Annotated in this window: 50 protein-coding genes and 2 tRNA genes (2 of these 52 cut by a window edge); 24 read left to right on the top strand and 28 right to left on the bottom strand. The window is 38.0% G+C overall.

The genetic code is table 11. The features are described 5' to 3' along the window. From BLS38_RS08590 to BLS38_RS08580, 3 genes are all read right to left on the bottom strand, one after another. Positions 1-354, bottom strand: the start of a protein-coding gene (locus BLS38_RS08590; protein ID WP_092748629.1) for an aminopeptidase P family protein. The gene continues 1,455 nt to the left of window position 1, outside the view; the window shows 354 of its 1,809 coding nt (coding positions 1-354); it begins with the start codon at positions 352-354; its stop codon lies off the left edge, out of view. A 501-nt stretch (positions 355-855) separates the two neighbouring features. After that, on the bottom strand, positions 856-1,482 hold the full coding sequence (locus BLS38_RS08585; protein WP_092748627.1) for a hypothetical protein: 627 nt from the start codon (positions 1,480-1,482) through the stop codon (positions 856-858). A gap of 11 nt (positions 1,483-1,493) precedes the next feature. Continuing rightward, the gene (locus BLS38_RS08580; RefSeq protein WP_092748625.1) at positions 1,494-1,988 is read right to left on the bottom strand and encodes a DUF4159 domain-containing protein; all 495 of its coding nucleotides are present in this window, start codon (positions 1,986-1,988) and stop codon (positions 1,494-1,496) included. Between the two features lie 491 nt (positions 1,989-2,479). On the opposite strand from BLS38_RS08580, the gene BLS38_RS08575 reads away from it, so the two are divergent. After that, positions 2,480-3,706: an MFS transporter gene (locus BLS38_RS08575; protein ID WP_092748623.1), complete on the top strand. Its 1,227-nt coding sequence runs from the start codon at positions 2,480-2,482 to the stop codon at positions 3,704-3,706. Positions 3,707-3,744: 38 nt separating this feature from the next. On the opposite strand, the gene yccS is transcribed toward BLS38_RS08575, so the two are convergent. Next, positions 3,745-5,898 carry a YccS family putative transporter gene (yccS, locus tag BLS38_RS08570; RefSeq protein WP_092748621.1) on the bottom strand — a complete coding sequence of 718 codons (2,154 nt, stop codon included), beginning with the start codon at positions 5,896-5,898 and terminating at the stop codon, positions 3,745-3,747. A 519-nt stretch (positions 5,899-6,417) separates the two neighbouring features. Here yccS and BLS38_RS08565 point away from each other — a divergent pair. From BLS38_RS08565 to BLS38_RS08530, 8 genes are all read left to right on the top strand, one after another. After that, positions 6,418-6,774 (top strand): hypothetical protein, encoded by a 357-nt coding sequence (locus tag BLS38_RS08565; RefSeq protein ID WP_092748619.1) that lies wholly within the window; start codon positions 6,418-6,420, stop codon positions 6,772-6,774. A gap of 186 nt (positions 6,775-6,960) precedes the next feature. Then, on the top strand, positions 6,961-8,601 hold the full coding sequence (locus BLS38_RS08560; protein ID WP_092748617.1) for a hypothetical protein: 1,641 nt from the start codon (positions 6,961-6,963) through the stop codon (positions 8,599-8,601). 376 nt (positions 8,602-8,977) lie between these two features. Further along, a complete protein-coding gene (pilG, locus tag BLS38_RS08555; protein ID WP_092748615.1) occupies positions 8,978-9,349 on the top strand; it encodes a twitching motility response regulator PilG in 372 nt (123 codons plus the stop codon). Positions 9,350-9,389: 40 nt separating this feature from the next. After that, positions 9,390-9,752 carry a response regulator gene (locus BLS38_RS08550; protein WP_092748612.1) on the top strand — a complete coding sequence of 121 codons (363 nt, stop codon included), beginning with the start codon at positions 9,390-9,392 and terminating at the stop codon, positions 9,750-9,752. Positions 9,753-9,776: 24 nt separating this feature from the next. Further along, complete coding sequence (locus BLS38_RS08545; protein ID WP_092748610.1) at positions 9,777-10,301, top strand: chemotaxis protein CheW; 525 nt, start codon at positions 9,777-9,779, stop codon at positions 10,299-10,301. A 45-nt stretch (positions 10,302-10,346) separates the two neighbouring features. Then, the gene (locus BLS38_RS08540) at positions 10,347-12,443 is read left to right on the top strand and encodes a methyl-accepting chemotaxis protein (RefSeq protein WP_092748608.1); all 2,097 of its coding nucleotides are present in this window, start codon (positions 10,347-10,349) and stop codon (positions 12,441-12,443) included. Between the two features lie 112 nt (positions 12,444-12,555). Then, entirely contained in the window at positions 12,556-16,839 is a 4,284-nt protein-coding gene (locus BLS38_RS08535) for a hybrid sensor histidine kinase/response regulator (RefSeq protein ID WP_171258559.1), read from the top strand. Then, a complete protein-coding gene (locus BLS38_RS08530) occupies positions 16,829-17,302 on the top strand; it encodes a hypothetical protein (RefSeq protein ID WP_092748604.1) in 474 nt (157 codons plus the stop codon). Before BLS38_RS08535 ends, BLS38_RS08530 begins: the two co-directional genes overlap by 11 nt. A gap of 50 nt (positions 17,303-17,352) precedes the next feature. Here the strand turns inward: BLS38_RS08530 and BLS38_RS08525 are convergent, their stop codons facing one another. Together BLS38_RS08525 and BLS38_RS08520 are read right to left on the bottom strand one after the other, a co-directional pair. Next, the gene (locus BLS38_RS08525; RefSeq protein WP_092748602.1) at positions 17,353-18,447 is read right to left on the bottom strand and encodes an AI-2E family transporter; all 1,095 of its coding nucleotides are present in this window, start codon (positions 18,445-18,447) and stop codon (positions 17,353-17,355) included. 52 nt (positions 18,448-18,499) lie between these two features. After that, a complete protein-coding gene (locus tag BLS38_RS08520; RefSeq protein WP_092748600.1) occupies positions 18,500-19,144 on the bottom strand; it encodes a ParA family protein in 645 nt (214 codons plus the stop codon). 106 nt (positions 19,145-19,250) lie between these two features. On the opposite strand from BLS38_RS08520, the gene BLS38_RS08515 reads away from it, so the two are divergent. The 3 genes from BLS38_RS08515 (at position 19,251) to BLS38_RS08505 (ending at position 20,882) form a co-directional block, all read left to right on the top strand. Continuing rightward, complete coding sequence (locus BLS38_RS08515) at positions 19,251-19,718, top strand: Holliday junction resolvase-like protein (protein ID WP_092748598.1); 468 nt, start codon at positions 19,251-19,253, stop codon at positions 19,716-19,718. 87 nt (positions 19,719-19,805) lie between these two features. Further along, complete coding sequence (locus tag BLS38_RS08510) at positions 19,806-20,381, top strand: hypothetical protein (RefSeq protein WP_092748596.1); 576 nt, start codon at positions 19,806-19,808, stop codon at positions 20,379-20,381. 87 nt (positions 20,382-20,468) lie between these two features. Then, the gene (locus tag BLS38_RS08505; RefSeq protein ID WP_092748594.1) at positions 20,469-20,882 is read left to right on the top strand and encodes a protease inhibitor I42 family protein; all 414 of its coding nucleotides are present in this window, start codon (positions 20,469-20,471) and stop codon (positions 20,880-20,882) included. A 12-nt stretch (positions 20,883-20,894) separates the two neighbouring features. Here the strand turns inward: BLS38_RS08505 and BLS38_RS08500 are convergent, their stop codons facing one another. Next, positions 20,895-21,680, bottom strand: coding sequence for a class I SAM-dependent methyltransferase (locus tag BLS38_RS08500; RefSeq protein ID WP_092748592.1), 786 nt, complete (start codon positions 21,678-21,680; stop codon positions 20,895-20,897). An 81-nt stretch (positions 21,681-21,761) separates the two neighbouring features. Further along, positions 21,762-22,376, bottom strand: a complete 615-nt coding sequence (locus tag BLS38_RS08495; RefSeq protein ID WP_092748590.1) for a hypothetical protein — start codon at positions 22,374-22,376, stop codon at positions 21,762-21,764. Positions 22,377-22,638: 262 nt separating this feature from the next. On the opposite strand from BLS38_RS08495, the gene BLS38_RS08490 reads away from it, so the two are divergent. Beyond that, on the top strand, positions 22,639-23,901 hold the full coding sequence (locus tag BLS38_RS08490; RefSeq protein ID WP_092748588.1) for a hypothetical protein: 1,263 nt from the start codon (positions 22,639-22,641) through the stop codon (positions 23,899-23,901). Between the two features lie 50 nt (positions 23,902-23,951). Here the strand turns inward: BLS38_RS08490 and glyS are convergent, their stop codons facing one another. The 3 genes from glyS to BLS38_RS08475 form a co-directional block, all read right to left on the bottom strand. Next, entirely contained in the window at positions 23,952-26,021 is a 2,070-nt protein-coding gene (gene glyS / locus BLS38_RS08485) for a glycine--tRNA ligase subunit beta (protein WP_092748586.1), read from the bottom strand. Continuing rightward, a complete protein-coding gene (gene glyQ / locus BLS38_RS08480) occupies positions 26,021-26,998 on the bottom strand; it encodes a glycine--tRNA ligase subunit alpha (protein WP_092748584.1) in 978 nt (325 codons plus the stop codon). Before glyQ ends, glyS begins: the two co-directional genes overlap by 1 nt. A 134-nt stretch (positions 26,999-27,132) precedes the next feature. Continuing rightward, on the bottom strand, positions 27,133-27,393 hold the full coding sequence (locus BLS38_RS08475; RefSeq protein WP_092748582.1) for a PspC domain-containing protein: 261 nt from the start codon (positions 27,391-27,393) through the stop codon (positions 27,133-27,135). A 223-nt stretch (positions 27,394-27,616) separates the two neighbouring features. On the opposite strand from BLS38_RS08475, the gene BLS38_RS08470 reads away from it, so the two are divergent. After that, the gene (locus BLS38_RS08470) at positions 27,617-28,273 is read left to right on the top strand and encodes a hypothetical protein (protein ID WP_092748580.1); all 657 of its coding nucleotides are present in this window, start codon (positions 27,617-27,619) and stop codon (positions 28,271-28,273) included. Between the two features lie 42 nt (positions 28,274-28,315). On the opposite strand, the gene BLS38_RS08465 is transcribed toward BLS38_RS08470, so the two are convergent. The 3 genes from BLS38_RS08465 to BLS38_RS08455 all read right to left on the bottom strand — a co-directional run bounded on the left by BLS38_RS08465 (position 28,316) and on the right by BLS38_RS08455 (position 32,080). After that, a tRNA-Lys gene (locus BLS38_RS08465) sits at positions 28,316-28,391 on the bottom strand. A 23-nt stretch (positions 28,392-28,414) separates the two neighbouring features. Beyond that, positions 28,415-28,490: transfer RNA gene (locus BLS38_RS08460), tRNA-Lys, on the bottom strand. 212 nt (positions 28,491-28,702) lie between these two features. Beyond that, entirely contained in the window at positions 28,703-32,080 is a 3,378-nt protein-coding gene (locus BLS38_RS08455; protein WP_092748578.1) for an Rne/Rng family ribonuclease, read from the bottom strand. 690 nt (positions 32,081-32,770) lie between these two features. Here BLS38_RS08455 and BLS38_RS08450 point away from each other — a divergent pair. Then, positions 32,771-33,697, top strand: a complete 927-nt coding sequence (locus tag BLS38_RS08450) for an RluA family pseudouridine synthase (RefSeq protein WP_092748576.1) — start codon at positions 32,771-32,773, stop codon at positions 33,695-33,697. Positions 33,698-33,731: 34 nt separating this feature from the next. Continuing rightward, positions 33,732-34,400 carry an HAD family hydrolase gene (locus BLS38_RS08445; protein ID WP_092748574.1) on the top strand — a complete coding sequence of 223 codons (669 nt, stop codon included), beginning with the start codon at positions 33,732-33,734 and terminating at the stop codon, positions 34,398-34,400. Here BLS38_RS08445 and BLS38_RS08440 read toward each other — a convergent pair. Then, positions 34,361-35,290 carry a LysR substrate-binding domain-containing protein gene (locus BLS38_RS08440; protein WP_092748572.1) on the bottom strand — a complete coding sequence of 310 codons (930 nt, stop codon included), beginning with the start codon at positions 35,288-35,290 and terminating at the stop codon, positions 34,361-34,363. The two genes, BLS38_RS08445 and BLS38_RS08440, sit on opposite strands and share 40 nt — an antisense overlap. 315 nt (positions 35,291-35,605) lie before the next feature. On the opposite strand from BLS38_RS08440, the gene BLS38_RS08435 reads away from it, so the two are divergent. Next, entirely contained in the window at positions 35,606-36,631 is a 1,026-nt protein-coding gene (locus BLS38_RS08435; RefSeq protein ID WP_244518242.1) for an MBL fold metallo-hydrolase, read from the top strand. Positions 36,632-36,750: 119 nt separating this feature from the next. Here BLS38_RS08435 and BLS38_RS08430 read toward each other — a convergent pair whose 3' ends face one another. Continuing rightward, positions 36,751-38,265, bottom strand: a complete 1,515-nt coding sequence (locus BLS38_RS08430) for a catalase (RefSeq protein WP_092748568.1) — start codon at positions 38,263-38,265, stop codon at positions 36,751-36,753. 480 nt (positions 38,266-38,745) lie between these two features. Between BLS38_RS08430 and katG the strand changes: the two genes are divergently transcribed. After that, positions 38,746-40,941: a catalase/peroxidase HPI gene (gene katG / locus BLS38_RS08425; RefSeq protein WP_092748566.1), complete on the top strand. Its 2,196-nt coding sequence runs from the start codon at positions 38,746-38,748 to the stop codon at positions 40,939-40,941. Between the two features lie 67 nt (positions 40,942-41,008). On the opposite strand, the gene BLS38_RS08420 is transcribed toward katG, so the two are convergent. The 3 genes from BLS38_RS08420 to BLS38_RS08410 form a co-directional block, all read right to left on the bottom strand. Beyond that, the gene (locus BLS38_RS08420; RefSeq protein WP_143230123.1) at positions 41,009-41,395 is read right to left on the bottom strand and encodes a hypothetical protein; all 387 of its coding nucleotides are present in this window, start codon (positions 41,393-41,395) and stop codon (positions 41,009-41,011) included. A 14-nt stretch (positions 41,396-41,409) separates the two neighbouring features. Next, positions 41,410-43,704 carry a phosphoenolpyruvate--protein phosphotransferase gene (ptsP, locus tag BLS38_RS08415; protein WP_092748562.1) on the bottom strand — a complete coding sequence of 765 codons (2,295 nt, stop codon included), beginning with the start codon at positions 43,702-43,704 and terminating at the stop codon, positions 41,410-41,412. Positions 43,705-43,794: 90 nt separating this feature from the next. Beyond that, entirely contained in the window at positions 43,795-44,268 is a 474-nt protein-coding gene (locus tag BLS38_RS08410; protein WP_092748560.1) for an RNA pyrophosphohydrolase, read from the bottom strand. A 186-nt stretch (positions 44,269-44,454) separates the two neighbouring features. Here BLS38_RS08410 and BLS38_RS08405 point away from each other — a divergent pair, with 186 nt between their 5' ends. Further along, positions 44,455-45,108, top strand: coding sequence for an HAD family hydrolase (locus BLS38_RS08405; protein ID WP_092748558.1), 654 nt, complete (start codon positions 44,455-44,457; stop codon positions 45,106-45,108). Between the two features lie 78 nt (positions 45,109-45,186). Here BLS38_RS08405 and BLS38_RS08400 read toward each other — a convergent pair whose 3' ends face one another. From BLS38_RS08400 to BLS38_RS08390, 3 genes are all read right to left on the bottom strand, one after another. Then, positions 45,187-45,528 (bottom strand): hypothetical protein, encoded by a 342-nt coding sequence (locus BLS38_RS08400; RefSeq protein ID WP_092748556.1) that lies wholly within the window; start codon positions 45,526-45,528, stop codon positions 45,187-45,189. Positions 45,529-45,885: 357 nt separating this feature from the next. Then, entirely contained in the window at positions 45,886-46,236 is a 351-nt protein-coding gene (locus BLS38_RS08395) for an SH3 domain-containing protein (protein ID WP_092748554.1), read from the bottom strand. A gap of 33 nt (positions 46,237-46,269) precedes the next feature. Next, entirely contained in the window at positions 46,270-47,145 is an 876-nt protein-coding gene (locus tag BLS38_RS08390; RefSeq protein WP_092748552.1) for a LysR family transcriptional regulator, read from the bottom strand. 242 nt (positions 47,146-47,387) lie between these two features. Between BLS38_RS08390 and leuC the strand changes: the two genes are divergently transcribed. The 5 genes from leuC (at position 47,388) to BLS38_RS08365 (ending at position 51,652) form a co-directional block, all read left to right on the top strand. Beyond that, positions 47,388-48,806 carry a 3-isopropylmalate dehydratase large subunit gene (gene leuC / locus BLS38_RS08385; protein ID WP_092748550.1) on the top strand — a complete coding sequence of 473 codons (1,419 nt, stop codon included), beginning with the start codon at positions 47,388-47,390 and terminating at the stop codon, positions 48,804-48,806. Positions 48,807-48,817: 11 nt separating this feature from the next. Beyond that, the gene (gene leuD, locus BLS38_RS08380; protein ID WP_092748548.1) at positions 48,818-49,468 is read left to right on the top strand and encodes a 3-isopropylmalate dehydratase small subunit; all 651 of its coding nucleotides are present in this window, start codon (positions 48,818-48,820) and stop codon (positions 49,466-49,468) included. 85 nt (positions 49,469-49,553) lie between these two features. Continuing rightward, complete coding sequence (locus tag BLS38_RS08375; protein WP_092748546.1) at positions 49,554-50,135, top strand: hypothetical protein; 582 nt, start codon at positions 49,554-49,556, stop codon at positions 50,133-50,135. Between the two features lie 37 nt (positions 50,136-50,172). Beyond that, positions 50,173-51,249 (top strand): 3-isopropylmalate dehydrogenase, encoded by a 1,077-nt coding sequence (gene leuB, locus BLS38_RS08370; RefSeq protein WP_092748544.1) that lies wholly within the window; start codon positions 50,173-50,175, stop codon positions 51,247-51,249. Between the two features lie 82 nt (positions 51,250-51,331). Beyond that, positions 51,332-51,652, top strand: a complete 321-nt coding sequence (locus tag BLS38_RS08365) for a hypothetical protein (RefSeq protein WP_143230122.1) — start codon at positions 51,332-51,334, stop codon at positions 51,650-51,652. Positions 51,653-51,710: 58 nt separating this feature from the next. Here BLS38_RS08365 and infA read toward each other — a convergent pair whose 3' ends face one another. The 6 genes from infA to asd all read right to left on the bottom strand — a co-directional run. After that, positions 51,711-51,932 carry a translation initiation factor IF-1 gene (gene infA, locus BLS38_RS08360; RefSeq protein WP_004692529.1) on the bottom strand — a complete coding sequence of 74 codons (222 nt, stop codon included), beginning with the start codon at positions 51,930-51,932 and terminating at the stop codon, positions 51,711-51,713. Positions 51,933-52,034: 102 nt separating this feature from the next. After that, positions 52,035-52,832, bottom strand: a complete 798-nt coding sequence (gene truA, locus BLS38_RS08355) for a tRNA pseudouridine(38-40) synthase TruA (protein WP_092748540.1) — start codon at positions 52,830-52,832, stop codon at positions 52,035-52,037. 12 nt (positions 52,833-52,844) lie between these two features. Continuing rightward, entirely contained in the window at positions 52,845-53,819 is a 975-nt protein-coding gene (locus tag BLS38_RS08350) for an asparaginase domain-containing protein (RefSeq protein ID WP_092748538.1), read from the bottom strand. Between the two features lie 46 nt (positions 53,820-53,865). Further along, positions 53,866-55,461, bottom strand: coding sequence for a tetratricopeptide repeat protein (locus BLS38_RS08345; RefSeq protein ID WP_092748536.1), 1,596 nt, complete (start codon positions 55,459-55,461; stop codon positions 53,866-53,868). Positions 55,462-55,521: 60 nt separating this feature from the next. Then, positions 55,522-56,484, bottom strand: coding sequence for a type IV pilus assembly protein FimV (locus BLS38_RS08340; RefSeq protein WP_143230121.1), 963 nt, complete (start codon positions 56,482-56,484; stop codon positions 55,522-55,524). Positions 56,485-56,602: 118 nt separating this feature from the next. Beyond that, positions 56,603-57,671 carry the 3' portion of an aspartate-semialdehyde dehydrogenase gene (gene asd, locus BLS38_RS08335; RefSeq protein ID WP_092748532.1) on the bottom strand. 50 nt of this gene lie beyond the right edge of the window, so 1,069 of the gene's 1,119 nt are visible here — the last part of the coding sequence; the start codon falls outside the window, past its right edge; the stop codon is at positions 56,603-56,605.

The raw sequence follows: 57,671 nt of genomic DNA, 5'->3' as shown, positions 1-57,671 counted from the left end.
GCCATCAATTGCTACAATTTGATTTGCGTCGAGTTTGTGAATGAGCCAAGGGGTATAGTGTGACTCTGGGTCTGCTGTTAATTTTTTAAGGTTAATCTCTGTATCTTGAAGTGCTTTTTCTGCCTGTGCCCAATATCTTGCATCAACCCATAATCCGGCCTCTTCTTGCGTGACGACCAATGTACCTACAGAGCCTGTAAAACCAGTAAGCCATTCCCTTGCTTGCCAGTGAGCAGGTAGGTATTCTGATAGATGTGGGTCTGCACTAGGTACAATATATGCATTGATATGGTGTAATTCCATATGCTGGCGTAACTGTTGTAATTTTTGATTGGGTGTAGACGAGTCTGTCATGAGTATCAACCTTCATTGCTTGAAAGATATTTAGGTTAAAAATATGGGTTATTTTTGAAGCATTCTTGTTTTAGTAAGATACACCGATCTGTTTGTTTCGTCTAATTTATCTGTATGGTTTGTATTGTTTTACGTGATTAACAAAGGGGATTTTTTAGTTTTTATTAAGCGCAAATATTATTTGAAAGCTAAAATTAGTTCAATTTGATGTAATGAAGTAGGGAAACTAATCCTATTTGATATGAGTATCACTTCTATTTATTTGACTTCAAACGAAATTCAGTATTTATAATAAAGATTGATATGATGATTTTTTAAAATTAAAAGTAATTAAATACGAGTAGCTTATTGTACATGTATCTTTCTATAGATAGATTTAGTTAGGAAAATAACGATTCACATAAGTTATTAATACTTTTAATGAATTCTAACTATCTGATTTAGATATTTTAAAAAAGAAAAGCCTAATTATTTAAGCTTTTCTTTTTTTATATTTATAAATTAGTATTTGTAAATATGATAGGTAGCAAATTTACCAACTTCAATATTAGATGACCAACTACCGGTTATCCTATTTGCATCCCAACGGTACATACTGTGTCGTTTAGGCCAAATTGCATGAGCCCAATCAGGTGCACCAGAACACATACCACCTGTTTGTACAAATGCACCTTTATATACACCACGCATCCAACGACGTTGAATTACTTGAATAGGTTCTGCAGAATAACCAGGTTGAACAGTTACGTTCCATCCAAATGTAGTTGTTATACTCTTATTTTTACTGTAGTTACCATTGATGCTGCCTGGTAAGAATGCACCAATTACGGGTATTTTGTCAGCATTAAAAGTACCACCAACAGCCCAGCTATAACCTGTAGTTTGAGCTTTACTCCACATATACATACAGCTTTGCGTACCAACAGATGGGCAACGGAATGGTTGACCATCTGATTGTCTACCGCGCCAAACCCAATCATCCCACGTATTACGTGCTTGTTGCCGTATAATTTTGATTGAACCATCACCTAAAAGAGCAGGTTCATTATGAGGATATTCACACTGATCAGCAAAAACTGGTGTAGAAATAAGGGTTAAAAGAGAAATTGCAATATGTTTAATCTTCATTTTTATCTCCTTTATAAACCAAATACATCATTTACAGTATTCGCTACTTTCGTATCGCCATTTGTAGATGCTTTAGATCCGAAAGCTGAAGATGAAATTGGGGTAACGTTATATCCTCCCTCCGGTTGGCTACTTTTTGAAATCATGATGGCTTCAGAGTTTATTGAAAAACCTGCAATGCTTTTTGCAACATTTTGTGCTGTAGCAGTACCCGCTTTGGCATCAACAATAATAGTTCCACCTTGATTTAGGTAGTTTTGTAGTTGGCTAATCTGACTCTTAGATAAGTTAACGCTACTGTCAACAAAGATCATTTCATAGCCTTGGCTATTAATTTGAGAGACTGGTTTGATTTGATTAAAAACAAATCCTGACGTGCCATTCATTGTATAAATGATACGTTTATCTGGTTGGCCGTATGGCACTTCATCGGCAGCAAAAATAGATGGAGAGATTACCAAAAGAGATAATGTGGACAATAAAATATTTCTAGCAAATTTAATCATTGCGACCTCCTTTAAAAGGTTTAAATGTATATTTAATAAATATTGGTTTCATTTGAGTGAAATTAATAATATAAATTAAATAAAATGTTAATTATTTAACCAATATTTATTTTTGTGTGACATATTTATCACGTATTTATTATTATATATATCTTATATGTTTGTAAATGTTAAAAATGCCCATCTTTTTTCACTAAATTGTGGGCATATTTGCCTACAATATAGATAATGTGTGATATTTGTCACATAAAATACATTTCGCATATTGTTGCAAAATTGTTCGACCTTTTTGTACATATATGCTAAGGTTCAGCCACTTTAAAACAGTCAAAACGGGCTGATGTAAGTTTTTACATTGTTGCTTTTATATGTTTAAAACAATAATCATCGTGCTTTAGATTTGAGTATATTCCAGTCATTTTAGTGCAGTAGTCACCCATGTTATTGAGATAGCATGCTGGTAAAAACTGTACCTCAGTTATTAGATAAACATGCAAAATGCTCCTACACGAACATTAAATCGAACGACTTTAATGTTTCCTCTCGCATTGGTTCTATTTGAGCTTGCGACATATATTGGTAATGATTTAATTCAGCCTGCGATGTTACCTATCACACAGTATTTTGGTGTGAGTACGACTTTAGCGCCATCGGCAATGTCACTTTATTTATTAGGTGGTGCCTGTGTAGCATGGTTATTCGGACCACTATCTGACCGTTATGGCCGAAAAAAAGTTCTTTTGGCAGGTGTATTGTTTTTTACAATAAGTTGCGTACTTATTCTGTTTACACAAAATATGTCGCAATTTTTAATACTGCGGTTTTTACAAGGCTCAGGTTTGACCATTGTTTCTGCAGTTGGTTATGCAGCTGTACAAGAGTCTTTTGAAGAAAAAGATGCAGTCAAAGTCATGGCACTGATGACGAATTTGTCACTCTTAGCACCGCTTTTAGGGCCAGTGTTGGGTGCATTTTTAATTAGTCATATTTCTTGGCATTGGGGTTTTGTATTTATTGCTTTGATTTCTTTAATCAGCTGGTTTGGTTTGAAACAGGCAATGCCTGAAATTAAGCCGACAGTACACGAGCAAAAAACATTACCTGAATTGTTTAAGGGCTTTAAAGCAGTTTATTCAGACAGGCATTTTTTAAGTCTGGCTGTAGCATTACCTTTGGTTGTATTGCCGTTAATGTTGTGGATTGCAATTTCTCCAATTATTTTGGTCGATGAACTTAAACTATCCAGCTTACAATATGGCCTTTTTCAAATTCCTGTTTTTGCAGGTCTTATTTTAGGAAATATTGTTTTAATTAAAGTTGTAGATCGTTATGAGTTAGGAAAAACCATCTTTGTTGGTTTTCCTATTATGTTGCTTGGTGCTGTAATTGCCAGCACAGCATTGATTTGGCCAGCATTGGTCATTCCCTTATTGCTTGTTGGCTTAACACTCGTAAGTTTTGGTGAGGGTATTGCTGTATCCGTAGTGTTTCGTTCGGCATTTGCATCATCTGAGCTACCTAAAGGTACAGTTGCAGCTTCTATGTCTATGTTGAATATGACATGCTTTTTTGTAGGAATTGAAGTCGTACGTATTTTATATAGTCATTTTCATATGGCAGCTTACTTGCTCATGAGTATTGTGGTTATTTTAATTTGGTTTACATTCCCACGCCGTGCTTTGATCAAAGAAATGCAAAAACGCAAAAAACAGGCTTAGTTTAAGTCATAAAAAAGAGGCCATGATTGGCCTCTTTTTTATTTAATATCACGTGTTAAAAGGTAGCTACGCAAGCTAATAAATTCGGGGAATGATTCTAGCAATAAGTTGATTTGTTTTAACACCAATTGTAAATGTTCGGAAAGTCGCTCTTGTTGAAAGAGTTGTTCTACTTCTAAAGTTTTCTCATTAATTTGTATTGTAGATAGCCCTTGTTCATTAAGTAAGACATTTTGCATGGTGTCATTACACCATTGGATGAGTGTGAGGACTTGGGTATCTGTGACTAAGTTGCGTTGAGCACCCAATGCGGAAATATAGCTGAGCTGGCTATGGCTATACACCAAATAGCGAAAAGCATGATGAATTAATTCGGTGTCTGGGTTGGGTTCTGCACTTAAACTAGAAATCATATTTGCCAATTCAGTTTGAGTATTATGCGCAAAACGTCGTGCTGTACGGTACTGCATGCTATTATTCTTTCCAGACTGATATTGCACTCTAATTTCTGTTAAATAGTTTACGGTTGCACGTTCACTATTTTTGATATTTTTTGAGATGTCTCTGCAGTGCCAATCAGGCCAAATAAAGCTCACAGCAACCCAAGCAATAAAACAACCGATGAGTGTATCGACAATTCTAGGAATAATAATTTCATAAGCAGCACCTTTAATACTAAAGATAAGTAATACCATGAGCGTTGCCATCAATGTGGCAATTGCATATTTTTTTACGCGTAAATAAAAAAACAATACTGCACAAATGACAGTCAGTACGAGCTGTGTAGGGGTGTCACGTATAAAATATAAAATAGGCAGACCAATAATTACACCTAAAATGGTTCCGAGTGTACGCATTTTTAAACGTGCTTTGGTCGCAAAATAGCTGACTTGGCAGACAAATAAACTGGTCAGTAAAATCCAATAACCATGTTTTGCAAAAGGTAACAATGAAATGAGATAGCCAACAAAAAAAACAAAAGCAATCCGAACCGCATGGCGAAATAAAGATGATTGTGGTGTTAGATGTTGTTTGAATTTTAAAATAAGATCTTGCCAGTCTTGAATGTCACCGTCTAGTAAATTGATATTGTCTGACGTTTGATGTTCTACAATATTTTGCTGTATGGTCAAGTCATTAAGATGCTTTAGTTGTTCGTAAATTCGACGTAAATTACCAGAGATAAGCTGTAAATTTTTAACTTCAATATTATACGGATGTTGATTAATCCAGTCATGTACAGCATGTTCAAGGTGTAAAAGTACGGTCGTGTGTTGTTCTGAGATATCGTAAGTTTGTTGTTGTAAAATACTTTGTGCAAGGTCTTCAAATGCATTCGCAGTTAAATGAATATTTTTTTGCATACGAAAAATCACATCACTTCGACTAAAGTGTAAACCCACTTTTTCATAGTTTAAGTAGTTTGAAGCGGCTTGCTCATGAATATCTTGTGCAAAAAAGTGTAGGTTTAACCAGTAAATTGTATTTTTATTGGCACGTGATGCTTTGAGTCTGGTCAGTAGAGCAGTTTTATTAATATCTAATTGTTGTACCAATTTTGAGTTATATCCAGAAAGCTCATAAAGTTGTTGTTCTATATCTTGTTTGGTATTGTCTGGGTCAAATAGCTTGGCTTTGTGGTGAAGGAGTTCTGATAGTAATGAAAATGTTTGTGATAAACTGTCTTGTACAAATAAAGTGGGTTTGAGTAAATAAAAAATAATTGAAGTCAAACTATACCAAATTGCACCTGCAACAAAACAGATGGGTTGAAAATACCAAGTAGTGTATTCACCAAAGCCAAACATGGTGTAAATTGACAATAAAATAGTGCCAAAAGAAATGGCTGCATAGCGTTGGCCTAAACTGCCCAGTAAAATAAAAAATGCACTAGATAAGGAGAGGTAGGTAATAAAAAAGATAGGCTGTGTTGCGAGTGTTTCTAGAATGCTGCTGGTAATAAAAAATAAACAACATACATAAATTAAGCTACGTAATCTTACACTTAATCGATCATCAAAGTCGGTAAGTGCTGTAGCAATTGCACCAAGTGTTACAGGTACAATATATTCTTCACAACCTATGTAGTAAAGTACTAAGGTCGTACCCAAAAAAACAATCAAGATTTGCCAGCAATACATGAAAATGGCATTTGAAGTATAGCGTTTGATACATTGTATAAGCCAGTGCATGGTTTTTTTATAAGCCAATCAAACAAGTTTTTAGAGTCTGCTTTTTAATATAAAAAGTCAAATATATTTATAATATCTAATGCGATTATAGATGGTAATTTATTTAAAAATAATATTTTAAGTCGTTTTAAAGAAAAACAATATATCGTCTATGACGTTTTTTGTTATTTGTGTCACAGCATTAGTAATATAATGACTGCCCACTTAGTATTAAAAAATAATTTTATTTGGTTGTTTGTTTTCATGGTTATAGTATAATAGAAATGTATTTTGTTATTTTTTTTGTGATGAATTTGTCACAATTTAACAGGAACGATTGTTTTTCTCCCAAATTGCACTTAATAAGTATAAATATATAAAGTCAACTGATGCAGTGAGTGAAGTTTTAGGTTGTTATTGTGACTTGAAAGGAGTTTTTGAGTAGCAATAACATGTTTTTGTGGATTAAATCCACGATCTTTAAAAGACATTTAGTTGATTGTTTTAATCTACAGTCTTTTAATTTTGGAGTAGTAAATCATGGCAATTAAGTTAGCAATATTAAGTGATGAGTTAGACGGCTTCATCGCAGCTTCTTTAGTTGATAGCGAAAGTGGAATGCCACTTGCCACTGAAGGTACAGGGCTAGATATAGATATTGCGTCTGCAGGTAATACTCAGGTGATACGTGCTAAGCGTGAGGTTGCAAAAGCTCTAGGCTTAGATGACTCAATTGAGGACATTTTAATTACCTTGGCTGAACAATATCATCTTATTCGTCCGCTCAAAGGTAATAAAGATTTGTTTTTATATATCGCTTTAGACCGTAAGAAAGCAAACCTTGCAATGGCACGTCATGTGTTAAAAAAATTCGATAATCAACTCGACTTTTCATAAGCTAGTTTTGAGTGAGAGAGAGGGAAGGAAGTTCAAGTAACTTCCTTTTTTTATAGATTATAGCCATTAATTTTTTCTATAGAATAATAAACACTGATTTTATTCATATTTAAGCTCAGTATTATTTAAAGATATGCTATAAAGTGATAAACATATTTTGCACACTGTCTAAAATAGGTATCTTTCATGGCTGATCAAACAACAGTATCTTTCAACCCAACCTCACTGTTAATGGTTAAATCTGAAATAGAGCGGTCTATTCAGCAAATTGAAATACTCGTAACCAGTTTGATTGAGGAACGTAAAGAACCTTTAGAGCTTGATGATGCCTTATTACATTTAAAACAGTGTGCACAGGTTCTATTGCTGCTTAAGCAATATAATTTATCAAAGGTCGTTGAATACAGTGCACTATTAATTATTGAAATGGCGAAAGAGCCAGAACATATTAAGCAGCGAAATGCATTTGTTGTCAGCCATGCATTACTTAGTGCGAAACGCTATATTGATTTTAGTTGTTTAGAAGAAAAAAGTATTCCCCAATTTTTATTATGTGATTTAAATGCATTAGAGCAACAACTTCATTTGCCGAAGACAACAGAGGCTGCTGCCTTAGAGCAAGTATTAGATCATATTCCAGAGGTTGCTTTTGATGGAGAGCAAATTACAGAGTCATCTGTGTATGTTCATCAGCTATATAAAATCTGTTTAAAGCAATTATTTCGTCAAAATACATCTACGCTGAATAGTCATGCATTGAAAGCAGTCGGTGAACATTTGGTTCATCTTTCAATGAATAAGCCAAGTAGTTCCTATTGGAAATTGGTATATCAGTTATTTGCACACATTAATGATGTTTTTTTAAATGTTACACGGTTACGAATATTTGTACAAATCGAAAAAAATATTGATAATTTTTTAACCAAATCAAATTTCAAGCCGAGTATGTCAGAAGTTGCCAATATTATTTATATTTGTTTGGCACAAGACTCAGCAGTCTCTGAGAAGTTACAAGAACAATTGGAATATAGTGGCCATATCATTGCTGATCGTGATTTGAGTGGGTTGCGCAAGAAATTATTTTCTGCAGATTATGAAACGGTGAGAACAATTACTCAATTGCTTACCGAAGAGATTACTGCAATTTATCAAGAGTTAGAAGTTAAGTATCAAAACTTAAGTACAGAACGTTTAGGTGTTTTACATCAGCAAGCACTCGCAATTAAGCAAATCTTAAGTGTTTTAAATATGCATGATATTGCAAGTGACTTAGAGCAGTACTTACCGTTATTGCAAAACCCTACTCAAATTAAACAAGAGTCACTTGTCAATCAGTTGATGCAAAGTTTATTGAGTGCCTTAAACCATTTGCGCCTTTATGCACGACAAAAAACACCTCGTTTACTACGCTATAAAGTTGTTAATCAAAATATTGCTTTAGATCGTTTAGACGATGCTTATGAAACCCTATCGCAAGAGTTACAATCTTTAATCGATGAGGGTTCAAATCAGTTGATGCAGTATGTAGTAACCCCTGAGCAAAATTTAATTGCGACACTACCAACGTTGTTAGATGAAATCGCAGGTGCAGCACGATTTGTTTTCGACAATGACTCTATTTATCAAGCTGCGCTTAATAGTGCTCGTTTTATTGAAACTTGTTTCGAAGAGCAAATCATCATTAAAGAAAATGACATTAAAACACTTTTGAGTGTCTATGCAAGTATTGATATTGCACTTAAAGAAATGAAAAACCATCAACCAATTATGCTAGATATGTTTACTGTTGCTCTAAATAATACACAACAGTTACAGGCGGTAGCTTAGTTCGGTTTTTTTAACACCATATAAAATATATATGGTGTTTGTCATTAAACATTTATATATATCATTTATAGTGGCACCATTATTGCTTATGTAAATTGATTATTACAGTTGCGTTTTAACAGTGTATTTTAATGATTGTAAATGGCATTTTTGATTTAAATCGAAGTGCTACTTGTGAGAAAGTTTCATGAGTATTTGATTTGTATTTTTATGTGAATTGAGTCTCGTTTTAAATGTCTTATTTTATTGAAAGGCAATTTACTCATTGAAGCCTATGCAAAATGCATATTTAATACATGATATGTAAAAGTCTAGTTTAAGAAACAGACAAACTATGCGTGAGTGAATGAGATCATTTAACTAAAGGGGAGACAAGATGAGCGGTCTTAAAGTAATGATCATCGATGATTCAAAAACAATTCGACGTACTGCTGAAACTTTATTGCAACGAGAAGGGTTTGAGGTTGTCACCGTTGTTGATGGCTTTGAAGCGTTGTCTAAAATTACTGAAAGTAATCCTGACATTATTTTTGTTGACATCATGATGCCCCGTTTAGATGGCTATCAAACTTGTGCATTAATTAAAAATTCAGAGCAATATCGCAATACACCTATTATTATGCTATCAAGTAAAGATAGTTTATTTGACCGTGCTAAAGGGCAAATTGTAGGTTCTGATGAGTATTTAACCAAACCATTTAGTAAAGATGAATTGCTTGATGCAATTCGTACACATGTAAAGTCGTAACATTTGTAATAACGCTTTTGATTTTAAGTTCGGGGATAACGTGAAACGTATTTTAATTATTGATGACTCACCAACAGAAGTATTTCGTTTTAAAGAAATTCTAGTTAAGCATGGTTATGATGTTCTAGAAGCAAGTAACGGTGCAGATGGGGTGACGCTTGCGACAGCAGAAATGCCAGATTTGATTTTGATGGATGTTGTCATGCCTGGTGTAAATGGTTTTCAAGCGACACGTCAAATTACACGTACTGAGCAAACTAAAGATATTCCTGTAGTCATTGTGAGTACTAAAAACCAAGAAACTGACCGAGTTTGGGGAAAGCGCCAAGGTGCTAAAGACTACTTGACTAAGCCAGTGGAAGAAGATGCACTCATTCGTGTGATTGAAGCTAACCTTGTTTAATTAAAAGATTAGGGCTTATATATCATGGCAGTAAGTGGATTTTTAGAATTACTTCGGCTGACTAAGCAGGGAAATAAGCGTCAACAAGCAGATGATATTAACAGATGGTCTGGAATTGCATTTGAAATGCAGGGACAGACATTTGTTATTCCCTTAGGCGAGGTCAATGAGGTTTTATATTGTCCGGAGCTGACATCAGTACCGAATGCAGAATCTTGGCTTAAAGGTCTTGCCAACGTACGTGGTCAATTGCTTACTGTAATTGATCTCTCAGAGTACTTTTCTGGCCCAGCCGTAAAGTTGACACGACAACACAAATTATTGTGCCTGCGTCACGAAGATTACTATATTGGATTTATTGTAGATCAAGTATTGGGGCTTCAGCATTTTCATACAACAAGTTTTGTTGCTTTAAATAAAGTACTTAAACAAGAGTTGCAAAAGTATTGTCATGGCTACTTTAAGCAAAAACAGACGCATTGGAATGTTTTCTTATTTAGTACATTACTGAAAGATTTTTACCAAGTGAATACCGTCTTAAATACATAGATATGAACTTGTTACGCGAATATTGAGATTTTTGGGGAGAGCTGTATGGGCTTAAAAAGTCTAGCAAGTGGTAAGAGTGGCATCATTAAACAACTAGATGCTCGCTTAAATCAACTAAGTCAGAGTTTTGGTGATAGTAAAGGTGTTAAGGCACTATTACTTGTGAGTATTCTCAGTATTATAGGTACTTTGCTGGTTCTATTCTTTATTTTCTATAGTACCGCAAAGCATAATGCAGTGACTCGAAGCCTTGCTGATCTTAAGCTTATCTCTCAAGTTATTCCTAAACAAGTGACCGAAGCCAATACAACAGGCGCTGATGCAGAGTTTCATGCATTAGAACAAAGCCGTGAAAGTTTTAATAAAAATTTATCTGTAGTTCAAGACTCCTTTGAAGTGAGTGGTGATGCTAGTAAAGTACAGGCAGAATGGAATAATACTGCAAAAAACTTAAATGTACTTCTTGAAAACAAACCTGTATTGAATAATTTGCGTAAAACAGTTGTAGAAATGGACCAAGCAGTTCCAAGTTTACAGTTTCAATATAATGCGCTCATTAAAGAAATGATTAAACGTGGTTTGCCAACCAGCCAAATTACGATTGCAAAAGATCAGGTAATTTTAGCTGAACGTATGTTACGTTCAATGCATAACGTGACACGTATTAGTCAGTCACAGTTAATCGATCCAATTAAAAGTATTTCACTTGATCGTGACGAACAGTCAACCCCAATAAGTGACTTTCAAGAAGCAAATGAAACATTTGCGAACTATATGAATGCACAAATTGATGGTGAAACCATTTTTGGTGTTGAGAAACTTGCTGATCCTGAACTACGTAGTAGCCTTTTAGAAATTAAAAAACGATATGATGATATTGTGCAAAAAGATGCACAAATTTTGATTGCTGATGGAAGTAAACTATTTAAAGTACAAACATCATCAAATGCAATTTTAACAGATTCGGATACTTTGCTAGAAAGCCTAGATCAGTTATCCGTATCTTCTATATTCACTGTATATATTCCACGTGTATTGTTGATCGTCGGCTTTCTTGCCTTTATTGTTGCATTGGCTAAGTTGTTTAGAATTCGTGCGGAAAATGACCAACTACGTATTACTGAATTAAAAAATGAGTACGATCAAAACCAGACGGCAATTTTACGACTACTCGATGAAATTGCTGACTTGGCAGATGGTGACTTGCGTCACTATGCAACAGTATCGGAAGACTTTACAGGGGCAATTGCTGACTCGATTAACTTCGCAATTGATCAGTTACGTGACTTGGTTTCTCGAATTAATGAAACGTCACAACAAGTATCGCAATACTCTCAAAATACGCAAAATGTAACAACCAACTTAACTGATGCATCTAAAAAACAATCTGATGAAATTTCAACTGCTTATATTGCAATTCGAGAGATCGTTTCTTCAATTGGTCAAGTTTCTAATAATGCCAACGAATCTACAGAAGTTGCACAACGTTCGGTGAAAATTGCATCAAATGGTGCAAATGTCGTCAACCGATCTATGGAAGGTATGGATACGATTCGTGAACAGATTCAAGAGACATCAAAACGAATCAAACGTCTTGGTGAATCATCACAAGAAATTGGTAACATTATTTCTTTGATTAATGATATTGCAGATCAAACTAACATCTTGGCATTGAATGCTGCAATTCAAGCATCGATGGCAGGTGAGGCTGGTCGAGGCTTTGCGGTAGTTGCCGACGAAGTACAGCGTCTCGCAGAGCGCTCAGCATCTGCAACCAAACAGATTGAAGGTCTTGTTCGTACGATTCAGTCTGATACCAATGAAGCAGTAATTTCAATGGAACATACCACCACAGAGGTTGTCCGTGGTGCAAATCTTGCAAAAGATGCAGGGGTAGCACTTGATGAAATTCAAACGGTATCTAATACTTTGGCACAGCTGATTGGTAACATTTCTCAAGCGTCACAACAGCAATCAGTTTCAGCAAGTAAAATTGAAAATACAATGACTGTTGTACAAAGCATTACGACACAAACAACAGCTGCAACATTTGATACGGCACGATCAGTTTCTGAACTTGCAAACATGGCTGAATCATTACGAGAGTCTGTAACAGACTTTAAGCTGCCAGAAAAGCCGTAATTTGCCTTACACGGTAGCCGTGTTATCTATATACCAGCTTCGATGTATTGATCTATTTTAAATGTCGGTCAATACATCGGCAAGCGCTAAACAGATAAAGTTTGAGCGAAATATGAATGAATTCGTACAGAGGCTAGTGCAAGATATTGCTGTACCAGCAGACACCTATTTACAACAAGATACAGAAATTGTTGAAATTTTTGCAGAAGAAGCCGAAGAAATTATTGTTGAACTGACTGAGTTATTTGTTCAATGGCAGCAAGATTTACATGCATTTGAAGCACTGACAGTCATCCGCCGACATTTCCATACTTTAAAAGGGTCTGGCCGAATGGTTGGGGCTAATCAAATGGGAGAGTTTGCTTGGGGTATTGAAGAATTATTAAATAGTGTGCTACAAGAACATATTTTATTAACCGAAGATATTAAACAATATACGTTAAGTAGTTTTGATTTCTATCAAAAACAGCTACTTCCAAGTATTCAGCATATTGAACCCTTAACCTGTGATATTCGCCCATTTTTATATGTTGCCAAAGCATTAAAAGAGCAACAAACGGTGGATGCACAAATATGGCAAATAATAACAGCATCTGATGTAAATACTGAAACGATACCAGGTGATGATCTTACTGCTGAAGAAATATCAACAGCGTTGCCTGAAACAGTAGAGGAAGATACTGTATCAAGTACCATATCTATCATGGTTGACATACCAAGTGTCTATTTAGATGAGATGGCAGAACATCTTGAAAAAGTAAGACATTACTTAAATAATAATGAACCTTCCATTAAAGATACAACAGGCTTAATCAGAGCAATTCATACCCTTAAAGGGAGCTCAAGCATGATGAATGTCGATGATTTAGTATTTGCAAGTGGTAATGTAGAGGTTTCACTTAACTTAGAGTTACAAGAAAAAGGGCAACTGGATCTCAGTCTAAATTTACTTGAACAGTTTGAAATATTTTTGAGTCAGTATTTACTTGGCTTAAGAGCCACAGATGCGTCTTTAATTACGAGCAGTTTAAAACAGTTTAAAACAGTATGGCAACAGTACGAAGAGTATATTAAACACTCAGAACAAGAACAAATTCGTATAAACGATATTATTGCACTAAATATTGATCACTTACTGGGTGTTGCAGACGATTTTGATCTAAAAGTATGGCGTGATGCTGAAAGTTATCTGACAGAATTAATTGATGAAAGCGAAATATTAATTCAATGGGCTGACAGTAAAAATCTGGTCGATTTAGCCGATTACGTAATCAAATTACGTCAAGCATATATGATCTTGCTTGCAGTGGCTTTTTCCGATTATGATGCATTAAAAATACAAAGTATTGCTTTTGATGATTTTCATAATGCATTAATGATTTATTTTGACTTTTTAGCATCAGGTCAAATTAACCCAGTATTGTTACAACATCAAGATGAGCTTGATGTGTTGATCAACACATTGTCTGAAATACGCAGCAATGCTGAACAGCCACTTGTTATACCTGCGCCAGATATTCCAGTTGCTCAAATTATCAAAAAAATAGAGTGTGATGAATTTAATTTATCACAATGCTCAGCCAACGTATTAGATGACACAGAACTGGTTGATATTTTTGTTGAAGAGGCTGAAGAAATTGTTGCACAAATGGACAGTGATCTCAGTGAGTTTGAAAGTAATCCAATACAGCTGATCACATTAAAAAAATTGATGCGAAATTTGCATACCCTAAAGGGCAGTGCAAATATGATTCAAGCCGTGAATTTAGGTACAATAGCCCATCACTTAGAATCAGTGTATGAGTTACTCATTCATCAAAAACGTGAAGCTACACCGTTACTTCTGGCAATTTTACGCTGTATTCACGATAAACTTGCAGGCCGTACGGATGCGATTCGAGATCAAGGTTTAGATTTTAACGCTACACATACTTTAGCTTTACTAGAGTCTTGTAAACAAATTGGTGAAAATTATGATTTCACTTTAGATACAACGTCTGAAGCAATCATAGAAGATCATGATAAAATATCTAAGTCATCAGATCAGGAAAATTTAGCCACAGAAAAACCTGCATATATCAGACATACCCCCCAAAGTATGGCCTTATTAGACGTGACTCAAAACGCTTTTCATGCGTGGTGTGAAGATCGTTCGAGCCGTAGCTTATTGCTTGCAGTGCAACGTGGTATGTATGCTTTGGATCACGATGCAAAGCAGATTGTTGATGCAAAACAGCTTCAAGATCTGACGGCTTTATTGGTTGATTTCTTTGAGCAATATACAATTTATCAAATACAAACGGATATCCATGATGATAACATCAACATGGCATTTGATCGTATATCTGCTTATTTTAATCAAAACATTGATTTATCTGCGCTTGAAAAAGTTCGACAAGCGATTGAGAAAATTAAATTCACAAGTTTTTCTTCTACAGGTAGAACTGAGTCTGTAGAACAAATGGCTCAAGCCGTAGATGATGTACAGGGGGATGGTGCAACACCGCCATCAATGCATGGTTTATGGCAAGATCAATCTGATGCAACCATAACCCAAGAAATGCTACGTGTTTCAGCCGTGACTATTGATAAAGTCACGAATTTAACTGCTGAAAGTGCGATTAACAGATCTCGTGTTGAAATGGGATTAAACCAATTTAGTACGACTTTATCTGAAATGGAACTCGCAATCGTACGACTATCTGAGCAGTTGCGACGCATGGAGGGTGAGCTTGAAACGCAGATTTTGGCAAAACATGGTACTGAACATGATTATCAAGATTTTGATCCATTGGAAATGGATCAATACTCTGCATTAAACCAATTGTCTAAGTCACTTGCAGAGTCAGCTTCTGATTTACTTGATTTTAAATCTACTCTAAGTGATAAAATTACGGATTCAGAAACCTTACTTCTTGAACAAGCACGTATGCAAACAGATGTACAGGATAATTTGTTACGTGTAAGGCAAGTTGGCTTTTCATTAATTGAGTCGAGGTTGCAGCGTTTGGTTCGGCAAACAGCTATGTCGGTAAACCGTTCGGTTGAGCTTGAGATTATTAATTCAAGACTTGAAATAGATCGAAGTATTTTAGACCGTTTAGTCTCACCACTTGAGCATATGCTACGAAACTCAATTGACCATGGGATTGAAAGCACGCGAGAACGCTTACAAAAAGAAAAACCCAAAGTAGGTAAAGTCAGTATTACCTTAACGCGTCAAGGTACAGATATTTTATTGGATATCAAAGACGATGGTCGAGGTATTGATGTTAATCAAATTCGACGCAAAGCAGAGGGACTCGGTCTTATTACAGAATATGAGAAAATGGCTGACGAAGATATACTTCAATTTATCTTTAGCTCAGGGTTTTCAACTGCTGAACAGCTTACACAGCTCTCAGGGCGTGGGGTTGGTTTAGATGTAGTAAAAAATGATATTCGTACTTTGGGTGGACACATTTCGGTGACATCCGTTAAGGGTCAAGGGGCACAATTTACCATACGTATTCCAACTATTATGACGGTGGCTGATGCGTTGATGGTTAAAGTGAGTGAACAACAATTTGCGATTCCTTTGTCACAAATTGACCGTATTACAATGATGCCGTCAGAGGCATTGCAAAATTACTTTAATAGCGATGAAGAGTCTCTACAAATAGATGGTCGAGATTGCCGTTTACGTTATTTATCAGAATTTTTGGGATATGCTAAAAAACCAAGTTTTGGTATTACAGAAAACTTCCCAATTATTATGGTGAGAGGGTATAACAATCAACTTGTAGCTTTATTGGTTGATCAGTTGGTGGGCTCACGTGTAGAAATTGTTGTGAAGCCACTGAATAATACGTTGAAGCATATTCAGACTCTAGGTGGTGCAACCATTTTGGGTGATGGTCGAGTCTGCTTTATTTTAGATGCACAAAATATTGCTCGAAGTGCACAAAATACAATGCGTTATAGCCCTGTTTCAGACCATCTCAATTACGATGATAAACAAGATTTACGTCATACAGTAATGATTGTTGATGACTCAGTCACTGTTCGAAAAGTGACTTCTCGTATATTAGAGCGTCATGGGTATGATATTGTGACTGCCAAAGATGGTCTTGATGCCATGGAAAAGCTTGAAACCTTTAACCCAGACATTATGTTACTCGATATTGAAATGCCACGTATGGATGGCTTCGAAGTGGCTAATTTGGTACGGAGTGATGCAGTGCATCACGGGTTGCCAATCATTATGATTACGTCTAGAACAGGTTTGAAACACAGAGAGAGAGCCATTAGCCTAGGTGTTAATCACTATATGGGGAAACCATTCCAAGAAGATAATTTATTGGCTCAAATTGAAAAAGTACTACACGATTTAAAGGGTGATTCACATGGTAGATAATCGATCAGGGTATACCTCAGAGGCATCTACAGTTACACCTCAACAAAACCTAAGTGAGCTGATGACCGTATCGGCGGGTTTTGTTGATGTATTTAAAATTCGTTGTGCGAATCAAGCGATTATTGTTTTGCCACAAAATTTGATTTTGTCGGTACAAACACATCAAAAAGGTATTAAGCAGATTCAATGGCATGATGTTGCACTGCCTATTTATGCTGTACATGGGTCAGAAGCTAAAGATGTGATTGCATTGATTATTGAAAATGAGCAGGTAGAGCAACGTTTTGCCATTTTATGTGATGATATGCCTGAAGCACATCGATTAAGAATTTCGGAAGTTGTTGATGTATACGGTATAGAGAAGGAAGTTGGTGTCTTTCAGTATGTCCGTATTCATCAAGAGCTATGCCAAATTCCCTTACTTCATGAAATTTATACTAAAATCACGAAAGATCGCACTTAAGGTTTTATATACCACACTAAATCACCATAGTTTGGGCATAAGTGTTCAAACTATGGTGATTTTTTATCTATCATATCTAAATCTTGAGTATCTTCTTTGAGTTCGTGAATCCATTCACGCCAAACTGCGAGTAGTACAGCTAAAATAACGGGGCCAATGAACAGTCCTATCAGACCAAAACTGGTGATGCCACCCAATACCCCAAACATAATTAGTAAAAATGGAATTTGTGTTGCACCTGAAATTACCAATGGTCGAATGACATTATCAGACGAACTCACAATACATACTCCCCAAACAAGTACCGCAATTGCACTGACCACATGACCTTGAGAAAGCAACCAAAGGGCTACGCTTCCATAAGACACTGGCGTACCAAATGGAATTAAAGCCAACACAAATGTGACTAAAGTCAGTAGTAATGGATTAGGTACATCTGCAACAAAATAGCTTAGACCCGCTAAAATGGCTTGCACTAAAGCAGTTAATCCTATGCCATATACAACAGCACGTGTTGTATCTGAAATTGTGGTCATATAATGATGAATACGGGAGCCAATCACTTTTTCTAGTGCAAAATGAAATTGTTTAAGTAGGGATGGACCATCACGGTAAAAAAAGAATAAAGACAGTAAAGTAAAGCTGAGTTTAACCAAGTTTCGTGTAATTTCACCAACAACTATGCGACCATAATTTAAATGATTTTGTAGCCATACGCTGATATTTCGAAAAATGAGATCAGGATTCGCATTCAATTCAGACAAAATACGAGTCGCTTCAGTACCAACAAAAGGGAGTTGCAACATAAAGCTCGGTAAAGTGAAATGACCTGCGTAGATTTGTTGCTGTATTTGTAAGAATAAATTTTGCCCTTCACGTTGTAAAATTACAATACCAAAACCTATTGGTAGCCCAATTGTAAGTAAAATAATCAGCAGCATACATATTGCGCCTAGATTACGTCGCTGTGTACCACATTTTTTTTGTACCCAAGTGTAGATAGGCCAAGTCATATACGCAATAATGATGGTCCAAATAACAGGGACGATAAAGTATTTTAATACATTAAAGCTTAAGTATAAAAAAATACCTAGTAGCCCCAAAAAAAAGGTTTTATGCAGCAAGCTAGGGATATATCGTTGCACGAACAACCTCACATTGTTTTACGTTATGGTGATTTAGATATTGAGAAATATGTTAAAACCACTGTGTTTTATCGTCAATAATTGCATCGAGTAGGGGCTGCCATTGTTTTTGAATGTCAATATAGCGTTTTTGTGTATGATCAAAAATGCTTAAACCTTGTGCGGCCAATTGACCATATACAGCTCGTTCAGAAATCCAAGCCACAGGTTCATGTTCTACTTTTTTGAAAAAATCTTGAAATGCTTGTGAGTTTACACTTTGTGGCTTTACTCGATTGGCCAACAGTAAAATGTCTACTTTGCCTTTGCGAATTCTCTTAATATCTTGTAATTGCTTTAAAAAACTTTTAGTACTATGTAAATCAAAAAAAGAGGGTTGTAATGGTGTGATAATGGCATGACTTTCACTAATCAGTTGCTCTGCAAGATCGCCAGAAACTGCACCAGGTGCATCAATCACTAAATAGTCTACATGTTTGGGGGTATCACCAATCGATTTTTCATTACGCCAATCTAAAGATAGAATATGTGCAACACGAGAAGAACGTTGTTTTAGCCAATGTAATGTTGATTTTTGAGTATCTGCATCGGCTAAAGCGACTGTATATCCTTTGACTGCCAACGCAGTTGCCACAGTAATTGCTGTATTAGTTTTACCACACCCACCTTTTTGATTTGCAATCAGAATTGTTTTCATAAGAAATATATAAGCTGTGACATTTTAAATACTGTAGCATTTTTAGCATGATAAAACATGACAATATGTGTGCTGAAATAGTTGACCAATAGAGGAATGAAATAAGATGCCAGCATGGATGATTTTAGTTATTGGAATAATATTAGGTGCAATATTAGCCAGTATGCTACTTGCACGAACACGGCAGGGTAAAATTCAAGCCGAATATGAGGCTTACATTTTAAAGCTTCAAGCGGAACATACGCTTGAACTTCAAGTTGCACAAAAGCGAAGTGTAAATACCAGTCGTGCTGTATTAAAAGGAAAAATGGCAGAACAATTTGCTCCAATATTACCCGAGTTTAATTACTTACCTGCAGATGCTAGATTTCTTGGTGATCCTATCGATTATGTTATTTTTGATGGATACACTGCGTTTAGAGATGGGGAAGGTCGTGCAGAAGATATTAAAGTCATTTTTATGGATATTAAAAGTGGTAAAGCACGACTCACTGCAGGGCAAAAAGCCATTGCTCAGTCGATTGATCAGAAAAAAGTACGTTTTGAAACACTATATATACAGTTTGATGAATAAGTCGCACAAAGCAAGTAAAACCATTACGAATGGCATGATGCCAATATGTCATTATGAGTGTAGCTTGGAACAAATGAGTGCGAAGTCATGAAAGGTATTATGTGTTGTATAGGATCAATTGCTTTAGCATGTAGCAGTGCGGTGTACAGTGCACAGACTTTTGATCATGAAGGAAAATATAATATTGCCAAAGGGTTTATGCCCACAGCACCTGAACAATCCATTCGAAGTTTGAAACCTTTTTTAGGTGACTTTCGCATTTTAAGTACGAAACAATATCGTCAAGATGAACAAGCAAAATTTTCGCCTGTAGATTTTGCAGTGAGTTGGGGTTTGTTTGCTAAACCAAATGTTGCACAGCACATACATGTTCAGCAATATGATCGCTTTTTAAATTGGAAAATGAACCCATTGCCGGTGTCACCACAAAGTGCGATGCAAATGGTCTCTAATATGCACATGATACCCGCTTCACCTGATGTACTTAAACAGCTCAATCAAGTCAAAAGAGGTGATTTAGTTCGCTTACAAGGTGACCTCGTGGAAGTGAAAGATGGTGATTTAGTGTGGACATCTTCTTTAACCAATACTGACGTAGGAGAAGGTGGGTGTGAGCTGTTTCGTGTCAAGCACGTGCAATGGTTACAAAAAGTGCAGATGTGAGGTTTTATCTGGTTGTGAAATATTATACATTGGAAAAAGGTATACTTTTAAATTGTCAGTGTAGAAATAGAATAAGTGAGCGAGATCATGATCAGTGCATTACGCATGGGCGTTGTCTGTGTTGCTTTAGCAGTGGTTGCTTGTCATGGCACAAGCCCAACTGTAGATGGTAAAACGCACGTATTTACCTTAAAGCAAAAATGCCCAGCACTCTTACAAATGAAAGTGGGGCAGAGTTTAATGTTTCATGCCCCTGAAAATATCAGCACAGGGTATAAATGGCAAATTGTACAGCCATTGCGTTACTTTAGCGTAGACCAGTCTGAGCAAAAGACTAAATCAGAGCAACCTGAAATGCTAGGACAGCCTACAGAAAAAATATTTCAATTTTCTGCACTTCAAGCAGGAGAGGAGGAAATTTCTTTACGCTATGTAAGGCCTTGGGAAGCCAATGATCCCAATGCTGAACGTTGGGCTTGCCGTATACGTATTTCATCTTAAAACTACAATCAGTTAGTCTAAAGCACGAAAGTGGTAAACGTGGGTAATATAGGGAAATGCAATTTCGTCTTGCCCCGACTTACCAAGCATATCTTGTACAATATCTTCTAAATCTTGTTTGAGCTGCGCTTGCGCTGTGCTAGACCATGTTTTAACAAAACTACTCGATAACAAGCGTTGGGTGACCACTTGATCGACTGTACCAACATGAGCGTAGTGAAACTGCTGTGTTGTTACTTCTTCAAATATACCTTGTTGAGCAAAGACCTGTTGCCATTGCTGTGTATAAAAGCGTGGCGCATCTTTTTCAAAGGGTTTTAAATGTTCAGAAAGTGCTTTAACCCATGCTTGATTATTATCTCTATCATTCCAGATTAAAATAAAATCACCTTTGGGTTTAAGTAAGCGTTTCATTTCATAAAGTGTTTCTATGTTTGCAAACCAATGAAAAGCTTGAGCACAAAAAATAGCATCAAAGTGTTGGTCAGGTAATTGAATTTGATGGCTTAAAGCATTTATGACATTAATGTGAGGATATTTTTCTTTAAAGATTGCTCGCATTGCATCAACGGGTTCAGCCGCTATAATTTTGGGTGTGAGCGGTATTAAGCGAGCTGTAAATTTACCCGTGCCTGCAGCCAAATCTAGGGCTGTAGAGTGTTCACTTAACTCTAAATGTTGTTGAAGCCATTGGCTCATTTCTTCTGGGTAGTCAGGTCGAGCATGTTGATAGTTTTGAGCATGTTGCGTGTTAGCAAAGCCTTGCTGTGCTGTAGGGTGTATGCTGTTTTTTAACATGACTTTGCCATTTCATAAATAACGTTAGTTTGTATTGATTGGCTTAAAATAATATTGATGTAATCTAGGTATTATTAAAATTTATAATGATTGCTGATAAAAACGCTGTAGTGCCTTAGTAAATTGTAATAGCTCAGTTTGTGACATTCGGCTTTCTTGTAATAGTGTAATGACAGTCATGTGGGAGCGTTTTAATTCTGCCACAGTCTGAGCCATTTCAATTTTCTTGGTATGTGCTCTACTCATTAAGCCACAATATTTGCCTAGCGTCGTAATCAGTAAATGTTTCATGTTGTCAAACGTGAGTTCGATCTGTTGATACTGTTCATAGCTTGGTTCAGTTACAGACTGCACTGGTGTTTCAGTCGCCTGCATAGGTACAGATTGAACCTCATTTTGTTGAGTAGGTGCTTCTTTTGCAGTCTGAGCCGGTGTAGTTACAGTATCTTGTACAAATGTGTCTAATTGGGACGACTCATCATGATCTTGCTTAGAGGGTAGGTTCTGTTTAACAAAGCCTAGACGAATTAAGCTGTCAAAAATGTCAGATGAATACATACGTTGTTTTGCATCATCAGAAAATTTATTAAAATCTTTACTACTTATTAAGATCAGCAACTGACGCTGTTTCACAGAGAGTATACGATCACGATTTTGTAACGCCGTAATAGCTTCGGCTGTTCTAATATAATTCATGCCTAAAATTCCAAAAGCACACTAAAGTGGTGATTTCATACTTTATACTTTGACAAAAATATATGACAAACTTATGAAGCTATTGAATTATATTGGCTTTTTTTGATGCTTATTTTATTGCTCAGACAGTATATAATATGACTTAACTTGACTACTTTTATAAGTTTTCTAGAGCGAATTATAATTTTAGTGTGATGAACTAACCATGATTTTCATTAAAATAATAATGTTTTAGATCAAACTTTTAACCTTTTGGTGTGTAATGGATAAACAAATTATTTTTGAAGATGACCATATTAGAGTTATTTTTTTAAAAGGACATTCTGAAGAGTTAATTTTTTCATTTGGTGATCTCATCACACGTGCGAAAGGCTTAAGCATTAATGCTGAGAAATCGCTACTTAAATACGATTATAATGTGATTGGCGTAATGCCAAAAGAGAAATCATGGTTTCCTACAGAAAGCATGCATCAAATGATGCATGCTGTACAGCCCTATTTAGCGCAATTTAAAACCATTGTTGGTTATGGCGGCTCTATGGGGGGATATGCTGTAATCAAATATTCGAAACTGTTACAGATGTCACGGGCGATTGCTTTTGTACCACAATACAGTATTAACCCACAACAAGTTGAAGACCGCCGTTACGCCGAGTTTTTTGATATTAACTTACATCGTGACATGGATATTTCTGCACAAGATATTTCTGCTGAAACAGATTATATTATCGTTTATGATCCATATTACAATGAAGACAAAGAGCATTACTTAAAAATAAAAGAGATGCTACCGCGCTTAATGACCTTCAATTTACCATTTACAGGACATGATGCATTGTCTGTTTTGGCCAGTTCAAGTTTACTCAATGATTTTATTCGTCATAAACTAGATCAAGACTATTTTTATGCACAAATTCGACAGGTAAAAAAGAATAGTAAGTTTTATTATCGCCAAGTCATTAGCCAATTGATGTCTAGACATAGCAAAGCACTGGGCCGTATTTTAAAAAATAATGATTTACAGCTAGATACGCAGTACTTTGATCCAGCGCTTAAACAGCTTATTACTCGTATTATGCTAAACCGTAGACAAGTCACCGAGCAAGATTTGCAGAAGCTTGGTATTAAAGTTAATCTACCTCAAGAGTCAAATTTAAAGTTACAAGATCATTTTGAGAGCTTCTTAATTTTTAATTTGATCAGCAGTAAAGTTGAAAGCTATACCCAAGAAGCAATAGATTTAAATGACAAATATCTAATTCCACTTTTGGCAAAAGCAAGCTGTTTAGTGAAAGTTGAAATTAATCGTGAGCGTTATATTGTAGCCATGAACGATCGTGGCGTGATGAAACTGGTTAAAGAAAACGATGCATTGTCGACTGATTTAAGCCCATTGGTTCTGAAAAAACATGATGGATATTATGTGATTAGTTATAAGGGTAAAAATTTAAGTACGGATGAATATGGGGTATGTACTTTTATTGACCCACCTTTAACAGATGTGACACGTTTTATTTTAGTTTAAGTATCAATGCCATATAAAAAAGCCCCCATATATTTGAGGGCTTTTTAAGTTTATGCTTGTAAAACAGAAATATCCGCAATGGCTGTAAAGAGCTGTCGTAGTTGATTGAGTAGGCGTAAACGATTGACCTTCAGAGCTTCATCATTTGCCATGACCATGACATTTTCAAAGAAATGGTCAATCGGGGTACGAAGCGTTGCCAGCGCTGAAAGTGCTTCAGTATACTGATGTGTTTTGAGTAAAGGTTCAACTTGAGGAACCAGCTGTTGAATGGCTTGATATAAACCTTTTTCAGCATCTTCCACCAGTATACTTTCAGATACTTGACCTTCGGTTGCCGGTTCTTTCGCTAAAATATTGGCCACACGTTTATTGGCAGCAGCAAGTGATGCGGCTTCTGGTAGGGTACGGAAGTGATTGACTGCGTTAATGCGTTGTTCAAAATCCAGTGGTGAGTTTGGTGATAAGGCTTGTACTGCCTGAATGACATCTACACTCACACCTTGATCTTCATATTTAGCACGGTAGCGACCTTCTAGAAACGCGGTTGCTTCACTCAACGTCTGTGAAGGGTTCTTAATAATATCTGCATAACCTTGTAAAGCCATTTCAATCAGGCGCTGAATCGATACTTCTAGCTTGTTTTCAATGATTAATCGTAAAATACCTATCGCAGAACGACGTAGAGCAAATGGGTCTTTTGAGCCTGTTGGGGCTTGACCAATGCCAAAAATACCTACCAAAGTATCTAAACGATCAGCCAGTGCCAGCGTTGTCCCTGTTTTTGTACTTGGGAGTACATCGCCTGCGAATTTAGGTAAATATTGCTCACCGAGTGCTTCAGAGATTTCGTAGTTTTGTCCTTCAAGGCGAGCGTAGTATGTTCCTGCAATGCCTTGTAGCTCTGGAAATTCACCGACAAGTTCTGATGTTAAGTCACATTTTGCAAGTTTGGCAGCTTGTGCAGCATCAGCTGGGTTTGCACCGGTGATTTCAGAAAGTGCGACTGCAAGTTTAGCAATACGCTCTGATTTGTCCCATAGTGTGCCAAGTTGTGCTTGGAATACCATATTGGCGAGTTTTTCTGAACGAGAAGCCAAAGGCTGTTTTTGATCTTGTAGAAAGAAAAATTCTGCATCGCTTAAGCGAGGGCGAACAACTTTTTCGTTACCCTCAATGATCTGTTGTGGGTCTTTTGATGCAATGTTAGATACCGTAATAAAGTAAGGCTGTAGCTTATGGTTGGCATCTACTAAACAAAAATATTTTTGGTTATCTTGCATGGTGGTAATGAGCGCTTCTTGCGGTACAGCTAAATAGCGATCTTCAAAAGTTGCACGCAATGCCACAGGCCATTCGACCAGCGCAGTTACTTCGTCCAGTAAATCTTTAGGTACAATGGCTGTCGCATTGACTTCATTTGCTAAATCTTTGACTTGATTTTGGATGATGTGTTGGCGTTTTTCAAAGTCAGCGATGACATACGCTTTTTCAAGTACGGAAAGGTAATCATTGGCATGCTGTAGAGTAATGGCCTCTGGTGCATGGAAACGATGACCATAGGTGGTATTTCCTGTTTTATGGTCTTGAATAACTGCATCAATTACTTGGTCATCCTTGAGTAACAGCACCCACTTCACAGGACGTACGAACTCAGTACGGCTTGCTGCAGAGCGCATTCTTTTAGCAATTGGTAACTGGTTGAGCGAGTGTTGTAAAATTTCAGGCAATAGGGTATCTATAGATTGCCCTTTGACTTCTTTGTAGTAGCAGACTTTTTCAACTTTACCTGCTTGGAACGTAGATACATCGGCTACAGTAATACCTTGACCACGCATAAAGCCTTCTAGGGCACGAGTCGGTTGACCATCAGTATCAAAAGCAGCTTGTTTTGCAGGACCATCAAAACGTTTCTGCGTATCAGCTTGAGCTGTATCTAGGCCTGTAATTTTAAGGGTTAAACGGCGTGGTGCAGCATATGCATTGATTTTTTCAAAATTTAAGCCTGCGCTGTTTAAGCCTTTTTCAGTTTCTTGCTGTAATGCATCACGCAGTTTTTTTAAACTTTTTGGAGGGAGTTCTTCACAGCCAAGCTCAAATAATACGGTGTGTTGATTCATTATTTTTTCTCCGCCTTGGCTTTTTCTAGGTCAAGCTGTGCTTGTATTGCAGCCAATGCTTCATCTCTCAGTTTTGGCTCTGCCATTGGAAAGCCCAGTTTTGCACGTGCATTAACATAACTTTGAGCAATCGCACGAGACAGCGTTCGAACACGTAATATAAAGCGTTGGCGCTCTGTCACAGAAATTGCACCACGTGCATCCAGTAAGTTGAATGAGTGAGAAGCTTTAATGACTTGCTCATAGGCAGGTAAAGGCAAGCCTGCTTCAGTTAAGCGATTGGCTTCTTGCTCATAAAAATCAAATAACTCAAAAAGTTTTTCTACAGGTGCATATTCAAAGTTATAAGTCGATTGCTCAACTTCATTTTGATGGAATACGTCGCCATAGGTTACTGTGCCAAACTGGCCTTTGGTCCAGACTAGATCATAGACAGAATCTACACCTTGTAAGTACATGGCTAAGCGTTCTAAACCGTAAGTGATTTCACCGGTAACAGGGTAGCACTCTAAACCACCGACTTGTTGGAAGTAAGTGAATTGTGTCACTTCCATACCATTTAGCCAAACCTCCCAACCAAGACCCCATGCACCAAGGGTTGGAGATTCCCAATTATCTTCGACAAAACGAATGTCGTGAACCAAAGGGTCAATGCCAATGGCTTTTAAAGAATCTAGATAAAGCTGTTGAATATTATCTGGGTTTGGCTTTAGTGCAACTTGGAACTGATAGTAATGCTGTAAACGGTTTGGGTTTTCACCGTAGCGCCCATCTTTTGGGCGACGTGATGGCTGTACATAAGCCGCATTCCAAGTTTCAGGGCCTAATGCACGTAAAAACGTAGCTGTATGATATGTACCTGCACCCATTTCCATATCGTAGGGTTGCAGTATTACACAGCCCTGTTCAGCCCAGTATGTTTGTAATGCCAGAATAAGGCCTTGGAAGGTATCAATGTGAGAGATGGCGCGACTCATGTAGCATCCCTAAAATTATAAGAAAATTGTGAGTAAGTATAAGGATTTTACCAATCTGTGGCAAAGACTATCTGTCGTGTCAAGCAGAACCCTAAGTAGAAAATATGGTGAGCTCTGCTTGATGAGATGCAAACTTATTTTGCATGTTCTTCATAAACAGTTTTCATGTTGTTGGGTTGTGTCATATTAGCGGTTTTATTTGCTTTAGGCATAACGAGCCACAGTATTAAATAGACCAAAATACCAGGGAAAGCAGCACTCATTACAGATACGATAACGAATATCAAGCGTAACAAATTAGCATTCCAACCAAATCTTTCAGCAATACCGCCCATGACGCCTGCAACCATATGTTGTTTTTGCGAACGATAAAGCCCTATTTTACGGTCAACCATGATCATTCTCCTATAGTCACCATCTTTGTCTAATAGATATATGGGTTACGGCATGTATTTTCTAGCATTAATCACGCATTAAAGCGTTAATTTATGTAAAAGATGATATGGCACATTAAAGTTTTAATTAGAATACAGCCATACATAAACAAGTGTTTGGCGTAGCTATAGACGGTCGTCTATTTAAATGGTTGCTATGATCGGCAAGTTTAGAGGGTAGTCAATGCGTGATGATCTGCGAGGTAAAAGCAAGGTTTACTGTGTACATGGCATACTTGTATTACTCAGTTTAACTTTACTTGGTTGCGATAGCCATATTGAACAAGCAGAGAAAGCCATCACACCTAAAACAACACATGTAGATGAAACTCCTGACGCTTCGCATCATACTAATCTATGGCAAGTGGCAGGGCAGGCCACTATGCCAAAAAAAATACAACAACATTCTCAAGCTACGGAGCAAAATAAAAAACTAACTGAAGAAGAAAAAGCAATTGTGGGACGTTACTCAGTAGTCGTTCCTTGTACAGATCCAATTGCGCGCTGTGGCGATGAAAAAGAGGATGCTGTAGAGTTTATTTTAAACCTTATGCCTGATGGTTCTGTCTATCGTTTGATTAAGCGATTAGGGAGCATTCAAGTTGACTCTAGATCTTCACAGAGTTACTACAAAGATCATTGGGAGTTAAAGCAGATTAATGCACAGCAGTACATAGTTACATTCTACTCAAGTAATGGTATGAAGTTTTTTTATCGTATTGATGACAATAAGCGATTGGTGATGGACTTAGGTCGAAATAAGCTGATTAACCTGCAAGCGTATCGAACAGGTTATCCATTTCCTGATCGGGCATATACTTTATCGAAATTACCAGACTAGAAAATAAAAAAGCCTCTTTTAAAAAGAGGCTTTTTTGAATCTTGGTGGGTCGTCCGCGACTCGAACGCGGGACCAATGGATTAAAAGTCCACTGCTCTACCAACTGAGCTAACGACCCAAAATGATCAAGGTTTAAGATAGTGGTGGGTCGTCCGCGACTCGAACGCGGGACCAATGGATTAAAAGTCCACTGCTCTACCAACTGAGCTAACGACCCGTATCTTCTTGATGGAGCGTATTGTAGCAACTTATTTATTGATGACAAGGGTTTTTTTAGAAAAAGTTGTACATTTGATTATAAAAGCTACAAATTGGTGACAATGTGTCAAAAATTAATCTGTAATAGATTCAAATGGCTAAGTGAAGTCGTTATTTTTTTAATGGATAAAAAATCAAGCCACCTATAACAGGTGGCTTGATGGGGCTAGATTAAGATTCTGGTGTAGCTGCTTTTTTAGGTGGTCTGCCACGTGGTCTACGAGGTCTAGCAGGTTTGTCTGCTGTTGCTGAAGAGGCCTTTTTCTTACTCTCAGCTTTGGCTTCTTTACTGACTGTATCTTCTGTCGCAATGGCCTCTTCGGGCTTTGCGACCACTTCAGTCTGCTCAGGTGCTGTTTCAGCGACTTCTACTTTAATGGTTGTTTCTGTTTGTACAGGTTGTTCAATCACTTGCTCAGTGGTTTCGTGGACAACAGGCACTTCAGGATTAGCCTGTGCTACAGATACATCATCTTCAGCTTTAGTTTCAGCAACCGCTTCTGCTTTATTCGCTTCTTCTTTCAAGTGCTGCGCTTTTGCTTGCTCTAATGCTTGTTCAGCTGCAAGTTTAGCTAAGCGTCTACGCTCACGTGGGTCATTTGCAACACGCAATTGTTTAGTTTGAGGTGGTGTGAGTGACAGTGCTTCAGCATTGATATCCGTTGCATTACTCTTTTTTTGCACCGTAACATCTCGTGTTACAGATTTTTTCTCTGTAGCAACGATAGGCTGATTTTGTAAAGCAATATAGCTTTCAGTAAATTTATTCAGTGCACGATTAAAGGTTGGAATCAGGCCAAACTGCTCAATTAACACTGTGCAATCTTCACCGTAAACAGTACGAATCAAACTCGCAACACTGTGCTGTTTTAGCGCAGGGTTTTGCGTTGCTGAAATTTGCGGTGTCGCTGCTGAACGTTGAGTTTGTACTTGTTTTTGACGGCGGCTTGAACGCGGGTCATTATTCGCACGTTTCGGCTTTTGCTCACTGGCTTGCTGCGTTGCCTCTGCTTTTTCTGGCTGAGTATTTACAACAGCTTCCACAGGTGTTGCTTTCTTTTCAGGTGCAACATGAACTTCTTTTGCTGGCGTGCTTGCTACTTCAGTACGAACAGTTTGAGGCGGTTGGTCTTTAGTAATCGCAACAATATCTTTGCTTGATTTGTCTAAATTAACGACTAATGCTGTTGGCATATCTTCGTGACGAGGAACATCAACAACATGAACCGTTGGTTTCTCATTTAAGTTGACCGTTTGAGTCACTTCCGTGGCAATTACAGGCTGCTGTTGTTCCAATACACTAGGATCTCGTTGACGATTTGGTCGTTGAGGGCGTTGTTGGTTGCGGTCACGGCGAGGCATAGGCTGTGTTGAGTGTGTTGAACTCTCATTTGGCTCACTTACTGCGTTGTGCTGTTGGTTGCTTTGAGCATGGTCTTGTTGCTGGCGTTTTTGTTGACGCTTTAAATCTCGCATTTCTTGACGAGAAAGTTGAGTTGTTTCTTCGTGAACATGACGTGGAACGACTTGTTCAGTCGGTTGCTCGCGCTGTTCTTTATACTTGTTGTTGCCATTGTTACGAGATTTTTTATTGTTATTACGAGGCTGACGATCTTCTCTTTCAGCTTCATTTTTTTCTACTTTTGCGGTCGTAGAGGTCGGGGTTTGTGGTGCAAGGTATGCATTGTTTGAAGGTTCAGTCACACTCTGTGGGGTGGTGGTTGGTTCAATTGAACCAAATTGTCCCTTGCTGACAGCACCACGGTTTACCATGGCTTCAATGGCTGTTGCGGCATGATTTGCTGTACGGGTTTGATCTACAGTTTGTGCTTGTTTTTGAGTAAACAAGTTCTCTAACCATGCACACGGACTGTGAGCTGTTGTCACTGCTTGAGTGGTTGTTTGCTCAGCTTTTATAGTCTGTTGTTGTGTTGACGGTGTTGCCGCTTTTAATGTTTTTTCTTTGGCTAAAGGCGTAACAACTGCTTTTTCACCTTCATCCAAGTGCCATTCAGCAGATTGGTAGCCTAGTTCAGCTTCACTTGAGCGAGTTGCTTCAGTACGCTCGTAACTGGTTGGCGCAAATCCTTCAGGGTTGTACTGGATTTGATAGTGTGGCGTTTCTAAATGAGGGTGTGGCAATACAGTAATACGTACATTTGAGCTTTGCTCTAAGTAGACTAACGTATGGCGTTTTTCATTGAGTAAGAACGCTGCAATTTCAACAGGTACTTCTATTTGTACTTCGCCTTGACGCTCTTGTAAGGCAATTTCCTCAACCTTACGCATAATAGACAATGACAATGAGCGAACATCACGCACCATGCCTGTACCGTGGCAGCGAGGGCAGACGTAGCCTGTAGACTCTTCTAAAGATGGGCGTAAACGCTGGCGACTCATTTCCATAAGGCCAAAACGTGACAATTGGCCAAACTGTATACGAGCACGGTCACTTTGAGTGGACTCTCTGAGTTTGGCTTCAACCATGCGTTGATTACGGTCTTTGCTCATGTCAATGAAGTCAATAACGACTAAGCCACCAATATCACGTAAACGAAGTTGGCGTGCAATTTCTTCAGCAGCTTCTAAGTTGGTGTTCAGTGCAGTTTCTTCAACATCTTGACCACGCGTCGATTTTGCTGAGTTAATGTCAATCGCAACCAAGGCTTCGGTTTGGTCAATTACAATTGAACCGCCTGATGGCAATTTAACTTCACGTTCGTAAGCTGTTTGAATTTGACTTTCTACACCAAAGTGCGCAAATAGTGGCTCGTGGTGAGTATAAGTTTTTAGCTTATCAAGCTGAGATGGCATCACTACTTTGACAAAGTTATAGGCTTCGTTAAAGGCTTGCTCATTATCAATTAAAATTTCTGTGACATCATCACGTAAATAGTCACGGATTGCACGAGTAACGACCCCAGCTTCTTGGTGAACAAGCATTGGTGATGGGCCAGAGTTTGCTGTACTTTGAATTTGTACCCAAAGGTCGAGCAAGTGTTGTAAATCTTGTTGCAGTTCTTCTTGACTGCGACCAATACCAGCAGTACGTACAATCACGCTCATACCACGAGGTGTTTGTAGTGATGCAAGTTTTTCTTTAAGTTCTTCACGTACAGCCCCAGAAATCTGGCGACTAATGCCACCACCTTTAGGGTTGTTCGGCATGAGTACAAGGTAACGACCTGCCAAAGAAATATAAGTAGAGAGCGCAGCGCCTTTGTTACCACGTTCTTCTTTTTCGACTTGAACTAAAAGCTCTGTACCTTCAGTTAATAGTTCGCGAATATTTGATGTTTCACGAGAGTCTGCACTAAAGTAATTACGTGAAATTTCACGCATTGATAAAAAGCCTTGGCGTTGTGCGCCATACTCAACAAAAACCGCTTCTAAAGACGGCTCAACGCGAGTGATATGGCCTTTATAAATATTAGACTTTTTTTGTTCTCTTGTTCTATTTTCAAGGTCAAAGTCATATAGACGTTGGCCAGTGACAAGTGCAACACGGACTTCTTCTGCATGTGTTGCATTAATCAGCATACGTTTCATGTGGGTTATACCTAATCGTTGAACAACAACGATAAGTCAGTCTACTGTATGTAAATAAAAGCGTTTCACGAGTCATATCTTGGTTGTAAATCAAGTCACGTTTTGCAGTTTATTTACATATAAACATATCATGTTTCTGTTTGACTAAATTCACCTAAAATCATCTCGGGCTGTATTGATGTAATGCAAAGAGAACTTTATTGCTTGTTCTGCTTGTGTGTAAAGTGACTCTCGCACGGAAAACTCATCGTGGCTGAGGTTCACTTATGGCATCTTTCAATACATCAAATGCTTAAGCCTGATTAAAGTGTCAGGGAATGACTTATTCGATGTGTTTCAGTTTACATTAATAAACCAATATAAATTGGCAACATATATTTTGGGGCAAACTGTTTTGTAGACAAACGCATTATTTTACGCAACAGTTTGCAATTTTGCCGATATAATAACGCCCTTGGCATCGGCATATTCTTTTAGGACCATTCCGAGTTGATGATGAGAATGTCTGTTCAATGCACAATATTTTATTAAATATTTGTACAGAATCTCATTTACGGTGGTATCCGAGCGCTGACTATAGCAAACCTTTGCGCATCTGCCTATGGGTAACGAGGTGATTTTTGCTGAAAAAAAGTAGTTAATTGGTTATATTTTATTCATTTTGTGGAAAATACAGTTTAGGGAACAGGTATGGATGAGAGTCAACAGTGGCAGAACGTGACATGGTTTGATGTTGATGAAAATCAGCTTGATCAAAGAATAGATAATTTTTTATTTTCTCGACTAAAAGGTGTACCAAAAAGCCGAATTTATCGTTTAATTCGCGAAAGTCAGGTGAGAGTGAATAAGAAGCGAGTGAAAGCAGAAACACGTTTAAAGATTGGTGATCAAGTTCGAGTCGCTCCGATTCGTTATGAGCAAAAACAAGAAGCAGATATTGCGATTAGCGATAGTGTTATACAAGGACTATTACAACGTGTTGTATATGAAGATGAAGGTTTGCTGGTCGTAAATAAACCATCGGGTATTGCGGTGCATGGTGGTAGTGGTATGGCGTATGGTTTGATAGAAGCTTTACGGGTTGCTACAGGTAAGAAGTATTTGGAATTGGTCCATCGGATTGACCGCGATACTTCAGGCTTGGTAATGATTAGTAAAAAGCGTAGTACTTTAAAATTGCTACAAGAATATTTAAGAGAACACAAAATACAAAAAACGTATGCAGCGATTGTAAAAGGGCAGGTGAGCTTAGATCGGCAATTGATTGATGCACCTTTATTGCGCTATGAGCTGTCCAATGGCGAGCGCCGTGTGAGAGTGTCTAAAGAGGGTAAAGTGAGTCAAACAGTGTGGCAGGTAGAAAAAAGATTTAAAGGGGCAACATTGGTGTATGCCTCCCCCTTATCTGGCCGTACGCATCAAATTCGTGTACATGGTTTAAGTATTGGGCACCCATTGTTGGGTGATGATAAGTATGGACATCAAATACAATATCACGGGGTTGAGCCTCATCGCTTATGTTTGCATGCCTTGCGCTTAGATATACCCGGTTATGTAACAATTGAGGCACCATTACCAGAAGATATGCAAAAAATCTTAAACAATTTAACTGTATGATGGCGTTTCATAGATTGGGGTATTTGGGATAATTATGCAAAATCATGCAGTAAAACTGGTTATTTTTGATTGGGATGGCACATTGTTTAATTCGGTCGGGCAAATTGTTGCAAGCCTTATGCATGCTGCTCAAAAGTATAATCAGCCATTAAATGCAGTAGATGCGAAAGATGTGATTGGTTTAGGTTTACCTGAAGTGATGCAACGTTTGTTTTCACAAGCACCTGAGTTACATGAGCAATTATTAACAGCATATTCGACCCATTATGTTGAAAATTCTGTACAAGACCAATGGTTTGATGGTGTTGCTGATATGCTAGACACTTTGAACACTAAGGGTATTTTATTGGCTGTAGCAACAGGGAAAAATCGTAAAGGTTTGGATCGTGTATTGGCTAAAACGAATAGTACAGATTTATTTGTTGTGACTCGTGCTGCCAGTGAAACAGCCTCTAAGCCAAACCCTCAAATGTTACAAGAAATTCTTGATTATACCGGCGTTGCGCCTGAGCATGCCTTGATGGTGGGCGATACGTGTTATGACCTAGACATGGCACAGCGTATTGGTATGCCAAGTGTGGGCGTAACCTATGGTGTACACTCAGAAGAAATTTTAAATCAATACTCTCCGATTGCAATTGCACATACCATTTCACAGTTAGATCAAATTTTAACAGTAGATGTACTTGGTATTTCTGCTTGATTTGAAGAAATAGATAAGCTGTCAATCATCTCTAAGAAGCATTGGAGTGCAGCTGAGGTATTTTGTTTTTTATAGCTCATAACAAGGTCTAGTGTCGGTAATTCTACATCTAAAGTGCGAAAGGCGAGGTTGGGTAGGCTACTAAAAGGGTCTACATATTTGGGCAAAATTGCACAGCCTCGCCCAGCATTAATTAAATTTAAAGTATCTACAATAGTTTGGGTTTTTACTTGTGATTTAAATGTAATGTGATGTTTTTCAATGAATTGTGTAACGGCCTGATTCAGTACCGCTAAACTACTTGAAGTGGGTGTAATAATATTCAAGCGAGTCAGTGTAGATCGTGGAATATGTTCAAGTGTAGATAACGGGTCTTGTTTGGGTAAAATTAAAGCCAAATCATCTTTAAATACAATATGATTTTCCACCTGATCGTGCGTTACGACTTGGCGTGTAAAAATAATATCTAGTTCATCTTTAATCAAAGCTTGGTGTTGCTCATGATCGTTTAGAATATTGAGTTCAATTTTAAAATTGGGGTGTTGAATACGAAAATTAGGCAAAATTCGTGGGAATATTCGTATTTCAGCAGCAGTAATAAATCCAATTCTAAGAATTTGTTGTTTAGATAAATATGCTTTTCTGACCAAATAAATTGATCGTTCTGCTTGAGCGATGGTGAGTCTTGCTTGCTCTAAAAAAATGATCCCTTCTTCGGTAAGCTCTACTTTTCTTTTTGTACGATTAAATAAACGAACACCAATTTCTTCTTCGAGGTCTTTAATTTGTTGGCTCAATGATGGCTGTGCAGTATAAAGGCGTAGTGCTGCTTTACTGAAGTTCAATTCTTCAGCAACAGCAATAAAGTATCGGAGGTGACGCAATTCCATAACAAAACACCTAATATATGTCAATATTATATTGATTTTTAAGTATAAAATAATTAATTTAAAGTGGTCATACTTTTAGTTATAGCATACATTTTTTTATCTGCGATAGTAATGAATATTTTTAAAATTGGTGTTATCTATCGTCTAATAGGATTTTATTTTTATGTTAATTTTCTTGAGTTGTATTGAAAGTGTAACTAGTGGCGTATGTAAAGATCGAACATGCTAAATAATAAAATAAGTTATATCTTTAAAGTGTAAATTGTTTTAAAAGACCTACATTATTGCAGAGCCAATCATATGACGCTAAAGCCGATGCATTATCAGCTTGTGACACAGCAAAGTTATCTACATTGTATACAAAAGCCACAATGGGATTATTCACAACTCGATTATTTTAAAAATGGGCGTTTTTATAATCAATATCCTGAAACAGTAGCTTTAACGAAAGGTAAGTTATTTAAATGGTTGCTTTCTCGTAAAGATAAAGCATGGTCTCAGCATGATGATTTTTCACAACAAGCACAGCAACGTTCAAAAACACAGATTGTAGATCAGGCTCCTGATGTAAAGACATGGCGTATTTGGTATGTTAATCACGCCACAATACTGATACAGATCGGAACTTTCAATTTACTCACTGACCCGATTTGGGCTGATTTTGCAGGGCCTAGACAAGGTCTTGGTCCACGCCGTGCCTGCTTAGCAGGCATTGCACTTGAAAATCTACCACGCATTGATGCGGTGTTACTGAGTCATAATCATTACGATCATATGGATTTGGCGACGTTGGCATGGCTACATGAGCGTTTTGCTATGCCAATTTATACAGGGGTGGGTAATTCGTATTACCTGCCTTCCAGTTGGCATGTCATTGAAATGCAGTGGGGGCAATCAATAGATGCTTTAGGGTTTAGCTTAACTTATACACCTGCACAACATGGTTCTGGGCGAGGGATTCGAGATCAAAATAAAGCACTTTGGGGTGGTTTTTGTATACATTATCAGGAGGATTACCTTTACTTTGCTGCAGACACGGGCTATTGCCCGCAATTTACAACATTGTATGAACAGTTTGGTGCACCTAAAGTTGCCTTATTACCTATAGGTGCATATGAGCCAAGAAAAATCATGAAGTATCTGCATATGAATCCTGAAGATGCAGTACAAGCACACCTTGACTTAAAATCATGTTGTTCAATTGCCATACACCATCATACATTTCAGCTGACTGATGAGGCACGTGATGCACCTGCAGACTGGTTAAGATCGTTGGTTGATGAGCATGAAACGATTCAACCATTTTATTGCTTATTAGAAGGGCAATATTTAGATGTATAAGCTTGTGTATTAGATATACTAAATGAAAGGTTTTATGGTTTGAAAATGAAATCGCCAACAGCTTATAAGGCATGTTGGCGATGAGCTACGATTTATATTGTATAAAGATTTACTATGCTTTACTCAGAGTGGCCACTGTTTTGCTCTTCAATGCGGCCATCTTGTTGCTGGTACGAACTGTGACCACTTGCGTGTAGTGCTTTACGTACACCGGCTTCATAGTCTGGGTGAACTCGGCCAAAATGTACCAGTTGTTTTTCGATAATTTCTTTAGGTACGCCTTGCATTGCATCTGCAATATTACTAAACAGTCGTGATTTCTCACCTTCATCAAATAGATTAAATAATGCAGTGACTTGAACGTAGTCGTTGTTTCCTTCGTCTTGACGATGGTCGAAACGATCTACAATGTTTGAGTCTAAGCGAAGCGGTGGCTCTTTTAATTCAGGATTGGCAATTGGGCCACCAAAAGAGTTTGGTTCATAATACGCATCTGGGTTTGGAAAGTGCTCTTGCACATTCATTGGACCATCTTTGTGGTAGTGGTGTACAGGACATTGTGGACGGTTTACTGGAATATTTTCGTAATGTGTGCCTAAGCGATAGCGGTGTGCATCTGCATAGCTGAAAATACGCGCCTGTAGTACTCGGTCTGGTGAAAAGCCAATGCCTGGAATAACATTTGATGGAGAAAATGCAGCTTGTTCTATTTGTGCAAAATAGTTTTCAGGATTTTTATTGAGTTCAAGTACACCAATTTCAATCGGTGGGTATTCACTATGTGGCCATACTTTAGTGAGATCAAATGGATTGTATGATGTTTTTTCTGCATCGAGTTCAGGCATAATTTGTACTTGTACTGACCATTTTGGAAAGTCACCATTTTCAATGCTGTAGTACAAATCTTCTTGCGTTGTTTCACGGCTTTCGCCTACTTTTTGTTGCCCTTCAGGGTTGGTCCAATGGCGGTGACCTTGTTGTGTTTTAAAGTGAAATTTCACCCAAAAACGCTCACCTTTTTTATTCCAAAAAGAAAATGTGTGAGAGCCATAACCATTCATATGGCGTACGTCAGTGGGTAAGCCACGGTCTGACATTAAAATAGTGACTTGATGTAAACTTTCTGGTGACAGTGACCAGTAGTCCCACATTGCGGTAGGTGAGCGTAAGTTGGTACGTGGATGTCTTTTTTGGGTATGAATAAAGTCTGGAAATTTGAGAGGGTCACGTAAAAAGAATACAGGTGTGTTATTGCCGACTAAATCCCAGTTGCCCTCTTCAGTATAAAATTTAAGTGAAAAACCACGAACGTCACGCTCAGCATCAGCAGCGCCATGTTCACCAGCAACGGTTGAAAAGCGCGCGAGCATTTTTGTTTGCTTGCCTTCGCCGTTAAAAACTTCTGCACGTGTATATTCAGATAGATCTTTTGTGAGTGTAAATGTACCAAATGCACCCCAACCTTTGGCATGTACTGTACGTTCTGGAATTCTTTCACGGTTTTGGTGTGCTAGCTTTTCGATCAGTTGCCAGTCTTGCATTAAAAGAGGACCACGTTGTCCAACGGTGACACTGTTTTGATTGTCTGCGATGGGTGATCCTGCAGTAGTTGTATGATACGGGCACTTACTCATGGCTTACTCCTAAATTACGGGCTTGCTATCGTTATTGCTAAAATTGCTTTTTTAATGGCTTAATAGTTGCGTTTTTGATTATGTTAATAATTATTTAACGGCTAAATTTTAGTCTAATAGTGGTATTTTTTGGTATGTTAAGTTGTGCTGGTTTTGTAACAGTGTGTATTTAAAAATTTAATCGTCACTATTTGTTCTTTATTTCACGATGAAATAGCAAAACGATCCGTACTTCGAATGTGAGGGTTTTGAATACAAGCCTTGAGTGTTTCAGGTTTTATTATTCATTCAATAGGGGTAACGATTGATTCTTTTACGTTGTTCAGATGAATATGACATTCTTATTAAAAAAGCGTTTTGACATCAATTGGGTTTCTCTATTACTTTCATTCATAAAAACGGATTCCATTTTGAATGAAAAGCTTCTAATTTATAGTCATAACCGATCAAGATTTTAAATAATACATTGGAGTTCTTTAAATGAGTCACGATACGCAAGCGAATTCAGGTAAGTGCCCATTTCACCAAAATGGTGCAAGCACAACTGTAGCCAGCTCAAATACAGACTGGTGGCCAAACGCACTTAACTTAGATATTTTATCTCAGCATGATCATAAAACCGATCCGATGGATCCTGATTTTGACTATGCTAAAGCATACAGTACGTTAGATCTAGATGCAGTGAAAGCAGATATTCGTGCATTGATCAATACAAGTCAAGACTGGTGGCCAGCGGACTGGGGTAGTTATGTGGGTATGTTTGTACGTACTGCATGGCACCTTGCAGGTACATACCGTAAGCAAGATGGTCGTGGTGGTTCAAATACAGGTAACCAACGTTTTGCACCATTGAACAGTTGGCCTGATAATGTAAACACCGACAAAGGTCGCCGTTTACTTTGGCCAATTAAGCAAAAGTATGGTAACAAAATCTCTTGGGGCGATTTAATTGTCTTGGCAGGTACAGTTGCGTATGAAGTTGCAGGTCTTAAAACATTTGGCTTTGCTGGCGGTCGTAAAGAAATTTGGCATCCAGAAAAAGATATTTACTGGGGTGAAGAGCGTCAGTGGTTAGATGCAACAGAAAACCGTTATGAAAATGACCAAGATCGTACTAGCCTAGAAAACCCATTGGCTGCAGTACAAATGGGCTTGATTTATGTAAACCCTGAAGGGGTAGACGGTAAATCTGATCCATTAAAAACTGCACAAGACATGCGTGAAACATTTGACCGTATGGCAATGAACGATGAAGAAACTGTTGCTTTGACTGCGGGTGGTCATACTGTAGGTAAATCGCATGGTAATGGTGATGCAAGTGTTCTTGGTGCAGATACCGAAGGTGCAGATGTTGAATTTCAAGGCTTAGGTTGGCATAACCCACAAGGTAATGGTAACGGCGCCAATACGATGGTGAGTGGTATTGAAGGTGCATGGACCACGAATCCAACAAAATGGGATAATGAATTCTTCTATTTATTGTTTACGTACGATTGGGCATTGACTAAAAGCCCGGCAGGTGCAACGCAGTGGGAGCCTGTAAACATTAAAGAAGAAGATATGCCAATAGATGCGCATGATCCAAGCGTTCGTCGTAATCCAATTATGACTGATGCAGATATGGCATTAAAAATTGATCCTGAATACCGTAAAATTTCTGAGCGTTTCTATAAAGATCCAGCGTATTTCTCAGAAGTCTTTGCTCGTGCATGGTTTAAGTTAACCCACAGAGATTTAGGGCCAAAATCAAGATACTTAGGCGATCAAGTACCTAACGAAGATTTAATTTGGCAAGATCCTGTTCCTGCTGTTGACTACACATTAACAGATGCCGAAATAGCAACGCTAAAAGAAAAATTGTTAAATAGTGGTTTAACAACGACTGAACTCATTAATACAGCATGGGACAGTGCCCGTACGTATCGTGGTTCAGACTTCCGTGGTGGTGCAAATGGTGCTCGTATTCGTTTAGCACCACAAAAAGACTGGGCTGGTAATGAGCCTGAGCGTTTGGCAAAAGTACTTGCAACACTTGAACAGGTACAAGCCTCTTTAGACAAAAAAGTAAGTATTGCTGACTTAATTGTACTTGGTGGTACGGCTGCTGTTGAAAAAGCAGCACATGACGCGGGTGTAAAAGTGATTGTACCGTTTGCTGCGGGTCGTGGTGATGCAGCGCAAGAGCAAACAGATGAGTATTCATTTAAAGATCTTGAGCCAAAACATGACGGTTTCCGTAACTGGTTAAAAGCAGATTATGCGGTACAACCTGAAGAAATGTTGCTTGATCGCGCACAATTGCTTGGTTTAACAGCACCTGAAATGACAGTGTTGATTGGTGGTATGCGTGTACTTGGTACCAACTATGCAGGAAGTAAACATGGTGTGTTTACTGATAAAGAAGGTGTATTGAGCAATGACTTCTTTGTGAACTTAACTGACATGCGTAATACATGGAAACCGGTCGGCAAAAACCTTTACGAAATTCGTGATCGTGCGACAGGTGCTGTGAAATGGACAGCAACTCGTGTAGATCTTGTGTTTGGTTCAAACTCAATCTTACGTTCGTATGCAGAAGTATACGGTCAGTTTGATAACCAAGAAAAATTTGTACGTGACTTTATTAAAGCATGGACAAAAGTGATGAATGCAGACCGCTTTGATCTAGAAGCGTAAGCGCTAAAACTTAAAAAGCCGCCTTGAGTATCTACTCAAGGCGGCTTTTTTATGTAAACTATATTTTTTAAATGGAACGGCTTAGACGTTGAATATAATATTCAATATCTGCGTCATCATAACCGAGTAGTTGACCAATTTCTCGCTCTAAAGGGACCGAAAACCCCACAGTAAATGTCATTTTGATGACTTCAATTAAACGCTGTACATTCGGGGTGTTTGGCGCATGTGAAATAATGGAATAAACAATTTCATGCGGTTCATCTTTAAACATAAATTGGCGCGCGAATTGGGTACAATGTAGTCGACCACTTGCTAAGTGTGGTGTAAATTCTTCCGGCATTTCTGAGTCTGTATAGAATAATGCCAATGGTTTTTTATTGGCCAGCATGAGTGATAATTCTTTGTACTCGTGTGGGCCTAAAGATGGGTGCATTGGCATATTATGCATCATGTGACTCACTCGTGTTAACTAGTAATTAAGCGATTGGTGATGACCATGTCTGATAAGCCGTTGGTTTTGAAATAGTTTTCTACCCAACTTTTAATCATGAGTGGATTATCTAAGGTGAGCACATGTGCCAAGAGTGCTTGCGCATCTTGCATAGGTATATGGCAAATGGCTTTACGGACTCTTAAAATATTGCTTGAGCTCATGGAGAGGGTATTAAACCCCATGGCCATGAGTAAAATAGCAGATAGCGGATCACCTGCCATTTCACCACAAATACTAATTGGTTTATTGTATTGGTGGCAGTCTTGTACTAAGCGATTCAGGGCACGTAATACAGCAGGGTGAAAGTGAGAGTACACACCTGAGACATGTGGATTATTACGATCTACTGCCAATAAGTATTGAGTTAAATCATTTGAACCCACAGAGAAAAAATCAACTAGACCTGAAAACTCACGAATTTGAAACAGTACGCTTGGTACTTCAACCATAATACCTAATTTGGGTTTGGTAATATTGACCTGTTCTTCTTCTTGAATGGCTTTGCAATCTCTTTCTAGTAAATACAGTACTTCTTCCACTTCACTAATGCTGGTGACCATCGGTAATAAGATATGTAAGTTATTTAAACCAATATTTGCTTTAAGCATGGCCCGAATTTGCGATGAAAAAATTTCTGGATGATCCAATGTAAAGCGTAGTCCACGCCAACCCAATGCAGAGTTGGCCTCCTTAATGCTAAAGTAAGGCAGTTCTTTATCTGCACCAATATCTAAAGTACGCATGGTGACAGGTTTACCCGCAAAGTGACTCAGTTGTTGGCGGTAAATAACGCGTTGTTCTTCTTCGCCAGGAAAGCGGTCACGAAGCATAAACGGAATTTCACTACGATATAACCCAACCCCTTTTGCCCCACGTTGTACACCACGGACAACGTCAATCATCAGTCCAGTATTGACCAATAGTTGCATGGCAATACCATCTGGAGTGATGGCATCTTTAGTTTCATATTGCTTTAAGTCTTTGGCAATTTGTTCTTCTTCTTTTTGAATTTCTTTATAACGCTGGCGTAATCTACGGGGTGGATTAATGGTGACTTTGCCTTGGTAAGCATCCACAATCATTTCCACGTCATCGAGAGTATTAATTGGCAGTTCAGTCACACCAACAACGGTTGGAATGCCTAAAGCACGTGCCACGATGACCATGTGTGAGTTAGCGGCACCTTCTGTTGTAACAATAGCGGCAATTTTATCAAGCGGTAATTCAACTAAGGCTGCGGTACTAATTTCATCTCCGATTAAAATACTGTCTGAGCTTAACTCTTTGTGGCTTGCATCAGCTTCTTGTAGTGACGCTAAAATTCGTCGCCCTAAGTCTTTTAAATCAGACACTCGCTCACGTAAATAGTCATCTTCCATCTGTGCAAAATGAGCAATGTGGCGTTCTAGTACAATACGCACAGCGCCTTGAGCCCAATGGCCTGTGCGAATTTCTTCTTTAATTTCTTGAGGGAGAGCGTAGTCATCAAGCATACGTAAGAAAATACTAAACAGAGCCCGCTCATCAGACATGAGAGAGTCTTTCATTTTTTCATCTAGGCGTTTGATGTCTTCACGGACTGCAATGACTGCTTGGTCGAGTAATCCAAGCTGTTCACTAATGTCTTCAGCTTCTCGCTCTGGTACAGCCGAAATATCAGAGGGAGGGTAGAGAACAATAGCACGGCCTAAAGCAATCCCTCCAGAGCCTGCAGCACCCTGAAAGATTTTGTAATTGGAAATATTGGTGACTTTTCGAAAGAGATCTGCACTACTGACCGCATGAGCATGCGCAATGACCCCTGAGAGCTGTGCGCACAGCGTAACCAAAAATGATTCAGCTGCTTCACTAAAGTCTTGACGTTCTTTATTTTGCACCACCAAAACGCCCATCACTTTACGGCGATACATGACAGGTACACCCATAAATGAGTTGTAAATTTCTTCACCCGTTTCTGGGAAATACGCATATTGTTCGTGTTCTGATGCGCGTTCAAGATTGACAATTTCTTCTCTTTGTCCGACTAAACCGACTAAACCTTCGCCGAACTGTAGTGAAACGTGGCCAACGGACTCAACATTTAGTCCTTTACTCGCCATCAGTAAATAGCATTGATTTCGCTCGTCGAGTAAGTAAATCGAACATACATCAACGTCCATAGCTTCAGACACTTGTTTGACCATAATATCTAACGATTCAGATAAATCGTTAGAGGCATTGATTTTTTGTACAATGCGCCTTAATGTGTCTAGTTGCATATTCGACATAAATGCATACTCCTGAGCAATTTATCGCTTTAGTTATAACAGTATCATTAAGAATAATCACTCACTAAAAATGCCTCTTTTGATTTATTTTTAGTGTAAAAACTGTACCGAAAGTTCAACCATAGCCTTTCGGTAAACATCTCTCTTAAAGTTGACTACTTGCCCAAGTGGGTACCAATAACTGACCCATTGCCACTGATCAAACTCTGGTGGCTGAGATAAATTCAGCTGTATGTACTTGGTTGGTGCGATGAGTCGTAATAAAAACCATTTTTGTTTCTGTCCAATACAAATCGGTTCAGAGCCTGAACGAATGTATCGGTGTGGCAAACGATAGCGTAACCAACCTTTGGTTTGTGCAATCATTTGGACGTGTTCGGGAAGCAGGCCAACTTCTTCTCTAAGCTCTCTATAAAGTGCTTGTTCAGGGGTTTCACCTTGTTGTATACCACCTTGTGGAAATTGCCAAGCATTGTGTCCAATGCGTTTTGCCCATAACACTTGTCCATTATCGTTTGCCAAAATGATCCCGACATTGGGTCGGAAACCTTCGGAGTCGATCATCTGGCTACCTATATATTGTGCTGATTTTTATAGATCTCAATTAAATAAAAGTATTTAGCATACGCTTGTAAAAAAAAGATCGTAGAATCTTATTAAAAATTGCTATGATCTTAACGAATTTCTGACCTTAATCGGTGATTGATTTACATTTTTTTTCTTTATTATTTAAATTAAATGAGAGTTTTCATGAAATTGGCTTTATTTGACTTAGATCACACCTTATTAAATATCGACTCAGATCATTCTTGGGGAGAGTTTTTGATTCAAGAGGGTTTGGTTGATGAAAAACGTCATCGTGAAATGAATGATCAATTTTATGAAGATTATAAAACAGGTCAACTGGATGTCATTGCTTATAATGAATTTGTTTTTGAGTTTTTAACACAACATGATCAAGTTACACTTGCAAAGGTTCACACGTGTTTTATGCAAAAAGTGATTGCACCACAAATGCGACCTGAAGGTTTAGAGCAAGTGAAATACCATCAATCGCTTGGTCATGAAATCGTGGGCATTACGGCAACAAATGATTTTATCACAACGCCTATTTTTAATGCTTTTGGTATTACGCAGGTGATTGCGACACAAGCTGAGCAAAAAAATGGTTGCTACACAGGGCATGTGGTAGGCACACCTTGCTTTCAAGCGGGGAAATTGGTGCGTTTAGAGCAGTGGCTAAAGGGTCGGAATGTTGAAGAAAGCTGGGCATATTCAGATTCATTTAATGATCGTTTTTTACTTGAATATGCCACCCATGCATTTGCTGTAGTGCCTGATGAGCGGTTAAGTCATCTTGCAACTGAAAAAGGTTGGCCGATTTTAGATTGGTCTATTATTTAAAGTTTATTTGGTGTAAAGCAACCTTACGAAAGTAATGAAATTTTAATTTATACTTTTGTAAGGTTTTATTTTATATACTTATTTTCTTTTTAAAAGTAGGTAGTCAGTTGATTTATCTTTTATTATATAATCTTGGTTGATTTTTTTAAATTCAGAACTACGAGTAATTAAAAATAATATACCAAGAATAAATACAACAGTAGTACTCGTCACAATAAGTATTGTAGCGAATTCTATACCAGAATAGATCATGGCGATAACAGAGATGATCATACCCAAAAGTACATTTTTCACCATACTTGGCATAATATTTTTTCTTCTAGCGACATCGTTGGCAAAAGAACCTCTTACTTCAATTGTCTGTTGATTATTTTCAAGCGCTACATTTAATTGATCTTCATTACTGACAAAGTTTGACATATTAATTACTTTTAAATTAAAAATGATAAATATAACACTAAATTATTGCAGAAAAACGAATTGCCAAGCATCAAAGTAGCACTCATCTATTTCTAATATGTTAGAGCATATAAAGTGCATCATGCTTTGGTAGCAAATATACCGAATATTAAACCCTTAGGTATTTTTAATTTGGTGCTTGCATAAACTTAATCAAGGTTTGATTAGCTGTTATAGCGATTCAATATTTATTTTAGGACGATGTGTATGCCTAAAAAATTTATTATGAGTAAGATCTGTTGAAAGCACCTATACAAATTTATGATAATCAGAATATTAATCGACTATCAATGGGTATTGTTTAATGTGACATGTATGTTATTTATCTTCTATACATTTTTGCAGTACATCTAAAGGTATCCATCCTTTATCTAGTGTTGATTGATTTACACCCCATATCCATTCGTTAAGTTCCACTATTTTTTCGATAAGATCACCTTTCTTAGCATCTAATTCTTTTGCAGTGTAGTCTTTTATAATCAAACCTTCGGTATCGCTTTTGAAGTCTATGACTTGCTTAGGAATCCAGCCACGATTGTCATGTGTCTTACAAAAAAACCAACCTTTCCATTGCTCATCTTCTAAACCTATTTCTATTTTTGTGCCGCATGTGACCACAATTGGTTTTTTGTACTGGCTCTCGTATTTTTTTATGACTTTAAATTTCATTTTAAATGAGTCCATAGATAATACGTTGAAAATCTAAGCATAAGATTGTTGCGATTGCATAAAACGAATCAATGCTTGATTGGCTTTAGATTGGCTACGGTTTGGGTGCCATACCATACCAAGGGTTCTTTTTAATTCAATATCGAGATCTAAGCGAACCAACTCATCATTGAGTAAGGTTTGTGGTAGAACAGACCACCCCAAACCAATAGCAGCAAGCATTCGAATAGATTCTAAAGGATTATTGGTCATGCTTACTTTAGGGCGTAAATTTTGTTTTTCAAACTCGGCTAACGTAATTTGACTGGTATAGGTTTTGGCCGCAGGGAGTAAACTTGGGTATGTTATTAATTGTTCAAGGCTTAGTTGCTTGACTGTTGCAAGTGGATGAAACGGCGCTGCGACAAAAATAAGTGGATCTTCCCAAAGTGAGATGTAGTTTAGGCGTTCATCAAGTTTTGGCGGTAAAGTCAAAAAGGCAATTTCTAAATCACCGGCAAGAACATGTTCATGTGCTTGTTCTGAATCTACAAATTTCACGTCGAGTATGACTTGAGGGTACTGTTGTACATAGTGTTTTAAATATTGAGGTAAATGATGTAGTCCAATGTGGTGACTTGTACCGAGTTTAAGTAGCCCTTGAACAGATTCATGTTCATGGCTTAGTGTATGTTGAATACTTCCAAGTTCGTTTAACCACGTTTTAACTTGTGGTAGTAGGCTATGGGCCACTTGAGTTGGTTGAATCCCACGACCGGCAGATTCAAAAAGTCGGACGTTAAAATAAGACTCGACATTGTGAATGCGTTTAGTTACAGCAGGTTGTGTGATAAATAATAAATCAGCGGCTAGAGAAATAGAGCCTGTTTCCATGACTTTGACAAATGCTTCAAAAGCAGCAAGATTCATGGTTTACCCCATAGATTAAAAAAATAATTTATACAATATTATATATCTTATTATTTTTTTTTATGCAAATTCCGAACGATATAGATTCTGTTCAATGGTTTATATCACGTAAAAGAATGTATTAGAATTATTCCAAAAAGTTTAATGATATATAAAAATGATAAATTAGATTTATGATAGACTCGAGTTATAATACGCTATAAGCAACCTAAAACGCACCCAGTCCAATGGAGTACAACGACATGGCAGGCAAAACGTTATACGATAAATTATGGGATGATCATTTAGTTAAACAACGCGATGATGGCTCAAGTTTAATCTATATTGACCGACAACTTTTACATGAAGTGACCTCACCACAAGCTTTCGAAGGTCTTGTATTGGCAGGTCGTCAGCCGTGGCGTTTAGGGGCAAATGTTGCAACACCAGACCATAATGTACCCACTTCGAAAAAAGAACGTGAGCAAGGCATCGCAGGGATTGAAGACAATACTTCTCGAATTCAAGTGCAGACTTTAGATGATAACTGTAAAAGCTTTAATGTTGTACAGTTTGGTATTAACGATATTCGTCAGGGTATTGTGCATGTCGTTGGTCCAGAGCAAGGTTTAACATTGCCGGGTATGACGGTTGTATGTGGTGATTCACACACGGCAACACATGGTGCATTTGGCTGTTTGGCACACGGTATTGGTACATCAGAAGTTGAGCATGTCCTTGCAACGCAGTGTCTAGTACAGAAAAAAATGAAAAACATGCTTGTACGTGTTGATGGCAAGTTGGGTCAGGGCGTGACATCTAAAGATGTCGTATTGGCCATTATTGGTAAAATTGGTACTGCTGGTGGTACAGGGCATGCCATTGAGTTTGGTGGTCAAGTCTTCCGTGATATGTCTATAGAAGGGCGTATGACTGTGTGTAATATGGCCATTGAAGGCGGTGCACGTGTTGGTTTAGTGGCTGTTGATGAAAAGACCATTGAATATGTAAAAAACCGACCATATGCACCAAAAGACCAAGATTGGAACCAAGCTGTTGAATATTGGAATACATTGCATTCAGATGATGATGCACATTTCGATACGGTTGTTGTGCTACAAGGTGAAGAGATTGAGCCGCAAGTGTCTTGGGGCACATCGCCTGAAATGGTCATTCCAGTATCTAAAATGGTGCCAACCCTTGCAGAAGCCAAAGATGATGTTCAGCGTAACGATTGGATTCGTTCATACCAATATATGGGGTTAACTGAAGGGCAAGCATTACAAGATATTCGTCTTGACCGTGTGTTTATTGGCTCATGTACCAACTCACGTATTGAAGATATTCGTGCAGCAGCAGAAGTGGTGAAAGGCCGTAAAGTAGCTGCTACGATCAAGCAAGCAATGGTTGTTCCTGGTTCTGGTTTAGTGAAGTCACAGGCAGAAAATGAAGGTTTAGATCAAGTATTTATTGATGCAGGTTTTGAGTGGCGTGAACCGGGTTGTTCAATGTGTTTGGCCATGAATGCAGATAAATTACAGTCAGGTGAGCACTGTGCTTCAACTTCAAACCGTAATTTTGAAGGGCGTCAAGGCAATGGCGGGCGTACCCACTTGGTGAGTCCAGCAATGGCGGCTGCAGCAGCAATCGCTGGCCATTTTGTTGATGTTCGTACATTTTAAGGAGTAACACTGTGGAAGCATATATCGTTGAAACTGGACTTGTTGCACCTTTAGACCGTGCTAATGTAGATACAGATCTCATTATTCCTAAGCAGTTTTTAAAATCAATTAAACGCACCGGCTTTGGTGACAATTTATTTGATGAACTTCGTTATTTAGACGAAGGTTATCTTGGTCAAGACATTAATAAACGCCCTAAAAACCCAGATTTTGTGCTAAACCAAGCACGTTATCAAGGTGCAACTATTTTAGTGACACGTAAAAACTTTGGTTGTGGTTCAAGCCGTGAACATGCGCCTTGGGCACTCAATGAATATGGTTTTCGTACTGTTATTGCACCAAGTTATGCAGACATTTTTTTTAACAATAGTTTTAAAAATGGCATGTTACCCGTGATTTTGTCAGAAGATGAAGTGGATTTTATTATTAAATCTTGTCAAGCCAATGAAGGGTATACAATCACTGTTGATCTTGCATCGCAAGAAGTTCGTTTAACAAGCGGTGAAGTATTTCAATTTGAAGTTGATCCATTTCGTAAACATTGTTTGCTGAATGGTTTGGATGATATTGGTTTAACTTTACAAGATGATGATCTTATACACGCTTATGAAGATGAAATTAAAAAACGTAAACCTTGGATTTTTAATTCACTTTCATCTTAACCTCATGATATTCGTGGTGTGTTAAACAAACTCTTGTTAATATAAGTCATCTTTTGAATATACGCCGTCAGGTTGGCTTAAATCCATGAAAAACGTGATTGCTAAAATGATGATGATTGGCATGTGTTGCTTGAGTTTCAGCGCATGTCAAACAACACCAAAGCATTTGGTTTCAAAACAAGTGTTACCTAATAATAGTACTGTGAAAATTTTTTGTGATGGCGCAAAAACATGTGAGTTTGAGCGTGTGAATCACGTTCGTATTGTGAATGAAAACACGCATTTGGCTGACTATGACGCTATTCAAAAAGGTTATGTTCGATTGCAATTGAGCTCAACTTTAGAATCAAACCATTTGTATTTAACAATACCTGCACAACAACAAGAAATTGTGATTCGGTTTTACCCAATTTCGCTAGATCGTGCTGAAAAAATTAATGTTATTCATCAGTTTAAAGCAAATCAGACCTACACATTTAGTATGTATAGAGATCGAATTAAACGAGATAATAATTTGCTAAGCTTATCTACACCAGACCCGTTATGTGTGAAACTTTTAGAGGGGCAACGTGTAATTCGCCGTTTTTGTAAACCTTATAATGTTTTAACGGGTTTAGGCGAATTTGTAGAGCAAAAAAATGACTTTAAATCATTGAAAGACAACTAATAAATTTATTTTATAAAACATGATCGTGGAACATGCTATGTCAAAACAAATTCTTATTTTAGCGGGCGATGGTATTGGCCCTGAAATTGTCAAAGTGGCAGAAACGGTATTGGCCCAAGTGAATCAAAAGTTTGATTTAGGTTTAACTTGGCAACACGGTTTACTTGGCGGTGCTGCAATTGATGCGCATGGTAGCCCTTATCCTGAAGTGACCAGTCAGCAGGCGCAAGCGGCTGATGCAATTTTATTGGGGGCAGTGGGTGGCCCAAAATGGGATACGATTGAGCGTTCGATTCGTCCGGAGCGTGGTTTACTTAAAATTAGAAGTGAACTGAACTTATTTGCTAATTTACGCCCAGCAATTTTGTATCCTCAACTGGCAGATGCATCGAGTCTAAAGCCTGAAGTCGTTTCTGGTTTAGATATTTTGATTGTACGTGAACTCACAGGTGGTATTTACTTTGGTCAACCTCGTGGCATTCGTGAATTAGAAAATGGCGAAAAGCAAGGCTATAACACAGACGTTTATGCTGAATCTGAAATTAAGCGTATTGCAAAAGTTGCTTTCGAAATGGCGCAGTTACGTGGTGGTAAAGTATGTTCGGTAGATAAAGCCAATGTACTTGAAGTGACTGAACTTTGGAAACAAACAGTGACTCAAGTACAAAAGGACAATTATCCAGAGATTAATTTGTCACATATGTATGTAGACAATGCAGCGATGCAACTTGTACGTGCACCAAAACAGTTTGATGTCATTGTAACGGGTAATCTGTTTGGTGATATTTTATCTGATGAAGCGGCAATGCTTACAGGCTCTATCGGCATGTTGCCATCAGCATCATTGGATGAGCAGGGTAAAGGCATGTACGAGCCGTGTCATGGTTCAGCACCGGATATTGCAGGGCAAGATGTTGCGAACCCACTAGCAACCATTTTATCTGTAGCAATGATGCTTCGTTATACATTTAGAGAAGAAGCTGCAGCCGTTGCTATTGAGCAAGCTGTAGGCAACGTGTTAGATCAAGGTTTACGTACTGCTGACATTATGTCTGAAGGTATGACTAAAGTGGGCACACGTGCGATGGGTCAGGCTGTTGTAAACGCTTTATAAGACTATTTTTTTTGTGTACCAATGCATGGCTATATTTAAGTATAGCCATGCATTTTTTATTTATTTTTGGGGTGTAATTTTGATGTTAAATAAAAAATTGTCAGGTTTTCATTTGGGGTTGGGTATTTTTTATCTCATTATGTTTGTGATGATTGTTGTGCTTTCATTTGGTGTAAATCAATCGTTAGATAAGGTGGCAATAGGTTATATTTGTTTTTTACTATTTCTTATTGCACTGCATTTGAAAGCGTACTATGAAGTACGTAAGAGTACACAGCTTGGTAAAATCTTATCAAGAGTTTTGGCCTGCTTTTTGTTGCTTGGGTTTCCTATTGGTACGTTATTGGCGCTTCTTATTTTTTCTTATACGAAAGAGTCAAATTGGCAAACATCAAATATTTAAAATAAAACGTGTAAAAAAAGCCACGCTGTAGAGGTGGCTTTTTCGCTTCGACTAATGACTAGCGTGCACGGTAAGTGATACGACCTTTGCTTAAATCGTAAGGCGTCATTTCGACCTTTACGCTATCGCCAGTTAAAATACGGATATAGTGCTTACGCATTTTACCAGAAATGTGCGCAATCACTTCATGTCCATTTTCTAAACGAACGCGAAACATAGTATTAGGAAGCGTCTCGGTGACAACGCCTTCGAACTCTATCAGTTCCTCTTTATTGGCCATAGCCTACCTAAATGAATAAAATGACAAGGCGCAAATTATATACAAATTACAATAAGAACACAAGCAAGCAACGGGTTGCGATTTATAAAATGAGTATTGTATTTACGTTGGCCAATTTAACCACTGTGGTCCAAGCGTCACTTGAGGTAGATTAAAAATCTCATCATAGCCTGCTTGAATAAAATATAAGCCATCAGCAGGTGCAGTCATACCTGCTGCTTTACGGTCTTGTGCTGCAAAAATGGTGTCAATATGTGCTTCATTATGTACGTGTTGTCCAATATCTAATAAACAACCGACAATATTTCTAACCATGTGATGTAAAAACCCATCTGCTTGAATGTCTAAGACCATAAATGGCCCATGCTGACTGAGTTTACAGTGTGAAATATGTCTGACCGGTTGATTTGACTGACATGCTGCAGCACGAAAGCTTTCAAAGTTATGTGTACCTTCAAATTTTTTAGCTGCCTGTTGCATGGCTAAAAAATCGAGAAGAGGCTGTATATGTGTAACTTGTTTATACAATAAAGCAGGACGCTGAGCAGCATTATAAATCACATAACGATAACGCCGTGAACTGGCTTTAAAGCGCGCATGAAAGTCATTACTGACACGTTTAATCCATTGTATGGAAATATCTTTAGGTAGTTGGCTATTTGTTCCTCGAATCCAACCATAGTCACTTCGTTCGGCAGGGCTGTCGAAGTGTGCAACCATATTAGTCGCATGTACGCCCGCATCTGTACGGCCTGCACCATGTAACATGACAGGGTGGTTTGCGACTTTACTCAGTACCTGTTCAATCGTTTCTTGTACACTGACCACACCTGCTTGCTGAGTTTGCCAACCTCGATAGTGTGTACCACAATATTCTATGCCTATGGCGTAACGTTGCATGTAAACCTCAAACTATGTTGCGTCAGCCCAGTGTTGTTGATATTGGCTGATGTGCTGATATGTTAAGTATAATTTTAAAATTTTGGCATATAAATCGGCATGGCCAATACAATCTGATACGAGAATATCTGCATCTTTGACCCACTGACTAATGGCATATCGTTGGTCTATACAACCAAAGGTAACTTGCGTGGTCAGTACGGCTAAACAGCCTTGTTGCTGTAGTTGTTTAAGTTGCTGAACAATCTGAGCATTCGTTGCAATATTGCCTGTACCGAAGCCCTGTAAAATTAAAAAGTCAGGGGCCTGTGTACTTATAAGATTTAGAAAATTACTGAATTGTTCTTGTTCTGTAGGTTGGAACATTAAGTTGATAAGGTTGAGTGTTTGTGCACGAGAAATATCTGTATCTGAGACGGTATAACTTGTTTGAGGAGTGCGAATGTATTCTTGACTAGAAATACCTCTAAACGCATCTAGTGCAGTTGTATGATACTTAATAACACTATGACCATGATACAACTGACCATCAAAGCTTAAGTGTACTCCTGTAGACACTTGAGATATATGATCGATTGCATGATGCAAGTTATTCAAAGCATCTGTCTCAACACGTACTTCAGTACCTTCAATGTTGAGTAAAGGGTACTGACTGCCTGTTAAAATGACAGTACAACTTTGTGCTAAAAAATGGGAAAGTACTGCGCTTGCGTAGCTTAAAGTATCTGTACCATGAATAATAATAAATTTTTGAATGTGCTGAGTTTGCTTTAATTGCTGAATAAATTGAATCAAGCGTAACCATGTTTTGGCTGTACATGCACTGCTATCAATAATATCTGGTGCAGGGTAGCAGTCAACATCTGTAAGATGAGGATGAATTATTGCATGAAGTTTAGGCAGGAACTGGCAATGAGACATTGGACTGAGTGGAGATCCGACACAGCCGAATGTTCCACCCATATAAATGACAGCAACTTTTGACATAAGACAATGTAATCATGAGCAAAAGTCTATGATAAAACGAACTGCGTTAAGATGCCATTTTATTTAATAGCTGTTCTACTTTGACTTTCTGTGTTTCTGAAAATTCAATATGTGATGCAGATAAAAGTTGTTGTGCACGCTCATATTCGCCAATCGTGACATATTCTGTGGCTAAATCAATATTTAGCTTTGCTTCGTCTAGGTGTTTTAATTCATCAAATTGATTTAGCAACACGTCTGTAGAAGCACTTTCTTCAATAATTTGATCGGGCACAGGTGTGATAGACGGTACTGTTTCATGTACTTCTGGTTCAAAAGTAAAGTCCAGAGGAATATCTGTATCCGGTTTTTCGACAGGTTTTTCTTGAGCATGGTGTGAAGCTGCTGAATCATCGAATACAGGCATTGTATCGAGTTGAATCGATTCAAGTGTTCCTACTGATCTGCTTTGTGTGCTGTAGTTAAATGAACGATTTGACTCGGTATCAGTCGTTTCATCTGTATGCTGTGTTGGCTTATTTGTTTGAGTTTCTGGTTCTAAAACAAAGTCTAAATGCGTCCCATCTTGTGAATCTTGTACGACGGGTTTAGTCTCTGTATGTTCTTCATTAAAATTGAAATCTAAGTCTAGATCTTGAGTTTTAGCTTGAGTGGGTTTTGGTGTGTAATCTACTTCTTCATTTGAAAGATTAGCAGAAAATTCAAAATCAGCTAAGTCTGTTTCATGATTCTGTACTGAATCTGTTTGGGATGTTTTTATCTCGTGCGTTTTTTCAGGTGTTTGATCTGATACAGAGGGTTGAGAATGGTTTTGATGCTCTACTTCATTTGTTGTAGGACTTGATTTTTCATGCTCTTCATCTGTGGTATAAAATTCTAGCGCACTAAAATCTTTTTCCGAATTTGTTTCGTTCTGTTGATTTTTTACATCATCTTGAGAAATCGTTTCATTCACCTGATGATGTGTCGTCGGTTCTTTTTCTTCTAGATTTATTGTTGATTCGACATGCTGTTGAGTATCTTGAGTTGTTTCTTTAGTAGTCTGAGTAGTATGTTCAGCTTCAGAGGCTTTATTCTCTTTTGCAGTCGTAGGCTCATCATTGTTTAACGCAGTGGTTGCTACGGTAGCAGTCGCAGCTGCTAAAGCAATACGTTTTTCAGCCTCTTCTTTTTTCTGACGTTGGGCAGCAGCATATTCATTTTCAATATTTTCGACAATATCAAAAAGTTTTAGCTGTTTAAGGTGCCCTATAAGTTGTTTCGTTGCAATTTCATCATCTTGTTCGCGGTAAACTTGAGCAAGCAAAAGGTAAAGCTGATGTTGTTCAGGGTTTTTATTGAGCTCTTGGTTAATTTGTGCTTCAGCGACAGAAAAGTTTTTAGCATCAATTAATGCTTGAATTTTAGCAAATGTCGCACTGAAGTTTTCCTGTTGTTTTTTAGTGATTTGAGTCACATCGTCTACAGGCGTTTTTTCTGTAACTTCTGCTGTTTTTACTGTTTCTTTTTTTACTTTTGAAGGTTTTTCTTTCACCTTTCTACTTTTGTTGTCAGCACTATCGTCTTTATTCGCTTGCTCTCGCTTTTTAAGAAATAGAGCAACGGCCAGTAAAATGATACATGGAATAATATATATGAGCATACCTATACCTTAAGTTGTTATCGCTTATGGAGTCTGAGTCGATTTGAGTGATTTAACGTACTATGAACGAGCATTTTTTTCATTCAGTTGTTTGATCTGTTGTCTTAGATCGTTAATTTTGCCATTAATCACATCAAATTTAGCATTTCTTTGTTTCATTTCACGCTGTAAGCGAGAAATTTCATGTTCTAAAGCACGAATCCGCGCTTTGGTTTGTAACAGTTCTTTTTGAATATCTTCTGACAATTGGTCATTTCGCTCAGTCGCTTTATTTGCTACTGGTATCATGGTACTTTTTTGTAAGACTTCTTTAATTTGCTCTGGCCCCCAAATGTTAATTCTTACGCCAGATTTGATGTGATTCATATTTTGTCGAGTAAAAGCAGTTGGATTATCCGCTTTTATTTTTTTTGCAATATCATCTAGCTTCTCGCCAGTTTGTGTCGCAATTTTTGCAGAAATAGACCATAGCGTATCTTGTGGTTTTACTCTATATATAAACTTTACGTCATTACTATGATCTACATTGACACTGTTGACGTTGTCAGGATCTGTATTTTTCGACGCTACTTTATTTTCATTGGTGTTAAGTGCGATAGGGGAAAGCGTTTTTTCTTCGTTATGAGGGTCTGTAGTTGTATTTGTGCCACTCACTTTAAATGGAATATTAATGCGTTTTAAGTAAGGCATGTCAGATTCTGTGACTTTGAGTACAAAATTGATACGTGGTGAGCGAATGGGTTTATTCGATGTCACGACAATGATGCCAAAATTAGCCCCATTTTTACGGACAACAAAGCCCATATCTTTACTGTTAATGCCTAACTTAGATATCTCGTCATCATCTTCAATATTCACACGAATAGATTTGATATTGGTCGCTTCACTATAAGGAACTTCCATATAAAGAAGTTGCTCTTTAGTAGACTGAATAACAGGTTGACCTAAAACAAGCGCATAGCTTGTTTTTGCCAAAAAGCATGTTAACAGTAAGGTCAGACAAAACTTTTGAGGTAAGGCCATAGCATCAATCATAATATTTTAAATGGGCGCAACTGATAATGTAGCGATAAGTTTTACATTTGTAAAATTTTTATACAAAAGCCAATCATTAGATTGGCTTTTTAGACAAATATGTGCGTTATTTGGCCTTATACTCAAGTAAAATTCTAAGCATACGGCGTAACGGCTCTGCTGCACCCCAAAGTAGTTGGTCACCCACAGTAAATGCACCTAGGTATTCTTTACCCATGTTGAGCTTGCGTAAACGCCCTACAGGAATGTTGAGTGTACCTGTTACTGCAACAGGTGAAAGTTCATGCATAGAGGCTTCACGTGTATTTGGAATGACTTTAGCCCATGCATTTGATTGACTAATCATGTCTTCAATTTCATTGAGTGGCACATCCTTGCGTAGTTTAATGGTGAGCGCTTGAGAGTGGCAACGCATCGCACCAATACGTACACAATGACCATCAATTGGTACAATGCTTGAACGACCTAAAATTTTGTTGGTTTCAGCTTGTGCTTTCCATTCTTCTTTCGACTGACCATTTTCAAGCTGTTTGTCGATATACGGAATTAAAGAACCTGCAAGTGGTACACCGAAGTTTGCTTTTGGAAAGTCAGCACCACGCTGTAGCTGAGCTACTTCACGATCAATATCTAAAATGGCTGATTTGGGGTCATCAAGTAATGTTTTGGTGTTGTTGTATAGGTAGCCCATACTGGTAATGAGTTCACGCATGTTCTGCGCACCTGCGCCAGAAGCAGCCTGATAGGTCATCGCACTCATCCATTCAACCAAGTTGTTTTGGAATAAAGAGCCTAAACCCATCAGCATAAGTGACACGGTACAGTTACCACCTACAAATGTAGTGGTTCCTTGGGTCAGTGCGTTTTGAATGACATTAGCATTGACAGGGTCAAGTACGATCACAGCATCATCTTTCATACGTAGAGTAGATGCGGCATCAATCCAGTAACCATTCCAACCAGTCGCTTTCAGTGGGCCATATACTTCGGTCGTATAGTCACCACCTTGGCAGGTAATAATGACGTCCATCTGTTTTAGACGTTCAATATCTGTTGCGTCCATAAGTGCTGGGGCGGTTTTACCGCCAAAAGCAGGCGCTTCGCCACCTGCGTTACTGGTAGAAAAATAAAATGGCTCAATGTGAGCAAAATCATTTTCTTCAACCATACGTTGC

The sequence above is a fragment of the Acinetobacter boissieri genome, from assembly GCF_900096955.1.
GTDB classification, from domain to species: domain Bacteria; phylum Pseudomonadota; class Gammaproteobacteria; order Pseudomonadales; family Moraxellaceae; genus Acinetobacter; species Acinetobacter boissieri.
Note: the sequence above shows the minus strand (reverse complement) of the source record. Positions and strands in the feature narration are given on the sequence as shown.

Bases quoted from the DNA above. Each gene is read 5' to 3' on its own strand.
- BLS38_RS08445 (WP_092748574.1), top strand. From the start codon at position 33,732: ATGCAAAATCATGCAGTAAAACTGGTTATTTTTGATTGGGATGGCACA.
- infA (WP_004692529.1), bottom strand. From the start codon at position 51,932: ATGGCCAATAAAGAGGAACTGATAGAGTTCGAAGGCGTTGTCACCGAG.
- leuC (WP_092748550.1), top strand. From the start codon at position 47,388: ATGGCAGGCAAAACGTTATACGATAAATTATGGGATGATCATTTAGTT.
- BLS38_RS08350 (WP_092748538.1), bottom strand. From the start codon at position 53,819: ATGTCAAAAGTTGCTGTCATTTATATGGGTGGAACATTCGGCTGTGTC.
- BLS38_RS08420 (WP_143230123.1), bottom strand. From the start codon at position 41,395: ATGATGCATAATATGCCAATGCACCCATCTTTAGGCCCACACGAGTAC.
- BLS38_RS08455 (WP_092748578.1), bottom strand. From the start codon at position 32,080: ATGAAACGTATGCTGATTAATGCAACACATGCAGAAGAAGTCCGTGTT.
- glyQ (WP_092748584.1), bottom strand. From the start codon at position 26,998: ATGAGTCGCGCCATCTCTCACATTGATACCTTCCAAGGCCTTATTCTG.
- BLS38_RS08500 (WP_092748592.1), bottom strand. From the start codon at position 21,680: ATGTTAAAAAACAGCATACACCCTACAGCACAGCAAGGCTTTGCTAAC.
- BLS38_RS08510 (WP_092748596.1), top strand. From the start codon at position 19,806: ATGAAAGGTATTATGTGTTGTATAGGATCAATTGCTTTAGCATGTAGC.
- BLS38_RS08340 (WP_143230121.1), bottom strand. From the start codon at position 56,484: ATGGCCTTACCTCAAAAGTTTTGTCTGACCTTACTGTTAACATGCTTT.
- BLS38_RS08575 (WP_092748623.1), top strand. From the start codon at position 2,480: ATGCAAAATGCTCCTACACGAACATTAAATCGAACGACTTTAATGTTT.
- glyS (WP_092748586.1), bottom strand. From the start codon at position 26,021: ATGAATCAACACACCGTATTATTTGAGCTTGGCTGTGAAGAACTCCCT.
- BLS38_RS08395 (WP_092748554.1), bottom strand. From the start codon at position 46,236: ATGAAATTTAAAGTCATAAAAAAATACGAGAGCCAGTACAAAAAACCA.
- BLS38_RS08400 (WP_092748556.1), bottom strand. From the start codon at position 45,528: ATGTCAAACTTTGTCAGTAATGAAGATCAATTAAATGTAGCGCTTGAA.
- BLS38_RS08545 (WP_092748610.1), top strand. From the start codon at position 9,777: ATGGCAGTAAGTGGATTTTTAGAATTACTTCGGCTGACTAAGCAGGGA.
- BLS38_RS08560 (WP_092748617.1), top strand. From the start codon at position 6,961: ATGGCTGATCAAACAACAGTATCTTTCAACCCAACCTCACTGTTAATG.
- BLS38_RS08405 (WP_092748558.1), top strand. From the start codon at position 44,455: ATGAAATTGGCTTTATTTGACTTAGATCACACCTTATTAAATATCGAC.
- BLS38_RS08530 (WP_092748604.1), top strand. From the start codon at position 16,829: ATGGTAGATAATCGATCAGGGTATACCTCAGAGGCATCTACAGTTACA.
- ptsP (WP_092748562.1), bottom strand. From the start codon at position 43,704: ATGTCGAATATGCAACTAGACACATTAAGGCGCATTGTACAAAAAATC.
- BLS38_RS08540 (WP_092748608.1), top strand. From the start codon at position 10,347: ATGGGCTTAAAAAGTCTAGCAAGTGGTAAGAGTGGCATCATTAAACAA.
- BLS38_RS08580 (WP_092748625.1), bottom strand. From the start codon at position 1,988: ATGATTAAATTTGCTAGAAATATTTTATTGTCCACATTATCTCTTTTG.
- BLS38_RS08430 (WP_092748568.1), bottom strand. From the start codon at position 38,265: ATGAGTAAGTGCCCGTATCATACAACTACTGCAGGATCACCCATCGCA.
- BLS38_RS08365 (WP_143230122.1), top strand. From the start codon at position 51,332: ATGTTAAATAAAAAATTGTCAGGTTTTCATTTGGGGTTGGGTATTTTT.
- BLS38_RS08585 (WP_092748627.1), bottom strand. From the start codon at position 1,482: ATGAAGATTAAACATATTGCAATTTCTCTTTTAACCCTTATTTCTACA.
- BLS38_RS08345 (WP_092748536.1), bottom strand. From the start codon at position 55,461: ATGCTCATATATATTATTCCATGTATCATTTTACTGGCCGTTGCTCTA.
- BLS38_RS08390 (WP_092748552.1), bottom strand. From the start codon at position 47,145: ATGAATCTTGCTGCTTTTGAAGCATTTGTCAAAGTCATGGAAACAGGC.
- pilG (WP_092748615.1), top strand. From the start codon at position 8,978: ATGAGCGGTCTTAAAGTAATGATCATCGATGATTCAAAAACAATTCGA.
- BLS38_RS08535 (WP_171258559.1), top strand. From the start codon at position 12,556: ATGAATGAATTCGTACAGAGGCTAGTGCAAGATATTGCTGTACCAGCA.
- yccS (WP_092748621.1), bottom strand. From the start codon at position 5,898: ATGCACTGGCTTATACAATGTATCAAACGCTATACTTCAAATGCCATT.
- BLS38_RS08495 (WP_092748590.1), bottom strand. From the start codon at position 22,376: ATGAATTATATTAGAACAGCCGAAGCTATTACGGCGTTACAAAATCGT.
- BLS38_RS08375 (WP_092748546.1), top strand. From the start codon at position 49,554: ATGAAAAACGTGATTGCTAAAATGATGATGATTGGCATGTGTTGCTTG.
- BLS38_RS08410 (WP_092748560.1), bottom strand. From the start codon at position 44,268: ATGATCGACTCCGAAGGTTTCCGACCCAATGTCGGGATCATTTTGGCA.
- BLS38_RS08475 (WP_092748582.1), bottom strand. From the start codon at position 27,393: ATGGTTGACCGTAAAATAGGGCTTTATCGTTCGCAAAAACAACATATG.
- BLS38_RS08515 (WP_092748598.1), top strand. From the start codon at position 19,251: ATGCCAGCATGGATGATTTTAGTTATTGGAATAATATTAGGTGCAATA.
- BLS38_RS08565 (WP_092748619.1), top strand. From the start codon at position 6,418: ATGGCAATTAAGTTAGCAATATTAAGTGATGAGTTAGACGGCTTCATC.
- BLS38_RS08435 (WP_244518242.1), top strand. From the start codon at position 35,606: ATGCATTATCAGCTTGTGACACAGCAAAGTTATCTACATTGTATACAA.
- BLS38_RS08505 (WP_092748594.1), top strand. From the start codon at position 20,469: ATGATCAGTGCATTACGCATGGGCGTTGTCTGTGTTGCTTTAGCAGTG.
- BLS38_RS08440 (WP_092748572.1), bottom strand. From the start codon at position 35,290: ATGGAATTGCGTCACCTCCGATACTTTATTGCTGTTGCTGAAGAATTG.
- BLS38_RS08520 (WP_092748600.1), bottom strand. From the start codon at position 19,144: ATGAAAACAATTCTGATTGCAAATCAAAAAGGTGGGTGTGGTAAAACT.
- truA (WP_092748540.1), bottom strand. From the start codon at position 52,832: ATGCAACGTTACGCCATAGGCATAGAATATTGTGGTACACACTATCGA.
- leuB (WP_092748544.1), top strand. From the start codon at position 50,173: ATGTCAAAACAAATTCTTATTTTAGCGGGCGATGGTATTGGCCCTGAA.
- BLS38_RS08450 (WP_092748576.1), top strand. From the start codon at position 32,771: ATGGATGAGAGTCAACAGTGGCAGAACGTGACATGGTTTGATGTTGAT.
- BLS38_RS08470 (WP_092748580.1), top strand. From the start codon at position 27,617: ATGCGTGATGATCTGCGAGGTAAAAGCAAGGTTTACTGTGTACATGGC.
- BLS38_RS08490 (WP_092748588.1), top strand. From the start codon at position 22,639: ATGGATAAACAAATTATTTTTGAAGATGACCATATTAGAGTTATTTTT.
- katG (WP_092748566.1), top strand. From the start codon at position 38,746: ATGAGTCACGATACGCAAGCGAATTCAGGTAAGTGCCCATTTCACCAA.